We start from the raw sequence: 55,469 nt of genomic DNA, 5'->3' as shown, positions 1-55,469 counted from the left end.
GTGGATGGCAAGGACTCTATCAACTCTTGCAAAACCGAGCGGGCCATGAAGAGTGGGTAGCGTTTTGGATCTATGCAATCATCCGGGATGCGACATCTACTCTTTATCTCGAAGAAAGGGTGTGCAATGAGGACACTGCTCCTTTTTCGTCTGTGGCCTGGACCACGCAACGGTCTGAGTATTCCAATTAGAGCGTGTTATGCGTTTTGAGCGATGCAACCGCGGTATGGCTAAAGTGCGGCAATGCCCCGTAAGACTTACCCGACGGATGTCAGCGACGAAGAATGGAGCTTCGCTGGCCCCCACCTGACGTTGATGGAAGAAGCCGAACGGCAGCGTCGACACGACCTACGCGAAGTCTTCAATGCCATGCGCTGGCGGTGCGTGCAGGTGCGCCCTGGCGTCTGTTGCCCATTGACTTCCCACCGTGGAAGGCGGTCTAGCAGCCGAGCCGACGCTGGGTGGAGGCAAGCTGTTTCGGCGATGGTCTCGCATCTGCGCTCCATCATCCGCGTGGCCCAAGGCCGGCAGGGCAACCCGAGCGCTGTGGTGCTCGGTGGCCGCACGTTGCAGTTGAGTTGTGAGAGCGGGCCACGCGCGGGCCTCTGCGCCGCGGTGCAGCAGGCCACGGGCCACCCGGTCGAGCTGGCATGGGCGGATCAGGGCTACACCGGTGAGAAAGCGCGCGAGGCCGCACAGGAACACGACATCATGCTACAGATCGTGAAGCTGCCTGAGGCGAAGAAAGGCTTCGTGCTGCTGCCCAAGCGCTGGGTGGTCGAGCGCAGCTTCGGCTGGCTGGCGCGCTTTGCCCAATGCCGCACGGCTGCTGGCTTCTGCCGGTAGTTCATAACACGCTCTAGGCGCTTTTGCATGGGGTGGAATCACCGGACATTGGGCACGCGTTGCATAACTTCATAACTCACGTCTGCGCATCAGCTCTCATGTGCCACTTCAACCAACTCTTCATTTTCGCGAAATTTCACGACCAAGAGCTGATCGCTGAATTCCTCGCCTGGGCAGTAGTCTAGAGAAAACGCGATATCTTCTCCAGCTTCGTGCAGATGAAAGCCTATTCCCCTAAGATCGAGATTCTGCAGCAATAGATTTCGATCAATCTTCGAATTTCCTATCTTTGCGCCAATTCCGGATTCAAATTCTTCGAGATGAAAGTCGATAAAGTCAATTACCAGACAATTTTCCTCCTGCAGTTCTTTGAACAAACGCGCTCTCGCCCTGCTATCAAATGCATCAATATTGTCGATCAATTCTGCAATCCTCAAGCATTGGGCTACATTCTTCGAGAAATCGACAGCAATATATAGACCGCAATTCTGAGGTAGTCCATTTATTTTTATCTCTCGCTTGATGTAAGCCGCCGATTCCCCGATTTCAATGGACCCAAATGTGCTGGTCCCAATATGCATTGGCAATTCCTGAATGTGAAAAATTTTGGCGCGTAATACTTGAATTCAGCGGCCGGTGAAGCCGGTCCGCTGAAATGACGAGTTAGAAATGTTGGCCGACAAAGCTACGCACCTTAAGCGATGTGCGAAAGCCATTGAGCAGCCAACTTCTCTGCCCAATCTCGAAGCGAGATCACACCCTCAACTTCCAGTAGTGTATCTTGTTGATAATCACCTGATTTGTAGCGCCATTGGTAGTCCCGAGAAGGGTATGCATAATCGAAACAATGATCACCAGCCACCAGCAGCACTCGGTCGTTTTTTCTTCGGTCATAAAGAAGCTCGTTGCCGTTGGCTTCTTGAGCGAAACAAACCCATTCCGGTGCGGAAAAATTAACGTAAGGCGAAATGGTTGTCCCGCTATCGTGGTTCTGGTAATCGTAGATGTACGACTCAACCCAGAGTTTAGTATCTGCTGGCGACTCGCAGCCAAAGATGAAATTTTGATTCAATGCGAAATTTTTATTCTCTTGGTCTAAACCTTCGTTCTCAGATTGACAGCAGCCTCCCCAATTAATCCCGCCGACGTGCCGCAATATCTGTCGATGATCGTCGGATATCAAAGTTAATTCAGGTTCTGCTATGGATGAGATCGGTGAGGTCGACCAAGCTGCAAATTTTCCGGAATGAGTGGTCCACGCCCATAAGCGATAAATAACTTCATCGCTAGGGAAAATTTCTGCTTTGGAGGGTTGGTCATCAACGAATTTAGTGCAAATTTGAAAGTCCGTAATACGCGCCGACTTTAACAGTTTCGTTAGTTTTGGGAAGCGCTCAGAAAAAACCGGATCAAATTCGATGGTGTTTGGTGGCAGAGTTTTAACGATGTTGATCTTCTTTTCTCCAAGACCAGCCCACGATTTTTCTTTCAAAAAACTATCAATATCATTCATTTGCGAAGAGGAACAGGACATATTGGAGGTGCTGGCATGGGACCTAAATTGGCCAAATAAACGGCGGCGTAGCCGTCCGCTTGATTGAGCAATTAGAGAATAATTTATTGGCAGTAAAACCGTGCGGCTGAATTACCGGTCGAACGCCTGCGCTACAAATAGCATAGCAGCTTGCGTAGGTGTCGCATCCCGGACAATCATATGTAGGACTTGATAAACGATCCCTGATCGCAACACCATCTGGCGCTATGCCATGCGATCTGATTCGAGGGTGCTACGGCACTGCTGCAAGGCGTACATGCCTAGTTGCAGCGGCATGGCTACATCGCTCGCGGCGGGCAAGCCATCGATGCCACCCTGGTGCCCGCACCACCCTAACACATTGGCAAGCAAGACAAGGACGCCTAGCGCAAGGCAAGGACCCTGACTGGAGCGCTGCCAAGCAGAGACAAAAAGACCAGGATGCCACGCACACCAGGAAGCACGACAAGGAGGGTAAGCCAAGATAAAACCAGTTTTCACTCATAAGAGTTCAGGCTATTTGGAGTCCGTGCTTTTACAATCCAGCGCTCAATCTGAAGGCTGAGGTGCGTCCAGCGGTTCAAGGAAGCGCAGCGTGGAGGCTCCGGACGGTCAGTGAGGTACCCATCTGGATGGTGCGCCTGCCGGAGACTCAGTCAAGAATGCTCGCGTGAAGCGGTATTTGGAATAATGAGTAGATTCGTGATAATCAAATCACATATGTACTATAACTGGCTTTATCCTGGCTTGCCGCTATGGGGGCTTGCAGCATATGGCGCTTGGGCAGCTGCAGGATCTGCAAGGCCTTGGATGGATCGATGGCACGGGGTGAGCTGGTGGGCTTCGATGATGCATCGGCCATGCCCGCCTCGCCCCCTGCCAGATAGCGACCAAGCCACTTACTGGCCGTTGGGGGGTGACACCCCTGCACAGTAGCGGCTTGAACAGCGCTGAGGCCTTGAAGTGTCATCTGCTAGACCATCTCCAGGCGGCGAGCAAACGTAAGTCGGGCATGCTTATGGGTGTTCATTCTGTTGGGTGTCCTGAGTTGATTGGGTGTTTGGCGACTTCCAGTCTCTCAGACCCAATCCGGATGAACACCGGACACAACCTATTGAATACTCACACCTAGCCCCTTCACCGCCATCATCCCCCGCAGCGCCCCGAAGTTTGACGTGTTTGCTGAGGCCTCGCGCCAAAACGAGATGGATTCGATAGGTGATCCGCTACAGGTGATCGCTCGGCACATCGCGTTCGACAGCTGGCCCGGCTGGTGGATGCCCGCATCGAGCGGTCGATGTAAGCAATGGCACGTGCCTGCAAAAGTCAAGCCATTCAGCTGCAGGTGCGCATTGGCCTGCTCAACAGCTACAGCCAATTGGGCTGCACCAGGACGGTTGCTGCGGCATGCCCCGGCTAGGGGCCACTATGCTGCCTGCAACCGTGTTAGGAACAACTACTTGCGGCTGAGAGTTGGAACTGCCTCATGGCTCCGGCCAGGCGGTTAGCCTGGTCCTTGAGACTCTGGGCGGCAGCGGCGCCCTCTTCCACAAGTGCCGCGTTCTGCTGAGTCATGTGATCGAGTTGGGTTACGGCCTGACTCACTTGGCCGATCTGGCTGCTCTGCTCGCTGCTGGCGGCGTTGATCTCAGACATCAGCGTAGTGACCTGCTGCACGCTATTGACGATATCCTGCATGGTGGAGCCCGCAGTGATCACGAGGCGCGCGCCGTCGCTCACCTTATCCACACTGGTGGCGATCAGGGTCTTGATCTCCTTGGCTGCATTGGCGCTGCGGCCCGCAAGGTTGCGCACCTCGCTAGCCACCACCGCGAAGCCCCTGCCCTGCTCGCCCGCACGGGCGGCTTCCACCGCAGCATTTAGCGCAAGGATATTGGTCTGAAAGGCTATGCCGTCGATAATGCCCACGATATCGGCGATCTTCTTACTGCTGGCGTTGATCTCGTCCATGGTCTTGACCACTTCGCCTACTACCTCGCCTCCCTTCTTCGCCACCTGGGCGGCGCTGTCGGCCAGGGTATTGGCTTGGCGTGTGCTGTCGGCATTGGTCGCCACGGTCTGCGCTAGCTGGGCAATGCTGGCAGCCGTCTGCTGAAGGCTGCTGGCTGTGTGCTCGGTGCGTGCACTCAGGTCGGTATTGCCCGCCGCGACCTCGGAGCTGGCGACATGAATGGACTCACCCGAATTGCGTACCTCAGTCACCACAACATGCAGGGATTCCACCATGCTGTTGAGAGCGGTGAGCAGCTCGCCGATCTCGTCGGTTCGGTCTGTGGCCATGCGCACCGTGAGGTCGCCCTGGGCAACCAGAGCCGCCGCGTCGGAAGCCTGGCGCAGAGGCCGCACGATGGAGCGGCGCAGCAGCCAGCCAAACAGTACCGACAGCCCCACCACGAAGACCACCGCCAGCGCGCTGACCCACTGAGCCCGCGAGGCATCGGCAATCATCGCATCAGCCGCCGCGACAGATGACTTCTCTGATTCGGCCAGCAACTGGTCGATGGTCTTGAGGTACTCAGTGAGAGCTGCTGCATGCTCCTGCAATTCCTTCTGGCTAATGACCTTCGATTCGAGTGAGTTCTGCACCAAAGTGTCGCGCAGGGAGGAATACTTTAAGCGCTGCTCCTGAGCCTGCTTCCAAGCGGGTACGGTGCTGGCGGCAGACGTTGAACCGGTCAACGTCTCGTCGATGCGCTTGCGCATCACCTCCTCTGCGGCTATCTGAGTTCGCATCTCCGCCACTAGCGGGAACACGTCGGTCGAACTGGTCGTCCGTAGCGCGATCTGGCCGATGTACATCGACTGCGTCTTCCATTCCCGCACCGAGCGCTCGATCGGCAACTGCTCTGCCGTGAGTAGCCTTGCCTGTCGCGTGGTACCCTGACCGGTAAGCCATGTGGTAGTGCCGAGCAGCGCGACAGCAACCCCCAGCAGCCCGAAAGCCGCTGCAAGCTTCTGGCCCACCGTGAGCGTCCGTTTTCCTCGAGAGGGTGACAAGTTAGGGCGGTTTTGTCCTGCGCCATTGTTCTCAGCCCCTATAGGCGCATCAGCATGAGCAAGGGTGCCAGTTGAAGCTGAAGTGACTTGAAGGTAGTTCATAACTATTCCGTGCTGTTGCGTAGGGTCGCACCACCACACGACGTGTTGATACACCCTTGCCTTGCAAGCCCTGTGCCAGAGCCGAAAGGCCGCAAAACAGACGTCAGTAAACGTCAGCCAACGATAGTACGAGCACAAAACTCACCGACGCCAGCGCGGATATCTGAGCACATAGCCAGGCTTAATCAGCGCTGCACCGGTGCGTGCCAGGAGTTTCATTGCCTTAGCGCGGTCGGCGAAAAAATTTCCAGATTCGCCAGGCAACATCTGGCAAGTCAGCGGAATTTATTGCGTCAATCGGAAATGCGTTGCTTATGACCGTTTCGCCAATGCCTCCGAAACATTTGCATTAAGCCTAAAAACGGCAACCAACTCCATTAGCTTAGCCGCTTCCATTTGCAGAGTTTGAGTTGCCGCGGTGGATTCCTCTACCAGCGCCGCATTCTGCTGAGTAACCAGGTCCATTTGCACCACAGCTTGGTTGACCTGCTCAATACCGATACTTTGCTCATTACTAGCAGAAGAAATTTCAGCAACAATACCATTGACGCTTTTGACGTTCGTAACGACTTCGCGCATCGTACTACCGGCACGCTCAACCAATTTACTACCCTCTTCCACTCGCTCAACAGAAGCATGTATCAACAACTTGATTTCTTTTGCTGCTGTAGCGCTACGTTGAGCAAGGTTTCGCACTTCAGCAGCCACCACGGCAAACCCTCTGCCTTGCTCCCCTGCACGCGCAGCTTCAACTGCAGCATTCAAGGCCAAAATATTTGTTTGAAAGGCTATACCATCAATAACATCAATGATGTCCACAATTTTGTGTGACGCTGCATTGATATCTCCCATTCTGACCACAACATCATCGACCACTTTCCCACCGCGTGTTGCGACATCTGAAGCTGTCACCGCGAGTTGGTGAGCCTGACTGGCATTGCTCGCATTTTGTTTGACGGTAGATGTGAGCTCTTCCATTGAAGCAGCTGTTTGCTCCAGAGAGCTAGCTTGTTGCTCAGTTCGCGCAGATAGATCCACGCTTCCAGCGGCGATTTCCGACAGAGAGTGCGTGATTGCATTTGTCGTATGTTGAATGCGTGTTACCAAGAGGGCAAGTTGGTTTCGCATGCCCTCTATGGCAAAAAGCACACTGCCTTCAACGTAGGCAACCGGACTTCCGGTTGATAGATCTCCGCTTGCAATCCGTTGAGCGATCGCCGCAGCCTCTACAGGTTCGCCACCGACGGCCCTTAAAATATTTCGAGCAAGTCCAGCAGCAATTAGAGAAATCAGCACTCCGATAATCGCCAAAGCGATGCCCGACTTCATCAACGCATCATAAAATGTCTTCTCAATATCATCCACATAGTCACCAGCCACAAGATCCCAGTCCCAAGGAACATATCGCTTAACGAAAGAGAGCTTAGCGCTAGGCTCCTTGGCACCAGGCCGTGGCCACCAATATGAGATATATCCCGACGCTTTGGATGAAGCACCCGCCTTCGCTATCTCTCGGTAAAGATACCCTCCTTTTGCGTCTTTGAAGTCCGACATGTTCTTGCCGTTGATTTGTGGACTGAGTGGATTGTTTAGAACCACCATATCTTTGCTCACGATGGTTACATACCCAACGCCGTTTGCGAACCTTAGCGACCCTACACGCTTCAACGCGGCCAAGCGCGCTTCCTCCGGTGTAACTTTCCCGGCCGCAATTTCTGCATCAATACCAACAAGCAGGGTATAGGCCATCTCAATGACGTCCGCCAGCGCCTGCTCTCTAGCTGCGTAAGCCTTGGTCCTTGCGTCGACCGCGTTAAAGACGGTGAGTGCGAGCAAAGCGGCCCAACACAGGATCAAAGGGAACCAGAGTTTTTGTCGGAGACTGAGACGGTGCATAGCTAAACAATGTGAGTTTGGAAATGGCACAAGCCAAGGCGAGACACCGCGAGCTTGTAAAAAGCGTCTGAAAGTAACTTCACAAGTTTATGATCGTATAAATTTGTTGCAAAGGCAACGGCTTCTGCGGGTGCGAAGTTAGTATGTGGTCTGCCTGAGACGGATGCAGCAACCAAGAATGGAGGTTTGCTGACGGCGGCCTGACACTTACGCAAGTGACTGGGCTGCAGCACCGCTGCGACCTGCGCCAAGCCTTTACGCCCTGCCCTGTCCGGTTCGTGCACGCGTTTTGGCGCGCGCTGCTCAATGACTGCCCGCAGTGGAAGGCGCTCTACCAGCAGTGCCGGCGATGGGTGAAAGGAGGTTGCTGCGAGGCCATGATCTCGGATCTACCCTCCATTGTCCTTGTGGACAAAGGTCAAAAGGTCCAGCCGAGTGCGATGGAACTTGAGAGCCGCTCGCGGAGTAGGAGAGGTTTCGCGGTGCTGCCCAAGATCGTGTGGTGGAGTTCAGTTTCGGCTGGCTAGCACGCTTTAGGCGACTGTCCGTTGTGTTCATCATCTTCGCTGTGCCCATGCTGCCCGATGCCGCACGGGTGTTAGCGTGCACTAGTAGTTCCCGACACGCTCTAGCCCAGCGGATGCCACCGCGGGACCAAGTCCGTCGCTTGCTCTACTCCGGACACTACGCCAGGTTCAGAGCCATCCAAACAGCCATTACCAGCATCGCCAGCGCTATGCCCACATCCAACATCCGCCAAATGCGAGCGTTGGCCATCCAGCGCCGCGCGTGGCGGGCACCTGCAACCCACGCCACAAACCACAACAGTGAGGCACTCACGGCGCCAGTTGCGTAACCCAGCCTTGCGCCGGTAGGCAGGGCCGCGCCAACCGTGCCGATCACCAACACAGTATCGAGCCAGGCGGCTGGATTTAACAGTGAGACGAACAGAAGCTGACGCAAACCGCGAGAACCAGAAGCACCTGTTAGGTCTGCTGCAGTCGGAGCAACATGATCGGGGCTTAGGGCGCTTTGTGCTGCCTGCACGCCGTGCCACAAAAGCAGTGCGATGCCCAGAATCCGTGCAGCAAATTGCAGTTTAGGCGCGGACTGCAAGGCCGCAGAAAACCCGAGTATGCCCATCGCGATCAGCACCACATCGCTTCCTAGGCCAATGCAGACCAGTTGCGCAGGAGAACGCCCGGCCAAGGCTTCGCGGAGGATCAGAACGTCTTTGGGTCCGGGGCAGATAAACATGCCCAGTCCGAGAAGGAAACCTTGCAGTAGTGCAGAGAGGTCGATCATAGCGGCTCGCTACCGACAACCTCTCAAGCTGGACCGGATCAAATTAGATAGCCCAATATGATAAGCGAGCTATCACACGACAAGATTGAACGTTTGTGCGTAGTCCGCCAACGGTGATCAGTCAGTCCAGCGACACGAACTGCAGACGCGGATATCCTAGGTCACCGGCCGCAACCGGCCTGTGGCGGCAGATTGAACCGGACGCCCCACGTCGGAATTCAGCTGACCAGCCAACGGATCTGGCGCGCCTCGGCTGCAGTGGACTGGTGCAATTCCTTCCACTTGCCGGGCTCTGGTGATTTGGACATGTAGACGTCGCGCTCGGCTTCAGGACGCGACCGAACCAAGGGGCCAATACATGCCAATAGTCTTTGCTCTTCCCCATGCGCCAACCGATGCTTCCTCAGGGAGTTTTCGAGAAGGCAATCCACACATGCTGCATCGGGTAGCGCATGATGCTTAACGTTTGACGTGAGGGCTGGCCAGACGGCGAGGCCCTTGTGGCCACCCCCCAATGGAATGTTTAGGTTTCATTTTCACCGCAGCACCTCACGGCTGTTCTCCAGCCCTTCAAAGCTGACCGGCGGCCAATCGCGTGCATCGTGACAAAGAGACTGAAAGAAGCGCAATGCTCGCCAAATCGGAAGCAATACGCCCTCCCTGCTTCCTACGACCGACGCGACCTCAGACTCTGAACTATTTTTCGACGCGGCCGCGAAAGTGCACTCGAGTTGAACTTGCGATTGCAACGGGGAGAACTTGAAGTAGTAACCGTCTGGCTCAAGGTGCCACCAGACAGTTGCCTCTAGTCCTCTTGAGCTGAGCGCGAGGGCGTCTACCAGTTGCTGCATAGGGTTGTTCGGAACGTCAGAAGCAACGAACTCGATGGACTTGCCCCCAATAGACAGATGAACTTCCACCCAGCCGTGCTTTGGCTGCCCAAATGCCAAGTGCACAAGTGCCATCTTCTATGAAGCCTAATGTTGGAATTCAACGTCCGCCATGGGGAGTACGCTGCAATGATGGGTTGGGCGGCTTTGCATGCAACTCTACTCACATGGTCTCGTAAACGGTCGTTCCAAATGACGCGATCACAACCATCTGGACAGATATGGCATTATCCATTGCAGCCATCTCAGCGGCAGCAGACGCCAAAAGATGGTCAGTTCAGAAAGCGGGATTCGGCCCCTCATAACCACACCGTAGTCAAGGGATTCTGCGTGTGGAAAATAACCAGGCCTGCATGCCACAACTGTCCTGAAACCCTTCTTCCAGTAGTAGCGCAGTTGCGGGTCACAAGGGACACCTGCCCGGCATGCAAAAAAATAGTTTTCGACACTTTCATGTGGTCTCTGCCGCCGCCAAGAGGCTAGACCAGGCGCAGGCGATCCAAGATAGATGTGCCTCCATCCACCTTTAAGAGCACGCGGCCAAAAAAACTCGAAAAGTTTCTCAACAGCTTTTGCATCTGCGCTACTGAGACTGATCCCGAAAAGATCGCGAAATGGCTTTTTTTTGCTTATGTCAACAGCGTTAGCACAATCAGCCCAAGTCTGTGCCTTAAGAACCTGCGCTTCAGAAATGGGCTTCATGAACAGCGACGCCAGTATCTTGCCCGACTGTCCAGCAAAGGCTCCGATACATAGCTCCGGATGTTCCTGAATACGCCGCTCTATGGCATCTGCATCGGCGGCTGCTCCCTCGCTCCACTTACATTGCTCGAGTACCAGCAGTTGAGGGATGTCCCCCATTTCTAACAACCTTACCTCGATGCCTCGATCTCTCGGCGATCCGTACGTGTGCATTTTAGCTAGGCTACGCAATGGCAGCGCATATGCCAGCCAAGCAAACAACATACGAACAAGGCAGAAGCCTTGGCTGATGACAAAATTCAGAAATGATGCAACACCATCACTCCACTTCAAACGGCCATGGTAGCGATCAGTCCGGAAGAAGCTCCAAATGTGTCGCGCCACGTCCCCGAAGAGTATCAAGGAAGCCAGCACGTAAATTACCATACGGCGGGAGTATCCCAAGCCCCTCACCTTAATCAAAAATTGTAACGCAACTCGGTAGTGTTCTAATTCTTCCGCACAGTGCCAGCGCCAAATATTAGCCTGTTGGGAGTTGTCGTCGACCAACCATCCCTGGCCTCTGAGGGAATAGTGAGAGATCATTGCCGTCAAATACTCCAGTGCGGCCGCTAGGGCCAAGCGGTCTCGCCAGCCTAGATTTTTCTCTAAACCTCGAATCGCCAAAATTATCCGTGCTTCCAGAGCTTCTGCATCGTATCCCTGCGCGGCGAGTCGTCTATTGTATAAATAATGGGCGCTTTGATGTGCTCGCTCTTCACGGACGAACTGAGCGACTGAGGAACTAAGCGAATCGCTACATGAAATACGCGCCGCGGCATCCTGCATGGATTGGATGACGAATTGCTCCCCGGATGGCAGGAGTAACGAAAACGCATTGAACAAATACGAACGGAAGGAAGTTCCATTCCAAAACCTGTGGTCCGCCCCTAAATCTACCCTCACGCTTCACCTCCTAAATCTTACGACTAGGGGGAATTTAGCGGCAAGTGGTGACTTTTATGTGACACTCGAGGCCATTGACGCAAGGATCAATATCGCCGTCCTCCAGCATACCAACAATTACTTATGGTTTTCGAGCAGCCTATATTGAACAGCCCCGGTTATCGCGAAGGATCTGAATGGTCAGAAAGATGAGCAAGCTCTCGCCCGAAGGGCGTGAGCGCGCGGTGAGAACGCATAGACGCTCAGGGAGTAAAGATGGCAGATACAGCAGCGAGCAAGGGCAATGGCGCGGCAGGAAAGAATAACGTATATATCTTATATTACCTGCTCGCATTACTTCATTGCGGCGACTACTGCCAAGGTGAACAAGCGCTAGCGGAAAATCAACGTGCAGGAGCACTGCTTACCTGGATTGAAGGGCATTGCGAGAAAAATATCAACACCCGAAATTCCATCATGCCAGACCTAGCATTCAATTTAATACGTGCACGTAATTGAGGGCTAAACAATCAAATTTACCAAGCCGAGAATATTGCAAATTTAAACAAAGACCAAAATATTCTCGTCACCGTCTATCGCAAATTTTCAGCGACCTGGCAACGAGAGTCGCGCAAATCACCGCAGAGCAAGAAGTCATGCAGCGGTGTGCCGCATGCTCCTTCAATCACGATTATCTTGCGATGTTATTTATCAATCTTGATCACTGAGTTTTTCGGATTGTCCAAGTGTCGTCATACGTAATCTTATGATTGGGTTTATCTCTGACTGTAACGGTTGTAATTTGCGAAATGCACTTTGAATCCTGCTTGGTTCTGATTGTTTGCCAGCCGCCAGGAATACGAGGCGCATTCGTTCGACTCCCGCAAACGTCAATCTCAGTCCCTACGGGAATATTCGGATCGGCGAGATATACAAATGACGGTGTGGGATGATAGCCATTTGTCGATTGACAGTATTCCAAGTCGGGGTTGGTGTCCCGTAAAACCCACCCAGCAGCACCCCAATAAGGACTAGGCAATTGGCAAGCGTTGCTCGACTGCACATTAAAAACATATGGCTGAGGACCACCATCAAAAACAACATCTACAGAATTTTGCAATTCGAAACTTGTATTGTCTGGATTTATGAAGTATGCCCTCACAGTATGCTTTTTATTGTCTAGGAATTCATAAGGAATTGACAACGTTCCATTGAAGCCGTGTCCGCCCCCATCACGACAAATTTCGCCAATCGCAGCTTCACGCTGCATCCCAGCATGGAGTGCGCCGAGAAACTTACCATCATCTCGCCAAAAATGAACCCATCCAGAAAACTGTGGAATATCTGGATTGCACGCCCATCCATCGTAAGCGAACTTCGTCGGAGCGGAGAAGTAACCTGCCGCACTAGAACTTGCACAGAAGAATACACAAGAAGCAGCAAGAAACGATTTTTTAAAAAATGTCATATCAACTCCACATTGAATAAAATCACTGGTCACTTTTAGTCTCCATACAAATTCACCAAGCAGCATTCAACACAAAAGCAGCAATTCAAGTCGATGATCAACATCATGCCGCCATTGCAAAAAGTTACCCAAGCGAATCAGATGAGCGAGAACTCAAAACAGTCCCTCGTGCAACCATTTTAAAATGATCCGAAAGAAAAATGAAGCGACTCTATGTTATGCAAGCCATAAGCGGATGTTTCTATAATTCAAATCAGTAATTTTAAAAAAGATGCTGAACATGAATTACCTTGAACATTTTTTCGCAGCGAATAGAAGCACGTGTAACATGTTCTCGCCAATAGCATACAGTTTTGCAGAAAGTGCTGCAATTCGACTTCTGCGCGAACGTATCAGGCCAGAGAGGTCAAGGAGTTCAATGTGAATGGCCACATATGCCTGCTGGTCTGCACGAAGTCTGGTGTGAGTACGTAGTATTTGCCTCCAGCCTTGATCACGTCGTACTTGTCGCCAAGGTATTGCTCGACGCTCTGACCACTGCTCAAGGTTTCAATCTCCCCTGACGTCGTATTGACGAGATGATCGTTCGCACCTACGTAGCGACGTCTTGGATGCCTCGAACAAAGAAATCCTCACTATTGGCGCGTACGACCCAGTAGTCACCACGCTCAGATAGGGTGCACGACTGAATGGCAAAGCGGTCCCCGCCATACGAGGAGCCTTCACAGCGACAGAGGATCAGACCTTTTGCTTGGTCGGCGTCGATCATGAGACCTTTAAAGTTCGACGCAAGGGGCCTGCTGAGACAGGTCCCCTCGACAGAGGGGTGAGGCATATACTTTAGGAGCGGCGAGGCATTGATAGCGCATTGCGGCAGCAGAGCTGGCCTCGATCAACAAACGCACCAAGCTCAGATTGGTATGGCTCAGCCCTATGAGATACCGGTTGAGAAACACCGCCCGATTGGCTTTAAGGCAGCCGTCCATTTTTTTGGGGCAGTTTCAAACCGAAGCAATCGTGGCGATCCTCCTTCGACCCGAACGCTACAGCCTCACTTTACAATTAATTGCCACGGGTTGGGGGTATGCCCCAACTGGAGCACGGTGACTTTCCAGCGATCATAACCCCTGATTTATTTTACGATGTCTGAGTGCTCACTTGGCAGGTACCACACTGCGACTTTTGCCATCGACCAATCTTACGGAAATGGCTTCAAGCTCAAGCCCCTCAACACAGCATGCATTGATACTCAAAAATTCAGGGTTTGTCCTTCGTCGATGATAAAGGTAAATTCCACAAAAACCACAGAAATAATGCCGTGCCACTTCACTATTCCAAGTGTAGAGAATCAAAGCGTCTTGACCTTCAACAATCTCAAAATCGGCTCTTGGAACAGTCACCATAAGTGCATTGCGCTTCATGCACAACGAGCAATCGCACCGGATGATTTCTTTCACTTCACTTTTGAAGCGAAAGGACACTTTTCCACAATGGCACGCTCCGGTGTGTTTCATCTCTGACTTTCAAAAATTTCTTTGGCGAATATTTAGACTTCTTCGCTAGATGAGGCCTCGGGGATGGTGGACACTTAACGGTCCTCCACAATAACTTACCACCGCCGATTGCAGCGCTCTTGCATTGCCCCGCACCCGCTGCGGGCCTAACGCACTTGTCCAGTTTGATGTAGAGGTCAGCAGCTTAGATACGAGCGTCATCAGACAACAGGAACTACCTACTGGTCGTCCACGTTTTCGTCCACACTCCAAAATCAGCAAAATTCGGAAATCAAGAGGTTCCGGCTGGTGGAACATGCGCGTGAGATTGTGATCCATTGCACGCCTGCCGCCATCTCAAAAAAAATCTTATGCCAACCATAAGCCCCTCCCCCTTTCTTTTGCTTGTGTAGGCAGCGACCATATCGTCGCTCCGCGGAGAAGAACACCATATGTAATTACCCGCGCGCAGGTGAGGACGAGCTGCGCGACGCTAAGCGGGCCGGTGCTTTAAGGCTTGCTCCCTTTGCATTGAGCCTCGCCGGCCTGCTCAAACGGAGCCAAGCTGATCCCGCAATCAACGGCGCTATGCTGCTTACTTGTTTCTACTGCCTGCTGCCTGCGCCCTTGACACCTCGCGCAGCGTAGCTGGCGAACACCCTGTGGTGCTGTTCTACCTCTCTACAGAGGGCGGGCATGTGGACCGGATAGCCGCCAGTTTTATCGATTTCCTTGAGAAATACCTTGAACCGTATCTAGGAGCGCTTCCAGGAGAATAAGCCATGAGCCCGGAGGAATACGAGTGGCTGAAGCAGGACAGCAGCACTGACCGCAAAGCGCCATGGCAAACCCCACACTGATGACCGAACTAGTCAGCGTGTGTCTTATGCCCGAGAGAAGGGAGATACCATGGAATCAGACGGAAAAGAATCTCTGGCCGTTCCATTTCGCGCGCTGGGCTTGGCGCCCGAAACCATTGCGCATATCAAGAGCGCGCTCGATCAAGGCGATGGTCGCGCTCTGCTGCATGAATTGCTGCTTCGAGGCCTATGGGACAACGTAGTCGACGAAAATTGGCCCCAACCGCAGTGGCTTGAACAGTGGCGCACGCTGGGCGCCAACGGTTTCCCGATCATCAATGCTACTGCGCTGGAACGCCTGCTGCAGGGAGGCGCTGACCCGCATGACCTGACCGACCTGGTGCGCTCCGCGCAGGTCTTGGCCATCTACAACCTTGCCCAACTGCTGGACTACCCAACTCAGGCGCTGGGCTGTGAGATTCCCGAGTCCGCGAGTGTGCAGCTGCATTGTGTCGTGGGCCAAGCCGGCGACGGCCGGCTCGTGCCGCATCACAATCTTACCCCGCTGCATTCTGAACTACTGGCGCGAGACCCCAGCGGCCGCCAAGGCGAACCCCGCTCGCTCGAACGGCGTCAGTTCCAGGCACTTCCTGCGGAGTGCCAGGCGCAAATCCTGACGCTCGTCCGGGCTCGAAATATGTCGAAGGCCGCTGCTCTGTGGAAAAAACAGGTGGGCGGAGATTTGGGTCACTCCCTGCACACCGTGCAAGCCCTTGCCGGCCAATTGGGACTAGCAGATGCTAATGACCAGGCTTCCTGAAGACGTATTTTTTCGATGCTCGCCAGAACACACACTCTGTTATTAAATATTTAATTATGATTAAATTTCTTATTGTTTTCTCTATTTTTTTGCCTTCTTACACACTGGCACAGGAGAGAATTAATGCTTCAAAACTCGATGCGCCTCAATTCACGCTTGGCTATGTCGGTTTTGTTGGACATATTTCCGAAGCAGAGCTGTACATGAAAAGTTTTTCAAAATCACCAAATGCTGCAAAATCATTTGCCGAAGTGATAGATGACAGTACTTCAACGAGTGTAGCAAAACTATATGCGCTTTGCGGATTTAAAAAGGCTGGCGGCACCGAAATCGATGTTTATGCACGGAAACTAAGGGAAAAAGGCGTAATGGTTTCCACCATGCATGGCGATCAAATGAAAAAAGAGGCCATCGGTTTTTTTGTGGATCGCATAATACATCAAACATGTGACAAATAACGATCAAAAAATTTAACCTCGAAAGTTCTAACTCAATAAGGAAACCTCTCAAAACCGGTACTCAAACTGGGGTACTGCGCCATACCCGAGCCACGGCATGATCACGTCCTGTATGCCTCTGACGTTCCACCCCTTGCCGACGCCTTTCGCCAGCGCAAGATTGACAAAGTGGGAAACCCGCTGCGGCGCATAACTTAGGCGAACTGGTTCCGGTAGGATATGGACAGGAAGGCGGAAGCCCGGCCTACCGCACCGAAGTGACGGTGCGTGTACTGATCTTGAAGAGCCTTTGCAACATCTAGGACGAACAGATGAGGCACCAGTTGTTTGACCGCATAAGTTACCAGCGCTTTTACCTGCTGCGGGACGAGTTGAAAAGCTTTCACCGCAGCATCATCTGGCCGTTAGCCCGGCGCATTGGCACCGACAGTTCTGCGGAGGTGTCGCATGGCTTGGATACCCGTTGAGGCGCCATAGTTTCATCGCCCAGAGCGGGCAGGCATAGAACACCGCGTTATTGCGCGCAACGCGCCCGCACATCCGCAAGGAAGACAAGGGCAGTCTAGCGCAGGGCCGGCAGCCCAATAGGGAGCCCTGCCAAGCGCTGACAAAAGGCCTGACTGCACCCCGCGCCAAAAAGACGGAAGAAGCCACTTCGGCCAGATCTGCGTGAGCGTAGATCTCAAACGCGGCTTCATGTGCGAAATCGCCCCCGGCCAGCTACCGAACACGATGGCCGCCACAGCGGGTGCTACTGGACGAGCACAAGTCTCATCGGGACGTATACCCGAAAAGGCCTACCCGTCAAAGCGCAGGTAGGAGATGCTTCAGGTGCTCGGTTGGCTCGATGGTCTGCAGCCCAAGGCCGTACAAGACAGACCATGAGCGGATGCCAAAGCAGCGCAACCGCAATCGCGCGCAAGCGGGCCAAGGTCGAGCACGGGTTCGTCGGCATCCGGGATCTAGGAGGCAGCTTTTCTGCACCATTTGGGGAACCCCAGACAGATACCGCAATGACGCTGTTGGCCGCCCAGTTTTTCATCTGCTGACTTAAAGTCGATGCACTGGGCTGCTCCGTTTAAATAACACACCAAACTTTTATTGATGCAACTCATAAGTTGCAATGTCTGTATTTTTCGAAATTCTCCGACCAGACTCCTCTGCAGGGTATTCAATGATCCAAGCAACACCGCCAATCAACTCGATGCGCACTGGGTCGCGAACCATAAAAATAGCTTAATTTTGGCGGTATCTAAATCGCACCCAAAAAATCCTGGCGCGCACTGTAAGTTTTCGACGCACATTGCGCAAGCAACTAGATTATCAAATTTTTCCTAAAAAACAATGAGTAGCAACCAAATAGAACGAAGTCAAAAATGGAATTTTCGTTTCCAATTTTTCCAAAATCACGGCTCGCCCAAATCAAAAAATTATAAAGATGCTTTGAAAACAATAAGCTTCAGAGAGAGGTTGCTTGTCAACATCAATTGGTACGGAATTTGTTTTGGATTCGTATATTTTTTTGTCTTGGGATTATGGCGCAAAGGGCTGAGCATGTTGGGCGGCTTGATAGTCTCCGTATTAACATTTGGCGCAGTTTCGGAAGGATTGGCTGATGGTGCTGGAATCGTTTTCTCCTTATTGGCGGGAACAACAGCCAACTATGCATACTTTCTTAAAGAAATAAAAGGAAGAGACAGCTGGAACCCCCTAGAAGGGGTCTATTGGTAGAAGAATGCGCCCTTTTCGCAGTTGACACCATCAAATTAACCACTGCTGGATCGTTTCGCACCTATTGATGAGAAGCCGCACGCGGAGAGATATGTCTCGTCCTGAATGTGCCTCGTGCTGCACTGATCTATCCAAAACGCCGTCTGAAGCGGAATAGTAAATTCTCGGAGCCTTTGTGAATAGCGCCAATCATTTCACCCCCCTCAGCGGAAGCCGCCTGGAAGTTTTCCTCGATGACACAGAGGAAGCTGTTGATGAGCAACTTGAGGCAGGGATTTCTGAAGACAGCATTCGGACTGGTTTAGCCGCCGCCCTGCGTAGCCAGTTGTGCCGCGCCGACAGTATGTCTGCCGTCTATAAGTTACACCGCTTGTGGCTGCGTGCCGCAGAATGCGATGAGGCGCTACGCGTGCTGGACGAACAGGGCCCCGCTTCGGTTGAGGCCTTGCCTTTGGACGAAAAGACATCGGCCAAGATTGCGCTGGCGTTCTGGCGAGTTTCCGCGCACAGCCAAGCTCACAGGCAAAGTGGCAACTCCGAAGGGTTGGCGGCCAGCCTGATGGCTACGGAGGCGCTGCTTCGCAATCAACCGCTTACTTCCCGATCAACCGAAGATTGGGACAAGCTGGCATATTTTTCCCACGGATCCGGTGACTTCGAAATGCAACGGCGATGCTTCGCCGCGATCCATGAGTGCGACACCGCCCAGCAGGGCCGCTCAGCCTACCGCGCCTGGGACGATGCGGTTTTGGCTTTGCGCAGGAGCGAAAGCTACGCGGACCAGGGCAATGCTACGCAGGCGAAAGCCTGCGCGCAGGCCTGCCTGCAGGCGCTCGCCGCGACAGAGCCAGGACAGGATATAGATCACCACGACTGGCTCAAGCTCAGCGACAAGCTCATCGCTCTGGCGCCAGAAAGCGTAGGGCTTGTGGTCAAGAACATCCGTGACCGTATGCCGCCAGACACTTCGTTGCCGGTGAAACGCGGCATCGAAGTGCGGCTGTTCCGGCTTGAAGCCAAGGCTGCCGCCGCGCAAGGACAGATGCACGATGCGCTAGCTAAGGCCCAGTTGGGCCGCTATGCCTTGTCCGAAGACGATGATGACGGCTTCACCTGCCTTGTGATGGACTGGCTGCTGGCAACCGGCCAAGATGAAGCCGCTGCAAAACTTGGCTTTGAGTCTGTTCACAATGCGCGCTCAACTTCCGCCGAACACGCATGCAGGTTGGCACAAGTAGCGCTTGCGCGGACGGACGTCTCGCAGGCGCTGGGCCACCCGTATTGGGCGCTCACGATGGCCTGCGCTGTTGAGGAAGACGAGTTGCACTGGATTTGCGGCGACGAAGACCCGCGTGCCTTCGGTGACAGACACCTTTCAATGGCCGAGCGAGCGGCTCCCGGCAACGCTGCCACCGCTGCAGTGCGCGCCGCACGGTTGTTGCGATCCGATGGCAACGAGCATCAGGCTCTGATGCTGCTTGAGTCTGCTGTCGCGCAGCCCGAGTTGGCAAATAGTCGCAACATCGAGCAGCTTTGGTTCCTACGCATGAGGCTCCATGGCGTTGCGAAGGCTCTGACCTTGCCCGTGGTGGAAGCCACCTCGGGAGGCTGGTGTTACAACGTGGGTGTAGCGCTGAACCATCGGTTGCCTCAAGAGTTGCCCGCAAAAACGCGATACGACGCTAATGCTGTGGCCGACTTAGCCGCCCGATACTATGAGATGGGTCTCCGCCGCTATGAAGCGTTCTTTGACAGCGGCAGAGGCCACTATAAAGACGGCGACGTGCATGCGTACGCCATGCTGTGCAACAACTTGGCCATTCACTACAGAACGCGCAAGGGCGCGCCCCAGCATGCGCTGCCGCTCCACCATAAAGGCATCGCTGCCAGCCCCTTCGCCGAGCACTATCATGGGTTGATGGTCGCGTACTACGATCTGGATCGCAAAGCCGACTACGTCCACGCCGCCGATCAACTCTGGCACTTTGCCCAGGAGAATGGATACAGCCGCCATGATCTCTCTGACTATGCAAGCTGGGTGTGCGGAGCGCTCATCGCTCTAGACCGCCACGCCGAAGTGCCGATCTGGTTACAGCGCCTCGATGAGTGGTGGTCAGAGTGCGGTGACGAGCAGGACAAGGAGGCGCTTGTCAGCTACCTAAGCGCACTGACCTCCATCTTGGCCAAGATGTCGCGCGATCAGCCGGAAGACGCACTCGCTCGGTTGGAGCCCGCACTGATCAAGGTGACGTCTGTGCAGGACCCTTGCTGCAGACGCTTGGCAGGACTAACTTTGGAGAACGCTGGTCACCGCGATCATGCGCTCCAGTTTTTCGAGCAGGCCAGCCGGTTGGGCGACGACGGTGAGGGTGACCGCCAAGTTCGCGAGTATGCCCAGGAGGACATCCGACGTTGCAAAAGCGCCATGGGCATTCCGGACAAAAAGCCCTGGTGGAAAGTCTGGTGAGCGACCACAAAGCAACGCGCTCCCAGGACGGCGCATACGCGCCGAGGGACGTGGTCAACGCTCCCGCCTTGAAGGCCAGTATCGCGCGGCGCAGCACGAAACGCTGCGACTCTCTCGAGGTGGCTGCTTGGTTGGCCAATCATTTCTACCGCCACGTGGTGGGCAACCTGGACGCGCCGGCGCCGCAGCTGCGTGCCCTTGAATCGATGGAACAAGCCCGCGCCGCGCTGGCTCCAACGGCTGTGCCGAGTTGGGTGTCCGCACGTCTTAGCAAGGCCAACAGCGCCACGCTTTGGTGGATCGATCCGGAGGCCCCGGCGCTGCTTGAGATGGAGGGCCGTCTTGTCGAATTCCTCAATGCGCGCCAGGGCACCTCGTTGCAAGGAAAGCTGATGCGCGTGACATGCCCGCAGGCGCTTGCCCTGTGGCACGCGGAGCATGCGCTGTTTGAGGCGCAGACGCGCTCAGGCCAGCGAGTGCACCTTCCGTCCGCGGTTGCAGAGCGTTGGCGTGACGATCAAGGGATGTTCGTTGAGCTGCTCGGCGGTTCATCTTCACGCAACTCTGAGTTACGCGGCGAGATGGCCTACGAGAGCCAACTCATGCGCCACTGCCTTGGCCAGTTCGCCGACCGCCGTAACCTGCAAGGCGGCTATGGCGAGCACTACGCAAGCCAATGTGAGGCAGGCAAGCTGCGAATCTTCAGCTACCGCACCGGGCAGAACCATCCCCACATCACTATCAGTGCTCTGGTCAATGAGTCTGGTCTCCTGGCCATTGATCAGGTCAAGGGAAAGCAAAACCGGCCTCCAGTAGACCGCTATCGCGACGCTGTGCTTGACTTCCTGAACTCACTGCCGACCGCCGAAGGCGCCTGTGCCGATGCTGCCGCCCTCGGCTTGGTGCGGGTCCGCGCCGGCTGGCGCAAGGTAGGCGATGTAGTAGACGAAGCCGATCAATTGCTGGTCACCAAAAATCATTCCTATATGCTTCCACAACTGCCATCGCCCTCGCCGCTTGTGCAATGGCTGGCAGCCGCGAAGGACCCCTCGGGCTTGAGCGGGATGGCGCTGGCGCCGACGGTCGCCTATGCAGTCGCCCAAGCGACCAGCCACACTCCGGGAGTAACTGCCTCATGACTTGGGTAGTCGGTTTGCTTGTTGGCTGGTTTTTGGCGCGTTGGCTGATGAAGGCCGACGAACAGTCGGACGCGGACGCGCCAGAGCCGGTGCCCTCGGCACAGCCGATGCCTGGCCGTGTAACTTACGGCTTCGACCAGCAGCGCAATTGGGCGCTCAGCCTGGCCCATCCGATGGCGACAGCGCGCGTGCGCTCTGCTTTTGCTGATCCGAATGAGCCCGTACCGCGGGAAGAACTGTTGCGCACGCTGCGGCCCGCCCTTCTACACCTGTTTGGCTTGCGCGCCGACCTCGATGACACCCAGGCACGAGCTGCGGTGACGGAGTGCCTTCGTCGCCGCTGGTTCCGCATCGATCTTGATGCACTGCGTGATCAGGACGACCCACGCAGCGCCATGGCGTTCGCCTGCGCACGGGTGGCTTTCGTCACCCGTGTGTCCGGCTTGTTAGGCTGGGTGGACGAGGCGACGCAATGGTACGTGCTGATGCAGAACGCCCAGCGGGCCAACGAATGTTTCAGTGGCTGGCGCGACTATGGGCAAGCCTGGGCCTACGGTCGCAGGCAATGGGTCGCCGGAGCCCGCGCCGATAGCTTAGGTACCTCGTTCGACCAAACAAAAGTCGATGAGTGGCTGACAGACAGAAAACATCCTTGGTCCACTCAAGCTTGGCTGGTATCGCCGCTCTTTCGTGCTCCAGACAAAGTACCGGTGACACTTGCAACTGACAGCCCATCCTAAGCTTAGCTGGGACGCCAATGGGTCTGTTGGAGCACAGCCTCAGTCCGAAAGGCTCAGCCCTGCTTTTTCACCAACTGTCACGTTCTCAAATATGTGAGACGTTTACAAAAATAGCTGAGACAAAATTCTAATGAATTCGTGTTTGTGAGAAGTAAATTATATATTAGCAAACTAAGACTTGCCAGGTTTCGCGATATTTTATATTAGTATATTTTAACAGAAGATGGGCTCTAAGCCCCTTTTGGGGTAACAAGCGTCCAGGCTATGGCGCGGTTTTGCCGCCTATATTACCATCGGAAATTAACTCTATGATCCGCCTTTATGCATTTGCTATATTAATGATTTCGGGCTGCATGGCCGCCTCTCGATCAGATTCAATACATTATTCTGATCTAAAGCCAAATGCACTATGGAATGACAGTGGCAAGAATCGCAACCTTGCGTTCTGGCTTTACAGCACAACAGGATCATGTCCGTCTATCCGCAAGAACGATCCAATCGTCTTTGCATCTAAGAGTGATTTAGCAGGAGCGACCGCAAAGGAAGTCAGTGTTACCGACTTAAAATACTGTTTTGAGCTGTTCCCTAAGGGCTCTAGGATTGGAGGGGACAATTATTGCAAATCTGGAAACGTTTCGTACACATATATACCTGACCAGAAAATGTACTCTGGAACCTATAAATTCAATTTTTCAGATGAAAGCGTATTGCAAGGAAAATTTCTTGCTGAGTATTGTCCCGCGGAAGACCACAAATAGTTCTGAGTTCTCGGTCAACCCGTTTGTTGCCCACTAGAGTGGCGACCACCTTTTTCGGCATAGAGCGGCGCAGCGCCGCCGCGGGAAGAACTGTTGCGCACGCTGCGGCCCGCCCTTCTACACCTGTTTGGCTTGCGCGCCGACCTCGATGACACCCAGGTACGAGCCGCGGTGACGGAGTGCCTTGTTCGGCGATGGTTCCGCATTGATCTTGATGCACTGCGCGATCAGGACGACCCACGCAGCGCCATGGCGTTCGCCTGCGCAAGGGTGGCTTTCGCCACCCGTGTGTCCCGCTTGCCAGGCTGGGTGGACGAGGCGACGCAATGGTACGTGCTGATGCAGAACGCCCAGCGCGCCAACGGATGTTTCAGTGGCTGGCGCGACTATGGGCAAGCCTGGGCCTACGATCGTAGGCAATGGATCGCCGGAGCCCGCGCCGATAGCTCAGGCACCTCGTTCAACCAAACAGAAGTCGATGAGTGGCTGACAGACAGAAAACATCCTTGGTCCACTCAAGCTTGGCTGGTATCGCCGCTCTTTCGTGCACCAGACCAAATGCCGCTGAAGCTTGTGTGAGACAGTGCCATCCCAAGCTGAGCCTGGCCGAATCACCCTCAGAATTGGAGGCACCGCCAAGCGCCTGAGCGAATGGCTAAACAGCTCGGCAATAGAACCTGCCAGTAGTCCGATCTGTTGCCCAGGATCGCCACCGAGTTTTGATCCTTATCCGTCCCGCAGGATCTGAAGCTCGATCGCACCTCCAGGGTAGGCTTGGGTGAGCAAATGGCGACCACCTGCGCCAGTCTCTGCGCATCGCTGCCACAAACGATCAGGCTTCTCCGAGCTCAATGTCTAGCAAATGATTTTTCTCGGCGTAAGGCTGCGCAGCTCACTCATGTGCCTGTTGCAGCATTTAGCTCAGATTGACCAGAGCGTTCACACGCGGGCTGCATTTCATAACCGTGGCCATGTCGAGTAGATTATCGGCCATCCAGCCCAACTTTGCAACCCGCCCGCTTATCAATCGCCGGCTCAGGCAACTTGTGTTCGTTGCCAGAAGCGAGTTGTAGCATAGTCTGCGCAAGGTGAATTGCCGACTGCGGATTTCGGATATCGTGACCGGATGGCAGTTATGGCGCCGTGGTACGCAAGGTTGGCAATCGTCATCTGCCGTACGCATAAATGTGTCGAAAATTTACTTCAGTCGAGCTTGCCAAATTTAACAGCATCATCGTCCCGATGAGGCCCTTCGATGCGACCAACCGAGCCGAGTCGATAACTTACTAAGGATGCAATCACAATGAATTGGACTTCAACAGTTGTCGATATTCAAAAAATGCAAAACTCTTCCTATCACTTAGCACTTGTTGGAGCGGAAAAGAACCACTTTAGTGCCTCTGCCGTGGTCGTAGTTGATCTCAGATCGAGTGAATTGTTAATTGGCGTAGAGATTCAGCCAACTCCGTGGCCCTGGGTTTCTATGGCGCAAAAATGCGCTGGGAATGATTTAATCCTCACAGGTGCTAACTTCATGCATCACACGTGGAACAACGGAGCCCTGGTTGAACACCCACAAGAGATTTTTTTCCGTAGCGGCCGACTATGGAGAGCGTCAGACGACTGGGCCAGTTACTGTGGAGGAGACCGTGTGGTATCGATAACGCCAAAATTTACAAAAGAGGATGTTTTAAAATACCACCCGCGCATATCTCACATGCATGGCTTACATTCTAATTTTAAAGTACTTGTGGGTAGCTCTGGTCTTCTCATGATTAATCGTGGCAATGGGTGGTCGTGGGTTAGAGACGTTCCTACCGCAAGCGATTTCGTGGATGTATTTTGCGTCAGTGAAAACGAAATCTATCTATCGGGCGGTAATGGCGGTGTATTTCGATGGAATGGCTCTTCAGACTGGTGGCGCTACGATACAGAGCCAAATCTCTATATGAGTGAATTGTGCACATACAAAGGCGTTATATATATTGCATCATTAAACTCAAAAGCTTATCGCCTTGCAGGCGATTTCGCCGAGCTAATTTCGGAATCACTTGTCGCAGGAAGATTTAGCACGGACGGCGAATTGCTATTTGGGCTTGGGCAGCAAGAAAAATTTGAAATATTTAATGGTCGCGACTGGACAATTTGTGAATTAGACCTGTACAAGGTGTTCTCTTTGGAGCTCGAAACGATGTACGCGGCGGCAGATACACCTTGACTTCTATGCAGTTCGTCCTCTTTCCACCGCTCATCTATTGGAGCTGTAGTGCGATCCAGAGTTGGGGCAGTTTTGTTATCCAAGATTGGTGGGAAATTAAAGGCAGGCAAAATATTAGATAAGCACCAATTGCGAGGAATGACGCACACCAAAACGCACCAATGCTACAAGATAAGATAGCCGGAGATGATCATTTAGAAATCATGTCTGCCATTGGTTCGGATGCGCAACATTAAGCAGCGCACGCTCGACTAAGTGGAAGCATAAAATATTTCGAATCTCAATCCATTTCGACCACCAGAAGTCTAGGAGTGCCTGTTGCATGAGGCACATTAAAATCTGAATGAAATTTACAAGTGGGAATATCGCTCATGCCTTTACAAGACGAATGTAATCACTGATGCGGGCGATCCAGGAGAAAATTCATAATAGCCATTCAAAATCTCAAATGGCATTGATCATCGAGCGTGCATCATTAAATATAAATCAATCATTGCCATGAATAACAATGAATTTGCAATAGAAGAATTTTTAAAATTTTGTGATGACACAATTTATAAACTTCGATTAAATGGAGATATAGAGCAACGTGAAATGGAGAAATTAATAAAATTGCTAAGAAAAGTCGGGACTATATATTCGGGCAGCGATGCAATACCTAAATCGATCGCAAGCATTCTTTTTGATTTATCTACGGCGCTATATTCAGCAGTGGATTTTAAAAGCAAAGAAAAGAAAGAAAAACTATTTTTACTGTTTGATTTATTTTGCGATGTAGCTAGAGAGGTATTAAACCAATGCCGAGAGCCAAATTCACAAGAATAATCATATTTTCCACATTGATGTAATGGAGCTTTATTGTGATTGAGCTTGATATCAGTCTATCCCTGGGTAAATTTCAAGCTGCTCTTCCCGAAGGTTCTACCCCCCCGTTGACCTGCCGCTGCGGCACTATCGCCCAATTTCCCATGCCACGTGGTGCAACATGTCGCCCGTCCTGAAGCCGCTGCTAATCGTGCTGTCTGGTGCCGTGATGTGCAGCGTGGGTGCCGCAAATGCCGTCGCCAATGACAGCTCACCAGAGAGTAACAAGGTCCCGGCCCTCACAGGGGACAAGATGTTGTGCGCTGCGCCGCATGGCTTGCTGAAGCTCACGTATGAGCGAGTATCCGGTCGAGTCGTGCTGCACGCCCCCAATGCACGGAACACCGTGCTAGAGACCATCCCTCATGCTTACGACCCCGCTCGGTTAGCCGCGGAGGGCCTCATCCGCTGGCTGCCAATGCAGCTGCAGACGTATCTCAGCACGGCAAGCTCCTTTATCTCTCCGCACGCCGTTCCTCACCAGGCGATGGGCATGGCTACTGTGGCGCGGGTACCGAAATCAGCGTGATCGTGGTGAACCTGCGCTATCTGCGACAGGTCGAAGGACGGGTGCCTGTGTCCAGCTGTCTGGACAACATCAAGCTGGCATCAGGTAGCGGTAGCAACCTGAGCCCCTACGCGGCCTACACGGTCCGGAATCAGTGCTTGTTCTGGCCGCGGACAGGCGGTGGCTCAGATCAAAGATGATCTGACAGGATTTGATTTCCTGGTATCGCTAAGACTTCCGATCCGTACTCGACATAAAGCAACATGTTCGCCATGAAAAAGCTGATTCGCATCGTTCTCCATACAGCGTCACTTCTCGGTCTAATGGCCATCGCACTCACCGGGCGGAAAGATGACCTGATCTACGAGATGGATCCGTCCATCTCCCCATATGCCATCGAGAATGGCTCCGGCAACCATGTGATCGTCGCCGGATTGGTTTTTGCGCTCGTGGCGTTGGTGCAAGCAGTCCTCGGCGTTAGAACCCGCTCGACGTAGGAACGCACCTTCTCTGCCAGCTTGATCGTTCTTGGGATGGTGCTTGTGGCGCTGACTTCGGCAAAGTGACGCCGTAGGGGCGCGGTGCGCACGTGTACCAGCGGACCGACTAGTGACGGGTGCGAACGCCATTGCGGCGCATTGCGTAGCCTCGCAGGCCTCTCAGAGGTTCGAACACGTACAGTTCTGAGCTTCGGGAAGCTTAACACTACGGTCCAAGTGAGCTCCAAGAAGATCTTGATTCTCTTTCGGTTAAGCTTCTACTGCACTCTTGCACCAGTTATCAAAAATGGCACCATACCTTGTTGTGGCCGCCGATACGATCTCTTCCCCAGTGCGAGGGATATGCAAACCTCGTGCGCTTATCCATACCTGGAAGTCGGGATTGGCGAGGCTTTCTTCTACACCATAGACATCCTCGTTATGAACTTGGACCTCGTCGTCCCACGTGCCCGGGCGCAACTCATAGTATCCGATTGCCAGTAGTTGCATAAACTGATCGGCATCGACCGCCAGAACGGCATTCTCGCCCTCCGAGCCCAGAAAAACGACCGGATAGCCGCCGCCCGGGGCTTGCCAGACGGCGAATGCTGAGCCATCCGGATTCTTGCCGAACACGCCCAATTGCAATGCGGCAGCTTCGCTCGACGGTGTTGCAGGCGAGGAAAACCATACAGCGGTACTGCCTATGTCCTCGAATGAAAGCGAGAACACACCGCTCAATTCGTCGGCATCCAGCGCGCCCTCGTCTGCCGCTGCTGCCAGCGCATACAACACGGGAGGTATCGTTATCTGAGTGCCGAATGCCCGTACCAATCGCCTACCGTTCGCAGGAATCAGCCCCAACGCACGCCAGTGATCGAGAGCAAAATGATCATCACAATCAGGGACGAAACCATAGAACTGAAGCCGTTGATCGACATGTTCCAGTTCCCGCTTGGCTAGGTGAAAAATGCGAATTGCCGTATCCAAACGGTCGCCGTCGTTAAAATTGAGCTTCAGCAATGCTGCCGCATCGTTATCCGGCTCGGCATCCAACTCGATGCAAACGCTCTCAGAACCGTCAAAGTGCCTCTGGATTTCGTAAAAGTAGCGTTCACGGCGTTGGTTACCATCCGGCTTGGGTGTGGTATGGGTGACACGCAGCATTGCCGATTGTGGCTTACCATGCCGTAGCGCGCCGTCCTGCCGAAACGCACAGAAACAGGTTTCAGCCCACAACCCGCAACGTTCGTCGCTGTAGAAGTCGTTGTATGGCTGCACCACAGGCAGCGCAAGCACCTCCCGCAGCATGATCGGCGTAACAACAGTGCGCACGTACGCCTGAGAAGCGACAGCATTTAGCATTAGGGTCCAGCCGTTAAACGCTAAGTTCCGCGCGGCCTCTGGAATATCGGACGTGATCACGTGCCATGTCGCATCCTCGACCATTTCGCGAAACTCGCATGTCATCGACCATGCCTGCTGCGCTGGCTCACCACGCAGGCGTTCTAGCATCGAAGGTTTTTGCAACTCTCCTCTAACGGTGAGGCAGACAGCATAGTCGGGACTTTCGAAATACGTCGACCGCATTGCGCCATCGTCCTGGATTGACTTTCCGTTGGAAAAAGCACGTAGAAACAGTCCACGATCCCGAAACATAAATTGTGGATATCCATCTGCGTTGGGATCAGCTGTCATCCGCGAGTGGTCCGCCAGCAGCAGTAGATTGCTCGGTGTGATCTCGCGATCTCGAAAAATTGTAGGGATGGATCGCGCAGGATCTAAATCGTCTATGCTAAGGACAGAATCTTCGTTCACTAATTTTATTTCCAAAAAATTACCTTACACGCAAAAATGCCGCATAAAGCGCATTAGGCACAGATGAAGGCCATGAAATGGCGATTCTAATAATTTTAGCGCCGATCTCGGAGGAGGTTTCACGGAAACCATAGGATTCATTCGTCATTTAGATATCGTGTATTCCCACTGTTGGCGGTTGCTGACAAACATACGTTCAGTAGCGGCTTTCAATTTTGTTGGCCGCCATTGGATATATGGTTATCAAACGCAGCGTCAATCGCCATCGGATCAACTCTTGTAATCAGGTGTTGATAAGTATTGATTTTATGTCCAGCCCCAAGAAGGCTCAAGCGATCCGAATAGCAAAGTGGTTTTACACCGAGGAAGTCTTCAACCTTCCTTACCAGTGCTGCAATAATCGGCTTAAGGCATATGGTGAGAAGACGAAAAGCCTCAATGCTGGTGGTGCATACCTCGTGGAGGTCTTTGAGACGACCCTCATCTTTGCTAAGCTCCCAAGGCGCATGCATGTCGAAATACTCATTAATTTTGTCCGCATGTTGCATTATTTCACGAATAGTCCGAGCGAATTCCCGTTGATCAAGGAGTTCGGATGAGTGCAAAATGAGTTCTTGAAGAGCCGTCAACAAAGCTCTCCCGTCCTCGTTGGGCTCCCCCAAAACTCCTTCAAAACGTCTCGTTAGAAAGCCTGAGGAGCGGCTGCCAATATTTATATACTTCCCTACCAGATCGGAGTTCACTCTTAGTGAGAAGTCTTTAGAGTTGAAGTCAACGTCTTCAACATGGCTATTCAGTTTAGCGGACAAGTAGTAACGCAACCAATCGGGATTCATCCCAAGTTCGAGATACCTCAAAGGGTCAATACCATTGCCCCGACTCTTGCTCATTTTTTCGCCGTTAACATTTAAATGGCCATGCACGTAGACACTACTGGGTACCTTTCGTCCGCTGAAGTGAAGCATTGCTGGCCAAAAGAGCGCGTGAAAATAGATGATATCCTTGCCAATAAAATGTACTTGCTCGACACTCTCGTCAGACATGAATTCATCGAAGCTTTGATCTGAGCGGGAAGGCCTATGCCAATGATCCCTTGCCTGCCCCTTGTCAAAGTGATTCTTCAAGCTTGCAAGATAACCAATAGGTGCATCAAGCCAAACATAGAAATACTTGCCTGGCGCATCAGGAATTTCAATTCCAAAGTACGGCTCATCGCGGGAGATATCCCAATCAGCAAGGCCCTTCTCAAACCACTCCGCTAGTTTATTGGCCACCTCTGGCTGGAGCGTACCGCTTGACACCCAGCCGATCAAGAAGTCAGTCGATTGCTTCTGTGAAAGATTGAAAAAGAAATGCTCAGATTGCCGAAGCTCAGGGGTCACCCCCGTCAAAGCAGACTTTGGCTCAATCAGCTCAGCAGGCTGATAAACTGCACCGCAAACCTCACAGGAGTCCCCATACTGGTCCTTGGCATTGCATGAGGGGCATATCCCCTTCACGTACCGATCGGCCAAAAACATTTTTTTTACGGGATCGAGTAGGGCATCTTGAGGTAATGCATCCCTTGCATGCAGCGCGGATTGAAACACCGTTCACACTCCCCCCCAGCGACCAGATCCCAGCCGCCGCGGTTCCAGATGCGCAGTGCCCGACAGCCACCTCGAAGTTACGGCCGGGCGCCCGGCAAAGCAGCAAATACCGCTGCAACTGTTGCTCCGACAACGATCAAGTCACCGTCGCCCTGCTCTCCTGCTTCATCATCGTGATCAACCCAAAGCAGGCCGGCATTGTTTAGATCACCGCAAAAGTATATTGAATGACCACACATCACTACATCTCGCGCGTATAGATTTCGCAAAATCAAAAGGCCTGTAGCAATACCTGCGGATGTAATCGGCGCGGCCTGAGCGCTTCGATCCAGCGATCTACACAAAGATTGCCTCGTACCACCACAAGTGACTTCGGCAATCGAATGCCATCACTGTAAGCTTCGAGGCTGGAGATTTCTCCGCCATTTATGCTCGTAAGCGTTGCATCGCCCTTCTGCTACAGGACTGTTGTGCGTCGGATGCCTCGGTCGACGACCGTGCATGCAAAACGCCAAGCCATTAGTCGGCTAATTGACTGGAGACAAGTGCAAACGGACGCGGTTAAAGATCTGAGCGGTCACAAATATCCTCTCAAACTGAGGAAATAGCCGAATCCCGCTCCTGATATTCTGCGATTTATTTAAAAGAATCGCACCGGCTGGGACTGCGTCGGTTAACAGATCTTCAGATCTCGACCCTTACCACATCAGAATGGCAGCTTTGCCAAAACGGTGTAGCAGTGGGCAGGCCGATCTGTTACAGCAAGAATCCTGCGGTAGGATTCTTAACAAATCGCTTTGCAAGGCCAGCCAGGACGTAGCTCGAGGCAGATTACGGTTTGACTTGCTGCTCGTAGTCAGTCAGGTAGTGTTCCGGATTACTCTGCGCGGACAGGTATTCATCGTAGCGCACCCATGTGGACTTCTGCGAGCCGGGGACATGCAGCTCGCCGGCGTTTCCATTGAGGATCAGCAGCACGTAGGGTCGACCTTTGAGCTCTACCGTGTATCGCGTGTCCTTGGCCGTGGTTTTGGTCGTTGCGAGCAAAATCTTTTTGTCGATCGTGCTGTCGGAATCGGTGACCTGAATCAGTGCCTGGTTGTTCTCGCGCGGGCCGTAGCGCAAAGTCCATGCTTTGACGCCATCGGTAGACGCATAGGTCTTGACCTGCGTGGCGATTTCGGCGCGCGGCGTGTCTGCGTGCCCCGTCCCCACCGCACCAGTGAACAGGACCGGAAAAAGCACGGCCGTGGCAATCAATTGGCGCAGGCTATAACGAAATTTCATTTACATCTTCCTTGGCTGATAGGTTCGGGGGGAGGCATGGTCAGGCGTTGTCTACAGGATTGACAGCCCAATACACCAAGCGTCGGCCTTTACTGGTACGGTGGTTGGGTGGGATGGATAAGCACCATGTTGTATATGGTCGGACCATCACTCCATGATGACATAAGGAATCACGGCGATACCAAAGAATGGCTAATGCCTCGGATAAGGAGCGGCGCCTGGACCTGATGAATGCGCAATGGTCTAGCTGGCAGGTATTCTTTTCACCCTAGTCTGATTAGCTCAATCGGAAAACGCGGTCTTCAATCTTACGGACGCAGCTCCCACTGGCTGCGAGCCATTGGCGCTTTGTGCTGCGTGCGAGAGCAATTTCTGCTATGGGCCTTGATCGAGTAATACGCACGGGTTGAACCGCCTGAACTGACCGCCAGAAGCTGGGCGGTTGCCTCGCCGCCAATCAGGTGGTGTTTCTCAGCCGGTATCCCACCAGGCTGAATCCGTTTAATCTAAGCTTGATGCGCTCTTGGTTGTAGTAGTGAACGTAAGGAGGCTCGCGCGCTTCGAGCGCATCAATGCTGGTGGGCGCGGCAAGATGGAGATATTCGGCCTTCAGGGTGCCGAAGAAGCTTTCAATCACCGCGTTGTTGAAGCAGTTGCCCTTGCGGATCATGCTTTGCTCAAGCCTCTTCGCACGAGCATCGCTAGGGCTGCATCTTGTAGTGGCAACCTTGGTCGGAATGCATGATCAGGCCTGCAACGCAATTGGTCTGCGAGCGCGCGGCCAAAAGCATACTTGAAACCATCTCGAAGACTGGCCGCCTTGCCATGCGATACGCGACGATCTCGCCGTTGCACAGGTCCATGCACGCTGATAGTTGGAGCTTGTGGTCGTTCATATTGAAGTCGGTGACATCGGTTGCACACTTCTTGTGTTGCGCGGTCGCACGAAAGTCGCGCTGCAGAACGTTAGGCACGTGCGCATCGCTCACGCCCGGGACATGCCGGGAGCGCTTCGTCGCACGAATCAACCCACGTAGCGCCATCTGCATCAGATGCTGCACGCACTTGTGGTTGACCCGCCACCATCTATTTGCACAGCACAGCCGTGATCTGCCGGTAACCGTAGCGGCCCTTGTGCTCGTCAAAGACAGTGCGGATCCTGGCCTGGCGCGTAGCGCGCTCTGAAGGGGTGGGCGCGGCCAAGCACTACCCACCGCTGGACGCCAGCGAGGCCGTGTACCGCAGCTCCTGCAGGGTGGCGCCCGCTACCGTGATGCTTTTAACCCCATCCGCATCCGGCGCAAAGCCCTGCCGCGTGTAGAACCGGATGGCAGGCTCGTTGGCTGCCAGCACCCACAGGCTCGCCTCTGCCTTGCCACGGGCCAACAGGTGCTCGCGGGCGTGCTGCCACAGGGCATGCCCCGTGCCGCGGGCCCAACGCGCAGGGTCTACATAGATGGCCCAGACTTCGCCCCGCGTGGCGGGCGCTCCAGGGTCTCGGCAGTCGCCCAGGGCGATCAAGCCGGCTACCGCGCCGTCGCTGTCGTTCTGCGCCAGCAGCACCTCGGGTGCGCCCTGGGCAATCGCTTTGGCCCAATAGCCTTCGCGTTGCGCCGCGGACATCGCGGCCAGGTAGGCGGCGTCGATGATGCCGGTGTACGCCCCCTGCCAAGCCGCGACGTGGATGCGTGCGATGGCGGTGGCGTCGGCGGGCTGGGCAGGGCGGATGGTGAGATTCATGTCGGCAGGTGGTGGATTGATGCGACGGTGATGGTGCGGTGTCGCAGTGTCGCAGTGTCGCAGCAGTGGTGCGTGAGTGAGCCGATAGCGCCATGAAGTAGCGCCGCAGCGAGCCATGCGCCGCGCTGCTGCCGATCACACCATCGTCTTGCGCAGCCAGTCGGCAAAGGCCGCGCATTCCCAGCGGTCCATGGTGCCGGTGCGCCAGCACAGGTAGTGCGCGTGCGGGCTGGCCGTGTCGGTGTCGAACAGCCGCACCAGTGTGCCGTTCTCCAGCCACGGCGCGCCCAGCTTCAGCCGCACGAGGGCCACGCCCATGCCGGCGGATGCGGCGTCGCACATCAGGCCTATGTCGTTGAACTGCGAGCTTTCGGGCATTCTTCCTCCTGGTTGTTCGCACGTGCTACTGCTATCCGTGCAAGGCGGCACGACAGTGCAGCCTGAATGTAGTCAAAAGTGATGTTAGAGCTTACCCAATAAGCGCTTTCAGCTATCCCAAGTTGATCCAGCTCACACCCACCGCGCCAGCACCTTAGGCACACTCGCCACCAGCATCGCCACCCCCGACAGCGTCAGCATGCCCAGCACGATCTGCCGGAACCGCGCGTCGCTGATGCCGTGGTACAACCGGGCGCCCAGCAGGGTGGGCACCAGCATGGCGGGGACCACGATGGCCAGCATTGGCAGCGCCTCGCGGGTGATGAGGCCGGTGGCCGCGTAGGTGCCGAAGGTCACCAGCAGCATCGCCAGGTTGAAGTTCTGGATGATGGCGCGCTGCACGTCCTTGTCCATGCCGCGCAGGGTGCACCACAGCGTGGGCAGCACGCCAGTGAAGCCGCCCAGGCCACCCATCACCCCGCCGGCCAGGCCCACCACCGCGTCCGCCACGCGCCCGCCGTGGGTGATGCGGGGCAGCTGTTTGGCCATCAGCATGGCCGGGCACCACAGCACCAGCAGCGTGCCCAGCACGAGCTTGAAGGCGTCCATGTCCAGGCGCGGCAGCACGGCCACGCCCAGTGGAATGCCCGCCAGGCCGCCCAGCACGAAGGGCAGCAGCCGCGCCTTGTCAAAGCCCCGGCGCACCGAGAACGCCGCCACCAACTGGCCGGTGAGCGCGCCGCACACCGTCAGCACCGCGCCCAGGCGCGGCTCCAGCGTCCAGGCCCAGAAGGACATGGCCACCATGCCAAAGCCAAAGCCCGACAGGCCCTGCACAAAGCCCGCCGCCACAGCCCCCAGGGCCACCACCCACAGCACTGATGAGTCCATCGCCTTCCCCTCCGTTGTTGCTGTGCATTGTGGAGACTTCCCATAAGCAAAGCATCAGCAATTAATATCGAGCCATATTGATTTTTTGATACCTCGAAACTGCCATGGCTGCGCATCTGCCCCTCGATCCCGACGCCATTCAGGCCCGCCTGGCCTCGCGCCTGAAGATGCGCCACCTGGTGCTGCTGCAGCAGATCGAAGCGCATGGCACGCTCACCCGCGTGGCGCACCACATGGCCACGAGCCAGCCGGCCATCACCCATGCGCTGGCCGAGCTGGAGGCGATCTTCGGCGCGCCGCTGTTCGAGCGGTCCACGCGCGGCATGGTGCCCACGGCGCTGGGCACCCTGGCGCTGGCCCGTGCGCGCACCCTGCTGCAGGACCTGGGCCACTGGGCGCGCGACATGGAGGCCGCCAGCGCAGGCCGCGCGGCGCACCTGCAGGTGGGGGTGATCCCGTTCGTGCCGGGGCGCCTGCTGGCTGCCGCTATCGGCCAGACCCGGCCCCGCGGCCTGCGCGCCACGGTGAGCATCCACGAAGGCACCAGTGACCACCTTCTGCAGCGCCTGCGCGGGCACGAGCTCGACTGCGTGATCGGCCGCACCTCCGCTGTGCTCGACATGGACGGGCTGGTGCACGAGGTGCTCTACCACCAGGAGCCGCGCCTCATCGCCCACCGCCGCCTGTCGGCGCGCCTGGCCCGCAAGCCCCTGGCCTGGGCCGAGCTGGCGGACCTGGACTGGGTGCTGGGCGCGCGGCAGACGCCCATGCGCGAGCAGATCACCGACTTCTTTCTGCGCGCGGGCGTGGTGCCGCCGCAGCCGTATGTGGAAAGCCTGTCGTCCAAGATCGTCGGCGAGCTGGTGGCGGCCAGCGAACGGGCCGTGTCCATCGTGCCGGCCGACATCGCCCAGGAGCTGGTGCGCATCGCCGGCGTGGCCATCGTGCCGCACCGCTTCGGCTGGACGCTGCCGCCCATCACGCTGTTCCAGCGCCAGCGGGACGCGCAGCATGCCGAGGTGGCCCAGTTTGCGCAGGCGCTGCGCGAGGCGGCGGCTGCTTTCACGGCGGAGCAGGCCTGAAGCCGTGCGCCGCGCCTTGCCCGGCCGGTAGAGACAGCAACGGCCAGTGTCAGCCTGGCGCTCTATAGTCGGGCCAAAAATATTTCCAGAGAACACCGATGACACGACTCCTTGCCCCATGGTGCAAGTGGCTGCTGATCGCTGGTGCGCTGGCCGCAGCCCCGACACAGGCATTTGCTGTCTGAATTTTTGAGGGGCTTGTCGGCGGATACAGCCAATACCGATGTTTTGGGGATTCAACCGGAACTCCCGTGACGATCATCTCTGGGGGCGGCAGTGACATTCTCGATTTTCGCGGTATGGCCGCGGGCATTTCGGTGAACCTGTCGACAGGGGCAGCGCAGCCCGCGGCGCCCGGCTTGAGTCTCACTCTTGCGGATTTCAGCAATGCAGGCCAGAGCTATACCGTCCTGGGGCCGGCGAATGGCAGCACTCTGACTGGCGGCGACGGAAACGACACCCTGACGGGAGGCGCTGGCGTCGATAGCTTGAGCGGTGGCTCTGGCGACGAAATCCTGGAGAGTACCGCGGGTGCCCTGCTTGGCAACTTGGCGCTTGCTTGGCGGCTTGCATCAGCACCTTGATAGCAATGGCGATGGTGGCGTCCGAACATCAACAGGCTCACGCCTTTGGCGACGATGGCGAGACGATGGGTCGAGAAATCCAGATTTCAGTAACCGTTCGTACGGGTTGACCCGCACTCCAATCCAGTGCGCCGCATCACGACAAAAAATGTACTTATGGCTCGGATAACCCACGCAGCCTATTTTAATGAAGTTGTTACGAGGAAAATGACACCAAACCCTGTGACTGTGACGCGGGGCCAGCGCTCCCTCTCGAATTATTTCAAACCCTGCACCCTGTTGCACGACGGGAGCGTTTGCGCCTGTGCATCTGATGTACGGGTTTCTCTGCAACAATTTTTGGACGACTCAGTATGCAAGCAGGACGACGTTGGTCGGTTACAGGAAAATTTGCGGTGGCAGCGTCGTTATGTTGTGCAGCGAGCGTGGCTTGGCCGGCGACCATTGCCGCGACCGTGACCCGCGCTGGAGGCGACTGGACGCTGACTTGGACAGGCATCGGATGCGACTTCGTGGACTTCTTCAATACGACCGGGGCGCCCCATGTGTGGTCGCTTACGGTGGACGGTACTACGGCCGTAGCGCCGTTGGGGACTGTCACCTTCATCGGAGGGCCGCCCGATGACGGTACGCTGGACCTTACGGGGCCCAACGGCGTGCTCTCGAGGGTGACCATCGACGGCGCGACTTCCTTTGTTTGCGGGCCCGATCTGTTGACACTGCCGGGATATATAGCAGTGCCGCCAGGTGCGAAATCGATCCCAACGCTTTCGGAATGGGCTCTGGTATTGATGGCAGGGCTCGTTGGGGTTGTGGGCATCGCACGGTTTCGGCGCGGCGGACGCCAAGCCGGTCGCCGGGCTTAGAGGCTGGCGCAAGCCGCAGCTAACTACCTAAAGGCATGCCCGCCCTGACGGGTCACGGCCTCCACCACTGCCCGCAGGGGCGCGGTCAGCGTCCTGTCGTTGCGCATCACAATCGCCTGTGTACGGCGAAGGGGCGGGTATATCGACCGCACTTCCAGGTCAGGATGGTGCCCAAGGCCCTCCAGAGCCATCCGCGGCAGAAGGCTGCAGCCCAAGCCCGCTGCGACCACAGCCTTGATGGCCTCCACGCTGTCGAGTTCCATCGTTACCAAGGGTTTGCAGCCCCCGCGGACAAACCATTCGTCGATGAGACGGCGGGTGGAGGTGCCCGGGCTGAACATGACCATGGGTATGCCACTGAAGCTGCCAACATTGGCAAGGTCGGACCAGGGCTGTCCCGCATCCCTGCGCCTTACAGCCACGATGTCGTCGTCAAGTATGGGGATGTGGGTGACCGCGTCCGAGTGGATCGGTAGCGTGACCAAGGCCATGTCGATGAGGTTGACTTCCACCCATTGCACCAGCTCGTCGGTGTTGCCGGTACTGACCACCAGCTCGAGTTGCGGATAACGCTCGCGCAGCGAGCGCAGCACGTTGGGCAACAAGTACAGGCAAGTGGTCACGCCTGTGCCGATACGGATGCGCCCCACCACGCCGCTGGCATGCGCCATCACGGCGTTGAAGGCGGCCTCTAAAGCCTGATCGATGGCGGGTAGGTGCTTCAGCAGATCAATGCCGGCAGGTGTCGGAAGCACAGAGCGCCCCAGACGTTCGATCAGTCTCAGGCCCAACTGCTTTTCGAGCATGCGGATCTGTTGGCTGATGGCGGGCTGCGTGAGGTCGAGCTGCTTCGCCGCGGCAGTGAAACTTCCGAGTTGGACGACGAGTTCGAACTTTCTCAGTTGCTCAAGGTTGAAGGGCGGCGGCGCAGCGGTCCGGATGGGTTGCATGGTCCAGGCTTTTTCTACAGGGATTGACAGTGCAATACACCAAGCGTCAGCCCTCACCCGCACGGCGTTTGGGCGGGGTCGGTAAGCGCCCTCAACAGGGGCAAAGCATAGTCCCATGGTCGCATAGGCAATCACAACGATGCCAAAAAATTGCTAATGCCTTGCATAAGGGGCAGCACCTAGAATGGTCGAGTGCGCCATTTCCTACCTGCCGGGTACTCTTTTCACCCTACCCTGCAGGTAGATGAGCCCGGCCCGGCCGCTGAAGGCGTGGTCGTTCTGCGTGGACCGGGTGCTCAGGCAGTTGTCAATGGCGGAGCAGACATAGTCCTTGCGATCGCCGAACCGGATCTGTTCCTGGGCGTAAACCCCACCTGCTGCATGCTCTGGCAGAAGTCGGGCAACGGCAGCGAGGCTCCCGCACGGCAATGCCATACGCCGGGTTGAGCAGGTCGATGTGGGGCCCAGTGCCGAGCCTGCGCAAGGCGGTGCCTTTGGGATTGTTCCAGTCGACGCCGAAGAGCAGATGGTGCTGCGTGGTGCCAGTGAGTAGGCTGCCCTGCAGTTGAGTGCTCACCGATGCCTCTTCTAGCCTATCGTTCCAGGACCGGGTCATGCGAGAGAGGGTATAGCTGTCGGACTGCAGCGTGTCGCCCTACAGTGTCGCCTGTTCTCCGTGATGTCGGTGTAGCGCGGGTTTTGCCGCACGGCCCATCCATCGCCGAGCGCTAGGTCCAACCGCCCTGCTGCAGGCCTATCGGCCCAGTAGAAGCTTGATGCCGAAAAAGGCCATCAGTCCGCCCGTCACCCGGTCGATGACGGGCTTCGCGGCGCCATACCCTTGCCGGGCCATGGCAGAAGAGAAAAGGCCTGCAATTACCACATTCAATGTGAGCGAGATGGCCCCCACCACCAGGACTGCCGCGATCTTGGCCCACAGGGACAGGTCCGGCGTGAACAAGGTGGCGAATGCACTGCTGAAAAAGACAAGCGACTTGGGGTTGGCAAGGTTGGTGGCCACACCAAAGCGGTAGGCCTGCCATGCAGTCCTGCCTGCAGCCATGCCATCCTGCACGGCCAACGGCCGACCGGCCTGAAAGAACATCCGGGCCCCGATGTAGAGCAGGTAGATTCCGCCGGCGACACGCAATACCTGCTGAACCCATTGGTACTGGCCCACCACCACGCCCAGCCCCACCGCGGCCAGGCTGGCCCACGCCACGCTCGCGGTGGACACACCCAGGCCCACGCATACGGCACGTGCTCGCGACTGGCCGATGGCCGTAGCGGTGATCACCAGAAAATTGGGACCGGGACTGATGGCCAGCATCAGGTAGAGACCAGCAATGCTGGCCAGAAAAATCAGTTCATTGGCATGCATAAAATTCCTGCAAAAGCGCGCCCCCCTGCAACAACCCCGCAATGAGTTGGAATAGCGAGCCTGAGTCCTACATGAGTTCAGATGCTAGGCCAGGTATGCGCGAAAACCCAGGCAGCATGAGCTTATTGCAGCCATAAGCACACGTTTTGCTGCGCCTTAGCTACCAAAAGCATCTGTACCCCGCACCTCAAGCCACCACGGCTTTGATGGCTTCCACGCTGTCGAACTTCGTGTCAAGCCAATTAAATCACTTCATCCGGCGCATCGATAATCCAGCCAAACGATTTGAAAATCCAATAAAGAGTATTAACCACAAGAACATAGGCATAAGAGATCGCTAGCGAATAAGTGGCCAACATTACGAGCACCGCGAACGAAGTCATATGGAACATTTCGCCCATCCAGATCAAGCTACCGAGCAGCCATCCAACAGCCAACACCGGGATGAAAAACAGCGGCGCCCAATAGCTTAGATTGAGAATGCGCTGGGCGTTTCCCAGTCGCCCCACCTTTATGTAAAGAAAAATGGCGAAGCAGACGTACTGTATCCCACCAAAAGCGAGCGACAGCAGCAGGGTTGTTGCTAATGCACTGTTGCTTAGTGGTCCTAGCAATATTGGCAACACGATGGGGAAGATTAGCGCCACCCGAAAAAAACTTGTCGCCTTCATAGCCAAACAGAAATTTTTCAAAAAAAAACTAGCGCCTCTTAAATTCTGGGAAATTTTCTGTTCAAAGTACCACCTGCCCAGGACAACCACTGAATTCAACTATTCACGCACAGCGTGTATCCGCCAGTAGCTCACAACGCGATCAATGAAATCACGATTCGCCATCCCTCTCACATTAACCACTTTTATTACAATTCTATTGGTTTTTGCATTAAACCACACACGCCTCACACTATATTGAACATTTTTTATTTCAGGCTTTAAAAGCTGCACACTGTACAAGTGATTCAAATCAATGCCAATAATAATATTTTCCCATGCGGATGCACCGGCTCCGATAGTTATGTCATTGACGGCACCCCAAGGAATAGGCTCAAGTAAATCCGGATAACAAAACCCGTCCTCAGTCATCTCAAGAAATGGAGTTTTCCTTCGTCGCCATAGAAAAAAGCCAAAGGCAGCAAATCCTGCGCCGATCATTGCAAATCCCAATGCGACTCCGAGTGTCCCAGGCAAGCCTGCTGAAAGCATCCACAATGCAGGGAATAGCATGAAAATCGCAAGTATTCCAATTAGAATAACGATAAAATAACCCCCCTCATAAAATTTCTGCGGCCCTTGCTCAAAACTATCCGTCGGGCGCAAATCGCCAAAAGAAATTGACGACTTTTTTGCTATTTTTTTCATGCAATAAGAAAATTAGAATAATAAGAAAGAAAATATTTTAAAAATTTATTCAATAGAAGTCTTCATTTGAAATCGTGCCAATTTACAGCAATCACATCTCCTTCGATGATGAAAAACCAAAACAGAAAAAAATACCAAAAAACAACATGGCGCCAAAAAAAACAAATGGCGAAAGTCGTTGTGCGAAGAAAGTTCGCCAGCCACTTATTTAACCTAGTCGCTGAAGTTTAAAGATTAGCGATGCGGGACGTCCTAGTCTCTTGAATAAGATGGCTACTTCCTGCTGGAAGCTACCAGCCCAGACTCGCGAAAGCGTATTCCCAAAGTTCTAGTTAAGTGCGATTGCAGGTGCTTGGAGCTTGCCGACACAAGGCGAATGTCAGATGCGCCTGAGGCTCGCAAGCTCTAAGCGCCGTAGGCTTCAGGGGTTAGGCTTCACTGAGAGTGAATACTTTTGATGACAGTTGCGTCCACCTCAACCAGCTGGCCGGGATGGCCGAGGCATGCGACCCCAAGGAGCGTTGCTGGAGGAACTGTTCCAGAGAACCACTGTTGTACGCCAGCCCAAGCCCTTGTCAGGTCCTCATGATCACCGACGACGTAGACAACAAGGCGCTGAATGTCACTCGTCGAAAAGCTATGGGCCGAAAGCAGCGTGTTCAGGTTGCTCAAGCATTGCGCGGCTTGAGCGAACGGATCCAACACCCCCACGAGCTGGCCCGCTGAATTGTGAGGTACCTGTCCGGCGACATGAAGTTGATTCCCGGTGCGTCGCGCGTACTCATAGCCCGGTGTGGCCGCCAGACCGGCGGTTCGTTCAAGTTCATTCATTCAGTCGTCCAATCGGGAAAGACGTGGTTTCGCGTAAGGCCTAACGTGAAAGTCAACGACCGCTGCATGCACAGCTTGCCGAATGTTCTCAGGACTTGATATCCAAATACAGCGCATCCAACTTATGCGATGTATAAGTCATTTTTTTGCATACCTGCCCCGCAACTGCGGTGTCACAACGACAATGTTGGTTGGCTGGTAGGGAGGTTTTTAGCAAATACTGCTTTATGCAATTGCAGTTTGCACGACATTGCTCAAAACGTTCCATAACAATAAAATCACTAGTATCGTTTTGATATCCGTTTCAAGGGTTGAGATTGTCGAATTCTGAAATAACGCCGTAGGCATTCCACAATTGTGTGCCAAAAAAAATTGATAGACAAATGAATACCGAGAATTTTACGAGCCGTCCTTCAGCCCACTTTGCCTCTCTCATCATTACTGCTACAGCTATCACAGCTCTGGCTAGCGGTGAGATCGGAGCCACAGAACTGTTGGAATGTCCAGCCACTGTTCGACTCACCTCTCCCTTCATACAGGGAGAGAACCTGCCATCTGGCACTCGCATCTTGGTAGACACGCGCCCACTGCAACTTACCGGTTACAACGTATTTGACGGACCACCTGCACAGGGTGCTGCCCTGATCCCGCACACTGATAGGCCTCGGCATGGCAAGTCTATAGCGACGTGGAATTTCGAGGGCGATTTCCCCTATGGTAAATTTCTTTCTTGCGACTACGCTGGTGGAACCGTTCGTTTGGTAAAACGGGTGAATGACGTTGTTAAGCAATGTACATCCCAATCTAACGTCGTCAATGCTCAGAACCCATTGCAGATAAAATTTCAGTGCAGTTAAAACCGTATAGATCATGGTGACTTCAATGTAAATGGTCACGCCAAACTTAAAAATTAGTACTCAACTCTATTTAATTTAATCTGATTTTTTGAGTGACTGCTCAAATGCGCTCACACCGTGTTGGTAGGACTTGACTACTTTGCGCCAGCACAAATAGCCTTTCTACCACTTGAGGAAACAGGGGGGATAGAGCGTAGCCTAGGCGCAGCAAATACAGCACTGCGCTGATCACATCGTGATCTGCTTGTGACAGGCTTGCTGCTGCGCCGAGCGCGGCGCAGCAGCGGCTATGTCTCGGCATACTTCTCTCGACTTACGTGGCGCGGGCAAGACTTTTTTATCACCAGTCCACTGCCTTAGATCGGTGAATCGTAAACAGATTTTTAGTACTTACATCGTAAGCGGCTAGCTATGCTAGCTTAAAGGTGCATAGGTTGCTAAATTTGCGGGAGCCCTCGTCGCACACGCTCTTCATTGTACAGCGCGTAACGGAAGTCATTCGGTGACTCTGCGTCATTTAGTGCCTCCCAGATTTCTGTGTCAGAAGCTGTGACCTTGAATCCCGCCGCAACCAATACTTGTCTCGAACTTTCGAACTCTTCTTCAGGCATCGAAATTGCGAGATAGTCTGGAATCGTCGCAGCGACGATGTTGTACTGGCCCTCTGAGTCCAGCCGCACGACTGGCGCGCGATCAAGTGGTTGGTCCTCTGCGCCTCGCCAGAGGCCGACGAATCCCTCATGGTCGCGGCCGAACCACGCGATCAGCTTGTTCGTCGCAGCCATTGCTTCGACATTTGCCATGATGTCTGGATCAGCTTGATCGCTATCGTTCAGATAGCTGGTGTCGGACGGCTCAATCCACTGGGGATCGTCGACCAGTTCAAGGTCCAACGAATCGACAATCGCCGAAAGCTGATCAAAGCACTGATGCAGTCGCTGAAGGTCGGGCGTCACACTCTTCTCCATATTTTAAGCATTGCTCGTTAAAGGTTGTTTTGCGGGATTCGTTTAAGTCAGCGATGGCTTTCGTGAAATGCTGGACGATCGGAGGAATTGCTTGGGTCCGCTAGAGCCAAAAGAAGCTGGTCCTAACATACCCTGAGTCACAACATGGGGGCGGTCGCAGTCTGGCAAAAAGGCACTTCCAAAATCGACTGGAAACCCTCGGAAAGTGTCGGCGGCTCCAGCGAGGCGTAGACATTTCGCAGCGCTTGTTCACTGACAAGCTCATCGACGGGACGCTTGGAATTACGGTCAAGACACACAGTGAGAGGGGTCTGCAGCCATACAGCCACTGTGGCTACACCATGTGGCTTGATGCGGGATAGCACTTCGGCGCGCTCTGAACGCTTGACGAGGATTGCATCGAAGAACACGGAGTGCTCTGCACTGCCTTCGCACCTGACCCAAGTGCTTTTTCCTGAGCCTTGTGCTCCGATAAGCAGATAGACGTTTGCGATCACTTTGTCATTCAGTGTTTGGTCAAGTGCACGATAGGCATACTGCCAAGCCTGCTGATTGCGTTCTGCAGTCCATAAGCGCCCCGAGCACGTTTGAAGATAGTGGTCTGGATTGATATGCATGAAGAGGTCTTTTGTGCTGGCCTTCCCTGAAGCGACATAAATATACTGAAACAACTGCCTTTCGGCTTTGCATTCTGGTAACAGTCGTAGCCATCGTTCATCGAGCAGGTGATCGAATGACGAGCATGGATGCGCTGATACTCCGCAAAACAGTACTGGATGCCTCGATCGGAGTGGTGCACAAGTTGCTGGCTGGACTGTCTGTAGCGCAGGGCCATTTTCAGCGCCTGGCTGACCTGTGCAGTTTCCAACCCCTCACGTACGTACCAGCCCGCGATCTTGCGGGAATAGGCATCCGTGACGAGGCTCAGGTGGGCAGGCTTTTCGTTGGTAGGCAGGTAAGTGATGTGGACCACCCACAACTGTTTACAGCCGCTAGGCACGAGCTTGGTCGCTGCGTCTTTGAGCAGGGTTGGGATGCCGCCGGAAACGATGGTGGCTGTTGGTGGTCTTGTGGTACGCCCGCTTGTGCAAGACCAGCATCCGATTGCGACGCAGAACGTCGGACAAAGCATCGCGACCGAGCTTGATGCCCGCGTGCTGCAGCGGCGCCTTCAGGATGAAGTGCAGCTTGCGTGTGCCGATGCGCGGCTGGTGCCGCCGCTGCTCACCGACCATGGCCACCACGCGGGCTTGTTGTTCATCTCGCAGCCGCTGGCAGGCCAGGGCCTCGTAGCGCCTGTCGGCTGATGCCTATGTACTGGCAAGCCCTCACAGCGTTCAGCCCTTGGACGAACTTTTCTTGGAGGACTTGCCAGCAGGCTTTTTTGTGACGGTTACCCCATGGTCGCGCTTAAGCACATGGACCACCGCCTCGAAGAACTGCGCTTTCTCCTGCGCTTGCTTCAGTTGCACTTCCAGCTCCTTGATGCGCTGCTCGGGCGTCAGCGGCTTGGGTGCTCTCGCATAAGTCCGGGTCCTTTGGAGCCCGCTGATGCAGCCTTCCAGTCCTGATGGCCATGCTTGCGCAGCCAGACCAACACGGTCGAGGCACCCTGGATACCGTAGCGCTCCTGGGCTTGCCCATAAATCAGCTCGCCTCCTTCTACTTGCTCCACCACTGCCAGCTTAAAGGCCAGTGCATAGTCCTTCTGCATTCTCTTAATCCATTGGGCCACTTGACTTTCCTGTCTGATGAACAGAAAGGTGTCAACCTCATCCAGTACGGGTCACAACCCACAACATAGGAAACGTGAAATGCCCTTTTATTACAAATTATCTGCAGGGCTTCACCGGAAACTTAAGTGACCAGCATCAGGCTTGTGGTGGGGATGCCGAGATCCGGCGTTGAAATTCTGATTCTAGGTATCCATGCGTTATGGTGTTCAAAACTTAATAAATATTTTTCGCTTCCCTGTTCATCAACACTCAGCGTACAAGGTTGATTTCATTGGAAAATACAACCATTCGTCCAGTGGGAAATTCACCATCCCATCCACAAGGCCAGCCAGAATGCAGATATGCATATTTTATAGCCATCCAAACAGGAGATGGCTTCATCTCCATGCAACACAAGTCAAATAAATTGCAAAAATCAGAGATCATGTTATCTTGCAAATTGACTGCTGCGCAGTTGGCATTGTGAAAATCCTTCTCTTTAGAAATCAGCGCATCACCAACATATTTCAGGCGTGATCGCATGAACTCATCACCTGGCAACTCATCGATATCTCCATATCCGTAGTTTTGGACATCCCCCCAGTCTCCGAAATCTGTAACTCTATTAAAATACATATCTGCAAGCTTAGGATCCGTCACAACGAGAAAATCATCTTTGCTGCCACCATAGGGCTTTTCAAAGAATTCCTTTTTTTCAAGGAATTCTTTCAAATCATTTTCGATCCGGAGTGTTTCATGCCAATTTCTTATAATTCTGCTCCTTAACTATGAACCCAAATCCAATCTAATAAGAGGATTGTACTTTTCATACCAATCAGGATTGCCTTCTTGCTGCAAAACATATCCAACTGTGCTCAGAACATTCGATGGCACGAAGCCCTCTTACAGGCCGAAGCCCTGGAAACGGCACCTATAACCCAGTGCACTTAGCCATGGCAGCGCACAGTGCGGCTCTCTTGGCTCATATGGCGGCGCTCCGCGATTCCCTGTTGCGCATTATCCGCAGCGATCAGGCCCGCCTTGCGCACCTTCCGCCCACCAGCGCAGAACGGCCAGACGTTTCTTGAGCGTGCCCGCCGACATCCCCTCGGCCTGCGTGCGTTGGGGCAGTGAGTCCACATGCCAGCTTCTGAGCGACGACGCCCGCATCTGCCGAAACCCCGCCTCGCGAAAATGCCAGGCGACAGCGAACGCTGCTGGTCCGCCTGTGTCGCACGACTAACGTCGCGGTTGCCCTGACACTATTACCGCAGCGTAGATCAGGTCGTCCATCGAAATCCGTTCGCATTCGATCGGCCATGAGGGGGCGGGGTTGGGAGACGTTGGGTCGTTGCATCTGAGGTCAAATCCGGTCAGTGTTGATATCAACCCGGCAACAGGCGGGATCCCCGAGGGACCAGGGCCGGGTGCTCAGAGCACCTCTTGCATCCGATGAGGCACCCGCGCAGCTTCCTGTGGGAAGCTGAGGCGGGAGAAACCGGCGCAAAGCCGGTAGAACGCATGCGAAAACAGCCGGCGCGTGCCAGGACGGTTCCACCCCCGAACAGGCGTAGCGCGTGCGGGAACCTGCGCCGCTTGCGAGTCACCGAATAGGTATGGCGGGCAGTCGCAATGTGAGTGATGCATGGGAAGTTAACCCGTTGCTCCGGTGTCTGAAACCCGCCGGAAGACTACCTCTGCGTCAATGCCGGCCCCCCGTGACATCGGACGCGTACTGCAAGATCGCTGCGCCAGTACCCAACGCGCAGCACGGCTGACGTTTTGACCCATGCATCCTTGTCCTCATCCACACACCTTGTCGGGGAGGCACGCCGCGGCGGGCATCCCGACATGCAAGGGGGCTAGGGGTACCCAGGGCAAAGGGAAAGTCCCAGATTTGCCCGAATCTCGGCCCGCCAGGCCTACGCGGCCTCGCGTAGGGCGGGCGTTATTGTCGTAACCGTCGCCCTTTTTAGCCCACCGAACGAAAGATGTCCTGTGGGTCGGCCAAGTCCGCTGGGTCCCTAAGGAGCGGGTCAAAGGTTGTACTGATGGGTTACATAAGTTAGGTTGTCTTCACCTGAAATGTAAAGGGCCGCACCATTGCAGCTTCAAAACATTCTGCAAAAGAGCTAGCTCGTGCCGTCAGCAATTCAACCTATCAATGCAGCCCGTTTGTGGGATCGACTTCAGCGCATTGCAGCCTTCACCTCCCCCGGCATACCATGGACTAGACGGGCCTTCTCCAACGAATTCGTTCAGGGTCGTGCATGGTTGAAAGCCGAGTTTGAGCGCGTCGGTTTGACTACCCACATAGACCCCGCAGGCAATCTTATCGGCCGGTTGGAGGGCAGTAATGCAAGCTTAAAACCCATATGCACAGGTTCGCACACCGACACTGTTTTACGCGGCGGACGGTTTGACGGGGTTCTTGGCGTGCTCGCTGGCCTTGAGGTTGCACAGAGCTTTAAAGAGTCCGGCTCTATGCTGCGGCACCCTCTGGAAATCATTGACTTCCTTGCCGAAGAACCGACGGATCACGGAGTGTCGTGTGTCGGCAGTCGTGGTTTTGTTGGAGCCCTTGACTCCACCATGCTTGCCCAAACCGATCCGTGTGGAGAGACACTGAGCGCGGCTATATCTCGCATGGGCGGGCAACCTGACTACATTGACCAAGCCGCGCGTACCACTGGTGATGTTGCAGCCTTTTTGGAACTGCATATTGAGCAAGGGCGTGTGCTAGAGACAGACAGTCTGCCCATCGGGGTCGTGACTCATATCGTTGGAATACGACGGGTATCGATCAAGGTGCACGGTCGCCCCGATCACGCAGGTACAACGCCTATGGCTCTCCGGCAGGATGCTCTGGTAGGAGCTGCGCATGTTGTCTCAACTGTCCGAACATTTGCTGATGGCTACCGCGAAGGGCCGTCTTACGTGGTTGCAACAGTGGGCCGGCTGAATGTCACGCCGAATGCAGCGAACTCGGTGCCGGGCCTAGTAGAGATGACTTTGGAGGTTAGAAGCGATTCCTCTAGCATCTTGGAGACCTTTGCTGAATTGATCCTGGCAGCGTGTCAACCTGAGCTCGCGAGATTGAAGGTGCATGCCGCAATTGAGGAACTGACGCTGACCACTCCAACATTTTGCGACCCTATGATTAAAGTCGCAATAAAGGCAGCAGCTGGGCGCTTGGGGCTTGAGTCTCGACGCCTTCCGAGCGGTGCGGGGCATGACGCTTTGCACATCGCTCGCGTTGGCCCGATCGGTATGATTTTTGTTCCTTGCCGTGAGGGCAGAAGTCACTGCCCTGAAGAGTGGATCGATAGCGATCAAGCTGCTGCGGGCGCGCGCGTACTAGCGGGCACTATTGTTGAGCTCGACAACCTGCTGACTTGAAGCGGCCCGCCATGCTATTGCATGCTTTACAGAAGCTAGAGCAATTAGAGCGACTTGAGGCAGGCAAGCGCCAACCGTGCGAGTGTCTAGGAATGCCGGGGCGATTCAGAATCAAAACAGAGCGACAATTACGCAACTGCGTCACCACAGAAAGGCCCTGCGTGGTCGAGAGGCTTTCGGTGTTTACGGAGTTTCGTACGTTGCACGGTCAAATTGTCTGAGCCTCCTACTGCTCTGCCGAGGGTTGAGGAACGACTTGACTTCTTCGCGCAGGTTTCCCGCCACGGTGTGGCGTGGGTCAAAGCACCAACTCGATTCCTGGATTCGAAGGTAAGGTATGACGCAGGAACGGTCCAGTATGCTACTATCATGCAATTTCTATTTTCTTCTGAGCGATCGGTGACAGTCGCGGAATTCTCAGACCTCATGGGCGCGGCAGGTTGGGGAACTCAGTACGACGAAGCATCGTTTCACCGGTCATACAACGCCTATCCTTTGGTGATTCATGCTCGAGATACAGGTGGGTTGCTAGTTGGATATGTTTCAGCTTTCAGCGACGGGGTCTTCAGTACGATGTTGGGTGAACTGGTCGTTCGACCTTCGCACAAAGGCCTTGGAATCGGACGCGCGCTCATGCAGAGGGTAGAGCAAGAGTTCCCCGGCACCCCTGTCTACATTAAGGCTCTGGGTGAAGCCAAACACTTTTTTGAAGCATGCGGTTATCGCAAACCGCGGGGCGAAATGACGGTGTTGTTCAAGAAGAATTTCTCGTAACTCCCGTGAACCGCTTCGGTTACATGGAGGCTGCTTGGTTCAAGTCGGCGCACCACCCTGGTGATCTGACTTGCGATTTGCCAGCGGTAGGTCGCCTCACACTCCGCTAGCGGGATGTACCAGACGGATTTGAGCAGGTGATGGTGGTTAAACCACACAGCCATTCCAGCGTGGCGAACTCAACTGCTTCCATGGCTCTTCAGGCGCCCGGCGGTGAATCAATTCGGCCTTGTGCAGGCCGTTGATAGTCTCTGCCATGGCATATGCATAGCTGCCGCCCTTGCAGCCCCCCGAACAAAAGATCTCCTGCCGGTCGATTAGGTTTTCTGGGTCCCTAAGGAGCGGGTCAAAGGTTGAATCGTCCCGGGTTTGAACTGCCCCCAGAACTTGGACGGTCATGATTCGGCCGACCAGGGGGTGCTTCTCGGCCGGTACGCAACCGGACTGAGCCCCTGCAGTCAAGGCTGATGTGCGCTGGCATATCGCCATGCGCCGGGGCAAGCGCGCAGCGCTCGACGAGAGCGACCCCGTGGACGTTCTGATCGACGAACTGGAGCGGGTGAAGGCCAGCGTCAGGGCCAAGGTGAAGCAGCCCTTCAGGGTGATCAAGCGGCAGTTCGGCCACGTCAAAGTGCGCTACCGTGGGCTCAAGAAGAACAGGACCCAGTTGTCCACGCTGTTTGCGCGGTCCAACCTGTGGATGGCGCAGGGCAAAATGCTGGGCAATAAAGGCGGAGCATCGTGCAGTTCAATATTTGGTTCACAACTATCGATGAAATTGAATGCCAATTCTTTTGCTGCTTCAGCCCCCTTAAATGAATACTTTATTCTTAAACTCATAATAAAGCTGAATACCAAGGGGTAGGGACGAATTTTGGCATTTCATGTTTTTGATAGAAAAACTTTTTGACTCAATCAAACCAGAGTCACACTCCACTCCAGAAAATTTAATTCTCTCTTGCGATATGAATTTATTAAAAATACTCTTTCAAATGAATTTTTTTGATGATTTGGTGGTGATATCTGACAGCAGCACTCTCAGATGATTTCCAAAAAAAGGCAAAGACATAAAAATTACGAGCCACAAGAAAAACATGAGGACACAGACATACGAGACCCTTAAACAACCGTGAATTGAAACCAATTTCATAGGCCAAGATCCCTCATTTATTGCGCCCTTATTTCTCCTGACAAAAATTTTACAGAATTTCCACACATTCCATTGCAGTTGCTGCCTCTGCCGCCGTACCACCAACTACCTGCACAGGTCGATGCAGGCGGGATCAATAGAAATACCAGCCCTAATACGGAAGCACTTTTTTATTGCTTTGCCACCAATTTGAAGCTTTTTTCGAATCATTTTCGGGGCCATGGCGAAAAGGGCATTCATTTTGACCGACATTGCTCGCCAATTTTTTCGCCACCCAAAGAATCGATTCTTTTTTATTATTGCACCATTTATTTTTCCGTCAGCCACGGGTTTCCCATGAGAACCCATGAACTCAAAACTCCGAGTGACAATTTAGTGCCCCTAGCCTGACGCCAATTTCATCCTCACGAACGTCGTTGATTTCGATCATCACCCCCAGAATTATCATGATCTGTCTTTTCTTCATCATTGATCAGTAAAACATCGCGTCTGACCGCTTTCTTGAGTTTGGAGAACTTAGGCACCAATGTAAATAGCGCTACAAATCCAACAAGAATGACGACAAAGACAGTATGCCTTCCAAATACATTCCAGTAAATCAGAGCAAACTGCACGGCAAAAAAAGATAGGGCAGTGATGATTTTCAACAAGATTATTTACCTTTTGGTTCAACATATGGGCAGTCACTGACCTTAACTTGACTGCAAAATTTAACGGCGGCACCGACTGCAGGGCCTGCGCTATATCCCACTTGCCCTTGGACACCATCGCTCCCATAGGCCCCGCTCGCCGAGACACCCCCCAATATGGGCGCAGACAATTTACCTAATAGGCTTACATTCCAGCCGTCGCTCGGCGTGCCCGCGCTTACATTCAGAACCGTCACATCAACTGTTGCCGCAACCATTGGACCCACAATTACGCAGTTGTTTTGCATAAGTGCGCATGATCCATCGGTTGCGCCAACAGGGCCAATATCAGCAGAGCTTCCAACACCCAATACGCCAGTCACCCCCACTGAAGTGCCAGCCTGAACGTTTTCAGGGACCATACCTCCAATTACCTGCTTGACCTTGCTCGACGCTGCGTTCCAAACGGATTCTCCATATTGCCGAAGTCCAACCCCCGCCACTTGCAATCCTCTTGCATCCGTATAATTTATTGGGCTTGTTGGATATGGATATTTATTTGCGCCGCCATTAAGCCCGATAGGATCTTGGCTCACATACTGACCCACGACCGGGTCGTAGTACCTAAACCGGTTGTAATGCAGCCCGGTCTCCGCATCAAGCTGCTGCCCCTGCAAGCGGATGGGCTGATGGATGCGGTGGGGGTTGTACTCCTGCTCGATCTCCCCCCAGGCCCCGTACCGGGCCGCCCAGCTTACCTGTCCTGCCGCCTGTCCGTTGGCGTTGACCAGCGCAATGGGCGTGCCCAGGTGGTCCGTCACGAAGTGTCGGATGGTCAACGGGTGGGCATCCTCGGTGTGAGTTTGTGCTTTCTTGAGGAGCTGCAGTGATTGTTCCACTTGGCTTCGCATCTCCTGCGGCAGCAGGGTGGACAGTTGGTAGCCCGGCTGCAGCACTTCGGTCAGTGCCTGGTGCAGCATCTCTCTGTCGTGGCGCCGCAGTTCTTGCTCTGAGTAGCCGCTGCCGGCCAGGGCCAGCAAAGTGTCAACCGGGTTGGTCTGCCCATCTTTGTGGCGCTCGATCTGCAGCAGCGGCACAAAGCTGCCCGGCTCGTACACCGTGTGGTGGATCTGGCCGTGGGAATGGGTGTGCACCAGCCGGTCTCCATCCCACCCATAGTGGGTGGCTTGGCTTTCCTGGCCGGTCTGTTGGTGTACCTTGCTCACTCTGCGCCCGAACGCGTCGTATCGATAGCTGGTTTTGCTTTGCACCTGTCCTTGCGGGTCGATCTGCATGACGTGCCTGAGTTGGTGCAGGGCGTCGTAGCGCAGGGTGGTGGTGCTCCCGTCGCCATGGCGGGCTTCAATCCGGTTGCCCCAGTCGTCGTACCGGTAGTGGGTGGCGCCTTCGTCATCTGCGCCCTGGCTCCAGCCGATGCGGTTGTCCCGCCAGCGTTCCACGTGCTCTGTGGCAGGGTTGTCCGCGCTGGGCTGTGGCTGCAGCAGGTTAAACCGCGGGTCGTGCAGGTGCTGCTGGACCTGGGCGGTCCAGTCGGCGCCGGAGGCGGTGTTGCCGCCCGGGTGCTTGCCGGGTACTGGGTCGGGCAGCCGGTTGCCCGCCGGGTCGAGCCTCCAGCGCGCTTGCTGCTCGCCCTGGGCGCTGGCGCTGCGCTGGCCCGTCAGCCGCTGGCGGGCGTCGTACTGGTACGCGTCGGCGTGGGTGGGCGTCTGGACGCCCACGAGCTGGCCCAGGCTGTCGTAGGTGTAGCGGCGTTGCCGCAGACCACCGACGAGCGGCGCTCCACTGGAGGGGGCACTGCTTTGTCCGGGCAGGCCCTGCCAGCGCTGGTGCAGCAGGCGCCCCAGGGGATCGAGCTGTCGGCTCTGGGTGGGCGCTGTGCTGGCGCTCTCACCCGGCAGCAGGTGCAGGGTGCGGCCCACTTCGCGGTGCAGCTTGTCGCGCTCCAGCGCCACCAGGGGCGCCTGGTTGAGCAACACGCCGTGCACGTGGCCCGAGCCGTAGCTGAGCCAGTCGAGCTGGCCTATGCCCTGCAGTTCGCTCGATTCGCGTTGGCCCAGGGCCCCCAGGCGGTGGTGGATGCGGTGTTCGAATTCGATGGCCTGCTCACCGCCAGTGTTCTTGGTTTGTTTACCTGCTGCGGCAGGGCTGCAGTACAGCGTTTGCACCTCGCCAGTGGGGCGCCCCAGGGCATCGCGCTGCAAGTCCACACGGCTACTCTTGTGCAGCCGGTGGACTTGCAGGCTTTGCAGCAGGGGACTGCTTGCCAGAGTTTGGGCGTCGTGCTGTTGGCTCAGGGCACTGTGAAGCTGCTGGGTGTTGATCTCCAGCCAGGCAGCGATCAGGGCGGCTGGCGCACTAACTGCCTCAGCACCTAATGCATTGCCGTGTTCTTGCTCTCCAGACCAGCCCATCTCCCAGCCCTGCGTGTCCAGGAGTTCGCCGCTGTCGCTGTAGCCGAACTGGTGGATCTGAAGGTCTGTGTCGGGTGTGGCTGACTCTGCTGAACAAACCCTACTCACCTTGCCGGTCACGCGGTAGATCAGCCGCCCTGCGCTGTCGTAGTGGTAGCGGCTGCGCACCGTGCCATGGCCTTGGCTTTGCGCGCCCATGCCACTGTCCTGCACATCGGTCTTCTCGATCAGCTGGCCCGCTGCGTCGTAGCGGTAGCTCTGGCTGCGCCCATCGAACCCTGTTTCCTTAACCAGCCGGTCCTGGCTGTCGTAGGCGAAGCGGGTGACCGCGTGGTTCTCGTTGATCAACTCGGTCAGGCGCCCCGCCACGTCGTAGCGCAGGTGCAGGCTCGCGCCCGCCTGCGTCTGCTCGGTGACGCGGCCCCACAGGTCGTGGTCGTAGGTGATGGTGGTGGTCTGGACCGATGCACTGCGTGAGCTTGGTCCTGTGCTGGCCAGCGCTCCGAGGGTGATGGCCTGCACTTGCTCGTTGTCGCCCCAGCGGTATTGCACCAGCGTGCCGTCCGCCTGGGTCGTCTGCTGCAGTCGCCCCATGGCATCGCGCTGGTGGCGTGTGCGCTGGCTTAAGGGGTCGGTCTCTTCGATGAGTTCGCCCCAGGCGTCGTGCTGCCAGCGGCTGGTGTGGCCCGAGCAGTCGGTGTAGCTGGCAAGCTGGCCGATGGCGTTGTAGCCCATGGTCTTGCGCCCGCCCTGGGGGTCTGTGATCGCCATGGGCTGGTCCACCCAGGCGCGGGCGTTGCCTGCGGCGGCGTGGGGTGGCCCCGGCAGGTACTCCAGTGCGGTGGTGAGGGCGATGTCGCCTGCGACCACGGTGGTCTGCACGAGGCGTGCCCAGGGGTCGTATTCGTAGTGGGTGTGGATGCCGCTGGCACTGGTGCTGTGCAGCAGCAGGCCGTCGGCGGCGGTGCCGGGCAGGCCCCAGCGCTGCTGGCTGCTGCGGCCGTCGGGCCCTTGCACCCCGAGCAGGTGGCCCTGGCCGTCGTAGCGCCAGTGGGTGGTGCGCCCCAGCGCGTCGGTCGCGGCAATGCGCCGGCCTGCGCTGTCGTACTGGTAGTGTGCTTCGCTGCCGTCCGGATGCACCTCGCGGGTGATGCGCTTGAGGCCCCCGGTGCCTTCGTGGTGGTAGCGGGTCACGCGCTGCAGGCTGTCGCGCACGGTGGTGCAGCTGGCGGCCCGCGGGTCCTGGGGGTGGGCGTCTTCGTAGCCGAAGTAGTAGCTCAGGCCTTCTTCGTTGTGGTGTTCGGCCACGCGGGCGCCGGGGCGCGGCGGTGGGTTGCCGAGGTTTGCACTGGAGCGCTGGCCTTCGACCTGATCTTCGTAGACATAGGTGTGCTCGGGGCCGCTGCCCACGCGGTGGGCGACCATGCGGTGGGCGCTGTCGTAGGTGAACTGGCGGGTGCGCCGCCCGTCGCGGGCGTGCACGGCGATGAGCTCGCCCAGGGGGCTGTAGTGGTAGCGCACCAGGGGGATGGGGGCGTGCCGCTGTGCGCCCGCACCGGAGCCTGAGCCTGAGCCAGAACCCGCATGCTCGGGGTCGTGCGGGTTGTAGGTGCAGTCCACGCCCACAAGG

Annotated in this window: 47 protein-coding genes and 6 pseudogenes; 21 read left to right on the top strand and 32 right to left on the bottom strand. The window is 55.2% G+C overall.

Features of this window, described 5'->3' with window-relative positions:
• Both ACIGHN_RS27135 and ACIGHN_RS27130 read left to right on the top strand, forming a co-directional pair.
• The coding region (locus tag ACIGHN_RS27135) for a hypothetical protein (RefSeq protein ID WP_396507345.1) at positions 1-191 on the top strand (191 nt) is incomplete at its 5' end.
• 52 nt (positions 192-243) lie between these two features.
• Positions 244-810: pseudogene (locus ACIGHN_RS27130) on the top strand (transposase); the annotation flags it as partial.
• 125 nt (positions 811-935) lie between these two features.
• Here ACIGHN_RS27130 and ACIGHN_RS27125 read toward each other — a convergent pair.
• Together ACIGHN_RS27125 and ACIGHN_RS27120 are read right to left on the bottom strand one after the other, a co-directional pair.
• The gene (locus tag ACIGHN_RS27125; protein WP_396507343.1) at positions 936-1,427 is read right to left on the bottom strand and encodes a DUF2004 domain-containing protein; all 492 of its coding nucleotides are present in this window, start codon (positions 1,425-1,427) and stop codon (positions 936-938) included.
• 113 nt (positions 1,428-1,540) lie between these two features.
• Entirely contained in the window at positions 1,541-2,359 is an 819-nt protein-coding gene (locus ACIGHN_RS27120) for a hypothetical protein (protein WP_396507341.1), read from the bottom strand.
• A 217-nt stretch (positions 2,360-2,576) separates the two neighbouring features.
• On the opposite strand from ACIGHN_RS27120, the pseudogene ACIGHN_RS27115 reads away from it, so the two are divergent.
• Positions 2,577-2,850, top strand: a pseudogene (locus ACIGHN_RS27115) (IS5/IS1182 family transposase); the annotation flags it as partial.
• Positions 2,851-3,131: 281 nt separating this feature from the next.
• Here the strand turns inward: ACIGHN_RS27115 and ACIGHN_RS27110 are convergent.
• The 6 genes and pseudogenes from ACIGHN_RS27110 to ACIGHN_RS27085 form a co-directional block, all read right to left on the bottom strand.
• Positions 3,132-3,350 (bottom strand): annotated as a pseudogene (locus ACIGHN_RS27110) (helix-turn-helix domain-containing protein); the annotation flags it as partial.
• Between the two features lie 476 nt (positions 3,351-3,826).
• Entirely contained in the window at positions 3,827-5,500 is a 1,674-nt protein-coding gene (locus tag ACIGHN_RS27105) for a methyl-accepting chemotaxis protein (protein WP_396507339.1), read from the bottom strand.
• A gap of 312 nt (positions 5,501-5,812) precedes the next feature.
• Positions 5,813-7,396 (bottom strand): methyl-accepting chemotaxis protein, encoded by a 1,584-nt coding sequence (locus ACIGHN_RS27100; protein WP_396507337.1) that lies wholly within the window; start codon positions 7,394-7,396, stop codon positions 5,813-5,815.
• Between the two features lie 684 nt (positions 7,397-8,080).
• Positions 8,081-8,701 carry a LysE/ArgO family amino acid transporter gene (locus ACIGHN_RS27095; protein WP_396507335.1) on the bottom strand — a complete coding sequence of 207 codons (621 nt, stop codon included), beginning with the start codon at positions 8,699-8,701 and terminating at the stop codon, positions 8,081-8,083.
• 536 nt (positions 8,702-9,237) lie between these two features.
• The gene (locus tag ACIGHN_RS27090; RefSeq protein WP_396507333.1) at positions 9,238-9,666 is read right to left on the bottom strand and encodes a hypothetical protein; all 429 of its coding nucleotides are present in this window, start codon (positions 9,664-9,666) and stop codon (positions 9,238-9,240) included.
• A 126-nt stretch (positions 9,667-9,792) separates the two neighbouring features.
• Positions 9,793-11,238 carry a metal-dependent hydrolase gene (locus ACIGHN_RS27085; RefSeq protein ID WP_396507331.1) on the bottom strand — a complete coding sequence of 482 codons (1,446 nt, stop codon included), beginning with the start codon at positions 11,236-11,238 and terminating at the stop codon, positions 9,793-9,795.
• Between the two features lie 255 nt (positions 11,239-11,493).
• On the opposite strand from ACIGHN_RS27085, the gene ACIGHN_RS27080 reads away from it, so the two are divergent.
• Complete coding sequence (locus tag ACIGHN_RS27080; RefSeq protein ID WP_396507329.1) at positions 11,494-11,736, top strand: hypothetical protein; 243 nt, start codon at positions 11,494-11,496, stop codon at positions 11,734-11,736.
• Positions 11,737-11,938: 202 nt separating this feature from the next.
• Here the strand turns inward: ACIGHN_RS27080 and ACIGHN_RS27075 are convergent, their stop codons facing one another.
• A complete protein-coding gene (locus ACIGHN_RS27075) occupies positions 11,939-12,718 on the bottom strand; it encodes a hypothetical protein (protein ID WP_396507327.1) in 780 nt (259 codons plus the stop codon).
• A 1,121-nt stretch (positions 12,719-13,839) separates the two neighbouring features.
• Complete coding sequence (locus ACIGHN_RS27070) at positions 13,840-14,199, bottom strand: GFA family protein (protein ID WP_396507325.1); 360 nt, start codon at positions 14,197-14,199, stop codon at positions 13,840-13,842.
• 888 nt (positions 14,200-15,087) lie between these two features.
• On the opposite strand from ACIGHN_RS27070, the gene ACIGHN_RS27065 reads away from it, so the two are divergent.
• From ACIGHN_RS27065 to ACIGHN_RS27020, 10 genes are all read left to right on the top strand, one after another.
• A complete protein-coding gene (locus tag ACIGHN_RS27065; RefSeq protein ID WP_396507323.1) occupies positions 15,088-15,798 on the top strand; it encodes a hypothetical protein in 711 nt (236 codons plus the stop codon).
• Positions 15,799-15,854: 56 nt separating this feature from the next.
• Complete coding sequence (locus ACIGHN_RS27060; protein ID WP_396507321.1) at positions 15,855-16,256, top strand: hypothetical protein; 402 nt, start codon at positions 15,855-15,857, stop codon at positions 16,254-16,256.
• A 1,344-nt stretch (positions 16,257-17,600) separates the two neighbouring features.
• On the top strand, positions 17,601-17,987 hold the full coding sequence (locus ACIGHN_RS27055) for a DUF2628 domain-containing protein (RefSeq protein ID WP_396507319.1): 387 nt from the start codon (positions 17,601-17,603) through the stop codon (positions 17,985-17,987).
• 175 nt (positions 17,988-18,162) lie between these two features.
• Positions 18,163-20,454, top strand: coding sequence for a hypothetical protein (locus tag ACIGHN_RS27050; RefSeq protein WP_396507317.1), 2,292 nt, complete (start codon positions 18,163-18,165; stop codon positions 20,452-20,454).
• Complete coding sequence (locus ACIGHN_RS27045) at positions 20,400-21,593, top strand: hypothetical protein (protein WP_396507315.1); 1,194 nt, start codon at positions 20,400-20,402, stop codon at positions 21,591-21,593. Before ACIGHN_RS27050 ends, ACIGHN_RS27045 begins: the two co-directional genes overlap by 55 nt.
• Entirely contained in the window at positions 21,590-22,333 is a 744-nt protein-coding gene (locus ACIGHN_RS27040) for a DUF1266 domain-containing protein (protein WP_396507313.1), read from the top strand. The genes ACIGHN_RS27045 and ACIGHN_RS27040 overlap by 4 nt, the downstream gene beginning before the upstream one ends.
• Before the next feature lie 890 nt (positions 22,334-23,223).
• Positions 23,224-23,670 (top strand): DUF1266 domain-containing protein, encoded by a 447-nt coding sequence (locus ACIGHN_RS27035; protein ID WP_396507311.1) that lies wholly within the window; start codon positions 23,224-23,226, stop codon positions 23,668-23,670.
• A 724-nt stretch (positions 23,671-24,394) separates the two neighbouring features.
• Entirely contained in the window at positions 24,395-25,309 is a 915-nt protein-coding gene (locus ACIGHN_RS27030) for a hypothetical protein (protein WP_396507309.1), read from the top strand.
• A gap of 498 nt (positions 25,310-25,807) precedes the next feature.
• Positions 25,808-26,134 carry a hypothetical protein gene (locus tag ACIGHN_RS27025; RefSeq protein WP_396507308.1) on the top strand — a complete coding sequence of 109 codons (327 nt, stop codon included), beginning with the start codon at positions 25,808-25,810 and terminating at the stop codon, positions 26,132-26,134.
• An 819-nt stretch (positions 26,135-26,953) separates the two neighbouring features.
• Positions 26,954-27,178 carry a hypothetical protein gene (locus tag ACIGHN_RS27020; protein WP_396507307.1) on the top strand — a complete coding sequence of 75 codons (225 nt, stop codon included), beginning with the start codon at positions 26,954-26,956 and terminating at the stop codon, positions 27,176-27,178.
• Between the two features lie 252 nt (positions 27,179-27,430).
• Here ACIGHN_RS27020 and ACIGHN_RS27015 read toward each other — a convergent pair whose 3' ends face one another.
• The 9 genes from ACIGHN_RS27015 to ACIGHN_RS26975 all read right to left on the bottom strand — a co-directional run bounded on the left by ACIGHN_RS27015 (position 27,431) and on the right by ACIGHN_RS26975 (position 34,863).
• The gene (locus ACIGHN_RS27015) at positions 27,431-28,978 is read right to left on the bottom strand and encodes a hypothetical protein (RefSeq protein WP_396507305.1); all 1,548 of its coding nucleotides are present in this window, start codon (positions 28,976-28,978) and stop codon (positions 27,431-27,433) included.
• 209 nt (positions 28,979-29,187) lie between these two features.
• Positions 29,188-30,567 carry a methionine--tRNA ligase gene (gene metG / locus ACIGHN_RS27010; protein ID WP_396507304.1) on the bottom strand — a complete coding sequence of 460 codons (1,380 nt, stop codon included), beginning with the start codon at positions 30,565-30,567 and terminating at the stop codon, positions 29,188-29,190.
• A gap of 831 nt (positions 30,568-31,398) precedes the next feature.
• Positions 31,399-31,854 carry a hypothetical protein gene (locus ACIGHN_RS27005; RefSeq protein ID WP_396507302.1) on the bottom strand — a complete coding sequence of 152 codons (456 nt, stop codon included), beginning with the start codon at positions 31,852-31,854 and terminating at the stop codon, positions 31,399-31,401.
• A 457-nt stretch (positions 31,855-32,311) separates the two neighbouring features.
• Positions 32,312-32,593, bottom strand: coding sequence for an IS3 family transposase (locus tag ACIGHN_RS27000; protein WP_396507347.1), 282 nt, complete (start codon positions 32,591-32,593; stop codon positions 32,312-32,314).
• Entirely contained in the window at positions 32,556-32,915 is a 360-nt protein-coding gene (locus ACIGHN_RS26995; protein ID WP_396507300.1) for a hypothetical protein, read from the bottom strand. The genes ACIGHN_RS27000 and ACIGHN_RS26995 overlap by 38 nt, the downstream gene beginning before the upstream one ends.
• 25 nt (positions 32,916-32,940) lie before the next feature.
• Positions 32,941-33,057, bottom strand: coding sequence for an IS3 family transposase (locus ACIGHN_RS26990; protein ID WP_396507298.1), 117 nt, complete (start codon positions 33,055-33,057; stop codon positions 32,941-32,943).
• A gap of 3 nt (positions 33,058-33,060) precedes the next feature.
• Positions 33,061-33,594 (bottom strand): GNAT family N-acetyltransferase, encoded by a 534-nt coding sequence (locus ACIGHN_RS26985; RefSeq protein ID WP_396507296.1) that lies wholly within the window; start codon positions 33,592-33,594, stop codon positions 33,061-33,063.
• 135 nt (positions 33,595-33,729) lie between these two features.
• Positions 33,730-34,023, bottom strand: a complete 294-nt coding sequence (locus ACIGHN_RS26980) for a LysR substrate-binding domain-containing protein (RefSeq protein WP_396507294.1) — start codon at positions 34,021-34,023, stop codon at positions 33,730-33,732.
• An 81-nt stretch (positions 34,024-34,104) separates the two neighbouring features.
• A complete protein-coding gene (locus ACIGHN_RS26975; RefSeq protein ID WP_396507292.1) occupies positions 34,105-34,863 on the bottom strand; it encodes a sulfite exporter TauE/SafE family protein in 759 nt (252 codons plus the stop codon).
• Positions 34,864-34,967: 104 nt separating this feature from the next.
• Between ACIGHN_RS26975 and ACIGHN_RS26970 the strand changes: the two genes are divergently transcribed.
• The 3 genes from ACIGHN_RS26970 to ACIGHN_RS26960 all read left to right on the top strand — a co-directional run bounded on the left by ACIGHN_RS26970 (position 34,968) and on the right by ACIGHN_RS26960 (position 37,395).
• A complete protein-coding gene (locus ACIGHN_RS26970; protein WP_396507290.1) occupies positions 34,968-35,945 on the top strand; it encodes a LysR substrate-binding domain-containing protein in 978 nt (325 codons plus the stop codon).
• Between the two features lie 251 nt (positions 35,946-36,196).
• The gene (locus ACIGHN_RS26965; protein WP_396507289.1) at positions 36,197-36,529 is read left to right on the top strand and encodes a hypothetical protein; all 333 of its coding nucleotides are present in this window, start codon (positions 36,197-36,199) and stop codon (positions 36,527-36,529) included.
• 353 nt (positions 36,530-36,882) lie between these two features.
• Complete coding sequence (locus ACIGHN_RS26960) at positions 36,883-37,395, top strand: IPTL-CTERM sorting domain-containing protein (RefSeq protein WP_396507288.1); 513 nt, start codon at positions 36,883-36,885, stop codon at positions 37,393-37,395.
• Between the two features lie 23 nt (positions 37,396-37,418).
• On the opposite strand, the gene ACIGHN_RS26955 is transcribed toward ACIGHN_RS26960, so the two are convergent.
• From ACIGHN_RS26955 to ACIGHN_RS26935, 5 genes are all read right to left on the bottom strand, one after another.
• The gene (locus ACIGHN_RS26955; RefSeq protein ID WP_396507286.1) at positions 37,419-38,345 is read right to left on the bottom strand and encodes a LysR family transcriptional regulator; all 927 of its coding nucleotides are present in this window, start codon (positions 38,343-38,345) and stop codon (positions 37,419-37,421) included.
• 754 nt (positions 38,346-39,099) lie between these two features.
• A complete protein-coding gene (locus ACIGHN_RS26950) occupies positions 39,100-39,726 on the bottom strand; it encodes a LysE family translocator (protein WP_396507285.1) in 627 nt (208 codons plus the stop codon).
• A gap of 242 nt (positions 39,727-39,968) precedes the next feature.
• Entirely contained in the window at positions 39,969-40,397 is a 429-nt protein-coding gene (locus ACIGHN_RS26945; protein WP_396507283.1) for a hypothetical protein, read from the bottom strand.
• A gap of 99 nt (positions 40,398-40,496) precedes the next feature.
• The gene (locus ACIGHN_RS26940) at positions 40,497-41,084 is read right to left on the bottom strand and encodes a hypothetical protein (protein WP_396507281.1); all 588 of its coding nucleotides are present in this window, start codon (positions 41,082-41,084) and stop codon (positions 40,497-40,499) included.
• Positions 41,085-41,519: 435 nt separating this feature from the next.
• A complete protein-coding gene (locus ACIGHN_RS26935; RefSeq protein WP_396507279.1) occupies positions 41,520-41,915 on the bottom strand; it encodes a RidA family protein in 396 nt (131 codons plus the stop codon).
• 383 nt (positions 41,916-42,298) lie between these two features.
• Between ACIGHN_RS26935 and ACIGHN_RS26930 the strand changes: the two genes are divergently transcribed.
• Positions 42,299-42,772: an STY0301 family protein gene (locus tag ACIGHN_RS26930; protein WP_396507277.1), complete on the top strand. Its 474-nt coding sequence runs from the start codon at positions 42,299-42,301 to the stop codon at positions 42,770-42,772.
• A 437-nt stretch (positions 42,773-43,209) separates the two neighbouring features.
• Here ACIGHN_RS26930 and ACIGHN_RS26925 read toward each other — a convergent pair whose 3' ends face one another.
• The 5 genes and pseudogenes from ACIGHN_RS26925 to ACIGHN_RS26905 all read right to left on the bottom strand — a co-directional run bounded on the left by ACIGHN_RS26925 (position 43,210) and on the right by ACIGHN_RS26905 (position 46,625).
• Positions 43,210-43,728 (bottom strand): hypothetical protein, encoded by a 519-nt coding sequence (locus tag ACIGHN_RS26925; RefSeq protein WP_396507276.1) that lies wholly within the window; start codon positions 43,726-43,728, stop codon positions 43,210-43,212.
• Positions 43,729-43,877: 149 nt separating this feature from the next.
• Entirely contained in the window at positions 43,878-44,357 is a 480-nt protein-coding gene (locus ACIGHN_RS26920) for an AAA family ATPase (protein ID WP_396507275.1), read from the bottom strand.
• A gap of 68 nt (positions 44,358-44,425) precedes the next feature.
• Positions 44,426-45,475, bottom strand: a pseudogene (locus ACIGHN_RS26915) (IS3 family transposase); the annotation flags it as partial.
• 250 nt (positions 45,476-45,725) lie between these two features.
• A complete protein-coding gene (locus ACIGHN_RS26910) occupies positions 45,726-46,187 on the bottom strand; it encodes a hypothetical protein (RefSeq protein WP_396507273.1) in 462 nt (153 codons plus the stop codon).
• 285 nt (positions 46,188-46,472) lie between these two features.
• Positions 46,473-46,625, bottom strand: a complete 153-nt coding sequence (locus tag ACIGHN_RS26905; protein ID WP_396507271.1) for a phage integrase N-terminal domain-containing protein — start codon at positions 46,623-46,625, stop codon at positions 46,473-46,475.
• 969 nt (positions 46,626-47,594) lie between these two features.
• On the opposite strand from ACIGHN_RS26905, the gene ACIGHN_RS26900 reads away from it, so the two are divergent.
• On the top strand, positions 47,595-48,854 hold the full coding sequence (locus ACIGHN_RS26900) for a Zn-dependent hydrolase (RefSeq protein ID WP_396507270.1): 1,260 nt from the start codon (positions 47,595-47,597) through the stop codon (positions 48,852-48,854).
• 369 nt (positions 48,855-49,223) lie between these two features.
• A complete protein-coding gene (locus tag ACIGHN_RS26895) occupies positions 49,224-49,628 on the top strand; it encodes a GNAT family N-acetyltransferase (protein WP_396507269.1) in 405 nt (134 codons plus the stop codon).
• 65 nt (positions 49,629-49,693) lie between these two features.
• On the opposite strand, the pseudogene ACIGHN_RS26890 reads toward ACIGHN_RS26895, so the two are convergent.
• A pseudogene (locus ACIGHN_RS26890) lies at positions 49,694-49,922 on the bottom strand (IS3 family transposase); the annotation flags it as partial.
• Positions 49,923-50,079: 157 nt separating this feature from the next.
• Between ACIGHN_RS26890 and ACIGHN_RS26885 the strand changes: the two are divergent.
• Positions 50,080-50,352 (top strand): annotated as a pseudogene (locus ACIGHN_RS26885) (transposase); the annotation flags it as partial.
• An 830-nt stretch (positions 50,353-51,182) separates the two neighbouring features.
• On the opposite strand, the gene ACIGHN_RS26880 reads toward ACIGHN_RS26885, so the two are convergent.
• Both ACIGHN_RS26880 and ACIGHN_RS26875 read right to left on the bottom strand, forming a co-directional pair.
• The gene (locus tag ACIGHN_RS26880; protein ID WP_396507267.1) at positions 51,183-51,428 is read right to left on the bottom strand and encodes a hypothetical protein; all 246 of its coding nucleotides are present in this window, start codon (positions 51,426-51,428) and stop codon (positions 51,183-51,185) included.
• Positions 51,429-51,430: 2 nt separating this feature from the next.
• On the bottom strand, positions 51,431-55,469 hold a 4,039-nt coding region (locus ACIGHN_RS26875), incomplete at its 5' end, for an RHS repeat-associated core domain-containing protein (protein WP_396507265.1).

Source organism: Acidovorax sp. NPDC077693 (assembly GCF_044542805.1).
In the GTDB taxonomy this organism is placed as follows: domain Bacteria; phylum Pseudomonadota; class Gammaproteobacteria; order Burkholderiales; family Burkholderiaceae_C; genus Acidovorax.
This window is presented reverse-complemented; position numbering and strand designations above follow the sequence as displayed.

Excerpts from the sequence above, each read along its gene's own strand:
- ACIGHN_RS26905 (WP_396507271.1), bottom strand. The coding sequence starts at position 46,625 with ATGCGGGCGTCGTCGCTCAGAAGCTGGCATGTGGACTCACTGCCCCAA.
- ACIGHN_RS27065 (WP_396507323.1), top strand. The coding sequence starts at position 15,088 with ATGGAATCAGACGGAAAAGAATCTCTGGCCGTTCCATTTCGCGCGCTG.
- ACIGHN_RS26955 (WP_396507286.1), bottom strand. The coding sequence starts at position 38,345 with ATGCAACCCATCCGGACCGCTGCGCCGCCGCCCTTCAACCTTGAGCAA.
- ACIGHN_RS26935 (WP_396507279.1), bottom strand. The coding sequence starts at position 41,915 with ATGAATGAACTTGAACGAACCGCCGGTCTGGCGGCCACACCGGGCTAT.
- ACIGHN_RS27005 (WP_396507302.1), bottom strand. The coding sequence starts at position 31,854 with ATGAAATTTCGTTATAGCCTGCGCCAATTGATTGCCACGGCCGTGCTT.
- ACIGHN_RS26950 (WP_396507285.1), bottom strand. The coding sequence starts at position 39,726 with ATGCATGCCAATGAACTGATTTTTCTGGCCAGCATTGCTGGTCTCTAC.
- ACIGHN_RS26960 (WP_396507288.1), top strand. The coding sequence starts at position 36,883 with ATGCAAGCAGGACGACGTTGGTCGGTTACAGGAAAATTTGCGGTGGCA.
- ACIGHN_RS26940 (WP_396507281.1), bottom strand. The coding sequence starts at position 41,084 with ATGAAAAAAATAGCAAAAAAGTCGTCAATTTCTTTTGGCGATTTGCGC.
- ACIGHN_RS27060 (WP_396507321.1), top strand. The coding sequence starts at position 15,855 with ATGATTAAATTTCTTATTGTTTTCTCTATTTTTTTGCCTTCTTACACA.
- ACIGHN_RS26920 (WP_396507275.1), bottom strand. The coding sequence starts at position 44,357 with ATGCATATCAATCCAGACCACTATCTTCAAACGTGCTCGGGGCGCTTA.
- ACIGHN_RS26945 (WP_396507283.1), bottom strand. The coding sequence starts at position 40,397 with ATGAAGGCGACAAGTTTTTTTCGGGTGGCGCTAATCTTCCCCATCGTG.
- ACIGHN_RS26985 (WP_396507296.1), bottom strand. The coding sequence starts at position 33,594 with ATGAATCTCACCATCCGCCCTGCCCAGCCCGCCGACGCCACCGCCATC.
- ACIGHN_RS27070 (WP_396507325.1), bottom strand. The coding sequence starts at position 14,199 with ATGAAACACACCGGAGCGTGCCATTGTGGAAAAGTGTCCTTTCGCTTC.
- ACIGHN_RS27100 (WP_396507337.1), bottom strand. The coding sequence starts at position 7,396 with ATGCACCGTCTCAGTCTCCGACAAAAACTCTGGTTCCCTTTGATCCTG.
- ACIGHN_RS27095 (WP_396507335.1), bottom strand. The coding sequence starts at position 8,701 with ATGATCGACCTCTCTGCACTACTGCAAGGTTTCCTTCTCGGACTGGGC.
- ACIGHN_RS27040 (WP_396507313.1), top strand. The coding sequence starts at position 21,590 with ATGACTTGGGTAGTCGGTTTGCTTGTTGGCTGGTTTTTGGCGCGTTGG.
- ACIGHN_RS27020 (WP_396507307.1), top strand. The coding sequence starts at position 26,954 with ATGAAAAAGCTGATTCGCATCGTTCTCCATACAGCGTCACTTCTCGGT.
- ACIGHN_RS27025 (WP_396507308.1), top strand. The coding sequence starts at position 25,808 with ATGAATAACAATGAATTTGCAATAGAAGAATTTTTAAAATTTTGTGAT.
- ACIGHN_RS26975 (WP_396507292.1), bottom strand. The coding sequence starts at position 34,863 with ATGGACTCATCAGTGCTGTGGGTGGTGGCCCTGGGGGCTGTGGCGGCG.
- ACIGHN_RS26970 (WP_396507290.1), top strand. The coding sequence starts at position 34,968 with ATGGCTGCGCATCTGCCCCTCGATCCCGACGCCATTCAGGCCCGCCTG.
- ACIGHN_RS26895 (WP_396507269.1), top strand. The coding sequence starts at position 49,224 with ATGCAATTTCTATTTTCTTCTGAGCGATCGGTGACAGTCGCGGAATTC.
- ACIGHN_RS27090 (WP_396507333.1), bottom strand. The coding sequence starts at position 9,666 with ATGGCACTTGTGCACTTGGCATTTGGGCAGCCAAAGCACGGCTGGGTG.
- ACIGHN_RS27120 (WP_396507341.1), bottom strand. The coding sequence starts at position 2,359 with ATGAATGATATTGATAGTTTTTTGAAAGAAAAATCGTGGGCTGGTCTT.
- ACIGHN_RS27055 (WP_396507319.1), top strand. The coding sequence starts at position 17,601 with ATGAGTAGCAACCAAATAGAACGAAGTCAAAAATGGAATTTTCGTTTC.
- ACIGHN_RS27080 (WP_396507329.1), top strand. The coding sequence starts at position 11,494 with ATGGCAGATACAGCAGCGAGCAAGGGCAATGGCGCGGCAGGAAAGAAT.
- ACIGHN_RS27030 (WP_396507309.1), top strand. The coding sequence starts at position 24,395 with ATGAATTGGACTTCAACAGTTGTCGATATTCAAAAAATGCAAAACTCT.
- ACIGHN_RS27105 (WP_396507339.1), bottom strand. The coding sequence starts at position 5,500 with ATGAACTACCTTCAAGTCACTTCAGCTTCAACTGGCACCCTTGCTCAT.
- ACIGHN_RS26930 (WP_396507277.1), top strand. The coding sequence starts at position 42,299 with ATGAATACCGAGAATTTTACGAGCCGTCCTTCAGCCCACTTTGCCTCT.
- ACIGHN_RS27125 (WP_396507343.1), bottom strand. The coding sequence starts at position 1,427 with ATGCATATTGGGACCAGCACATTTGGGTCCATTGAAATCGGGGAATCG.